Here is a 57671-nt window from a genome sequence, read left to right as displayed (position 1 = left end):
CCCCATAAGGATTCTAAAAGGTCATCCTTGGAATATCCTCTAAAGTCAAGCCTGAGACCGCTTAGGATGTGTACACAGGTTGTATTTCCATAAAACTTGATTGTGTATGTTTTCATTTCTATTTCTCCTAAGCCATCTCTTTTTTAAAATAAAATGTTGTTTTAACACAATCTTCCAAATCTAGCTTTGTGTCACTTAATACACGAACTCCTTTAAAAGATGCGGTTTCGAAATATACATCTTTTGCTTTCAGCCTGCCATCTTCTAGCCCTTTTGCTATTTCTGTAAATGGTACTGGTGTATAAATATATTTCATTCCGCTTCCTCCTCGTCGATCTCTATCTCGACATCTCTGCCTTCTAAAATCTGTTTGGTATCAATACCTTTTGTGGTCAACGCCAAACCGCCATCTTTTCGTTCAGCAACAATGCTAATTGCAATTGCCTTTGTTCCGTCTGGTATATGGAGTATTAGATGTCTGCTCATCCTTCTACCACCTCTTCCACTGTTCCACCAATCGTTTGAGCGGTGCGCTCAGCATCTGATTTCGAATCAAACATCTTGATCTCTTTATTGCCATCAGGGATAATCAGCGCACCTCTTCCTTGATATTCAACGAAATATCCTTCGCCTAGTTTAACTCTGTACATAGGTTCTTTCTCGACCTCGTAGCCAACAAAACAAGCTTTCTCGAAATCATAGCGACAATAAGCTTTTTCAAAGTATTCGCTCAACTTGTCTAATTCTAAATCACGAGGCAAATTAGCTAAGTCCCCGTTATCGTGCAAATCTCGTATAACATCACTTGGCGAACACTGCATTTTATTTGTCCAGTCAACGAGATCAGCTACAAATTGTTGAATAACTGGCTTCTGCGGTTCGTCTAGTTGTTTTATTATCGTAATACCTGCATTTATACCCTCGTTATAGCAAGCAGCTCTTGCATCATTTCCTATCGTTTTAATACTTTCTAACTTTTTGATTGCTTCCTGTTTATTCATCACTGTTCCTCCAAAAGCTTATATTCTCTTGTTTGTTCTAACAGCCCATATTTCACTGCTAACTTATATAAAAGTCTGGTTCTGTAGTTTCCGTTTTTCCACATGTTTGGTGAAACAACATCATGACCATGAAAGATATATACAGGTTCAGTCGTTTTTTTCTTTCGTTGCCTTTTGTTCATCGCTGTTCCTCCAATAACTCTGGATTATCGTAGATGTTTCCGATGACTTCATACGTGTATTCTTCAAACAGCTCTGTGTTAAAAATTCGATACTCTAAGTCTTCATCAACAGTGGCACAAACTAATCCCGAATGTCCTATTGAATTTTTGACAACACAAACTTTATTATCTAAATAATCGAATCCATTTTGCACGCTGATTGATACTAGATCTCCCTCAAAGATCTCCACCCCGTTCTTATCTTTCAATCCTGTGGATTGCATGAGCTTTAAATTACACATTTCAGGTCGCATAAAAACGTTTCGTAAATTATGGCCATTCAATAGTCTTTTCCACGAGATCATCTTTTTATCAATAATGTGCCACGCTCTAAACTTCGGTATCATTTGCCGCCCTCCATACTCTCAAAAATAGCAATAGCTTTCTCTATGCCTTTTCTTTCTTCGCCAGTAGCATATACATTTAGATAGAGTCTTAAGTGACTAATAGCTTTCCTGATCGATATTCGTTTCATTGCTGCTTTCTTATCCACGCTCATTCCTCCAATCTACGAATTTCCCTTCTTAAATTCTCTATGTGTAAATCGATTGCCTTTCTCGCCGTTTCATTGACCATCACTGCCTTTGTTCGTTCCAGTTCATCAATCTCACGCTGAAGGCTTCGAATACGCATTTGAATCACTTCTTCTGTTGTCATGATGGACCACCTCGTTAAAAACGCTCTTCCTTGAACCTATTCCGATATTTTTTAGCTAAAATCAACGGCACTTGATATTGATGACAGAACAACTTTGCCTTGATCTTAAAGTCTTTTGTCTGTATTCCTTTAACATCTACGACTTTTACAAGTTTGCCGTTTTTATAAAATGTGAAGTCAGGAATATACTCGATCTTGCGATACTTCTTTCCATCTAGTTCAAATTTCGGCATCAGCTCAAATCTTTCCTGAAGTTTTACTTTCCAGCCGTTCGCTTCAGCTTGCCACAAGGCTAGATCGTAATACTCTGCTTCCGCGATAGAATCAAACTTGATACCTCGATGAACAGTTTTTTTATTACGGTATTTATTCATGCGATACTACCTTTCACTGGTTTTATGCGCTTGTCTGCTGTTTGTTGGAATTTCAGTGCATAACCTTCTGAATTCTTAAATATCCTAGAAACAATTCTTTCGCCGTAGGCTTCTCTTAGTTCAGGACCAGATAAGTTTGTTGTGATGATCGTTGCCTTGTTCTGTCTGGCTTCTAAGAGCGTGTTTAACGTGTTGTTTGTAAACTGCCTACTATTTGATACCCCGCTACCTAATTCAGCTCCAATATCGTCAAAAACCACCAAATCAGTTGTTTTAATATCGGCTATAAGTGATCCTTCAATTTCTTTTCTCAGTTCAGCATTGTTATAAGAAAACTTTATTTGCTCTAATAACTCTTGATAGCTTATAAAAAGTATTTTCTTGTCATAATTTGAGCGCTCAAGTATTTCCCAAGCTGTAGCCATTGATAAGTGGCTTTTTCCGCTTCCTGATTTCCCTGATAGAATGAAATGTGCAGGATGGTTCAGTAGGACATCATTTACATAGCTTTTAGCTCTTTCTAAAGCAATTTTCGTTTCTTGGTCCACTACGTGATAATTCTCCATTTTGCATTTAAACAAAGTTTTATCTGTTAATACCGAACCATTTTGAAAAAAACTCAACGCTCGTGCTTTTAAGCTGTCGTTATATATCCGTTCGGTCTGTATATCCTCTTTCACACGTAACGCTTTATAACCACAACTCATGCATGTTGGTTTACAACGTTCTGAACCATCCTTATTTTTAGCTCGCCAACTATACAAAGGTTCGCTACATTCTGGACATTTTCCACTTTGCACTAATACTCTTCTTATTAGCTTCTCCATAGCATTTGCTAGGCTTTCCATGTGATGCATCTCCTTTTTAAATTGGCAAGTCGTCATATTCACTAGGATTACTGTACTGTAGTTTTTGACTTTGCTTTTTATGATTCTTCTTGTCTGCTTTGATTTCGAATTTGAGCTTCTCAAATTTTTCTCTCAATTTCTTAGCACTTCTAATATTTCCAAACCAAAATTCATTTGTAGGTAGCCAATTGATCACATACTCAATCGCTTCTATAGATGCTTTATCTCTTTCTTCCATCAACCTGATTGTGTCTGCCCATTTTTCGATATCTACTTTATTCATTTCTTTTGGAAAATCTTCCGTTAAATTACTTTGCAACTTTTTAGCAAGGCGTAAGTGTTCGTCAGAATACTTACCTTTCTTTTCTTCTTTATCTATATCTATATCTTTATCTTCTTCTATATCTTTATCTGTACCGTCACGTGACGTCACGCTAACGTCATTTTCCAATTTGAGACGTTCCTGTCTCTTTCTTTCTCTGTATTTACGGTTTCTTTCAGCATTTTTTAGCCTTACTTTATCCATCCCCTCGATATTTTGATGTTTTTCCCAATTACTGATGGCAATTAGTCCATCACTGCCTAGATCAATCATGTTGAAATTTGCCAATGTAGTTAGCGCTAGGCGAACCGTATTTACGTTTTTGCCGAACAATGTAGCAAGCATTTCTTCGGTATAAGGCATGTTCCTCTGGATGTATATCAGACCATCGTCGTTAGTCTTTCCTGCTAAGACTAGTAATCGAATCCATATAACGATGATGGCATCCGACTCAGGAACAGCTTGGATTAATCGTATTTTTTCATCGTCAAACATAGTAGTTTTAAGTTTGATCCAACTTATCTCAGCCAAATTTATCCTCCTATCCTTAACTTTTTAATCGTTTCATGACTTAACTTGATTCCTTTGATTTGATACTTATTTTTGAAATTGGTCACACCTATTTTGTGTTTCTCTGTGTGATGGATTCTGCAGAGTGCTGCAAATGTGTACTCTGAATGATCAACTTCTTTGCGCTTTCGTCTTCCTAGCGCTTTGTCAAAGTGATCGATATCGGCTCCTGTTTTGCCACAGATGCAGCAGACTCTTTTTGTGATGCATTTGTAGAAGTAATATTCTTGATTCGCTGGTAAAATCTCATAGCCTTCTTTGAAAGGAATATGGTGTTCAAAGATGAAATCTAAAATGATATTTGCTAAGACATTAGCATCACTCACAGTTGTATTCGATTCATCTTTCAGGCTTATTTTGCGCCCTGTGACGCCTTCAAAACGGAAGTAGAAGAATTCCTTCCAGAAGTCCGTTGGCATGCCTGTATCGATGAAAATATCGCCTATGAGTGCATAGATGAAGTTTCGTTGCTGTACTGTGAAACGTCTAGGATCAATAAAACGAATTTCAATGACTCGATCGCCATCATATCCGTCGTACATCGTCTTCAAACGTTCGATGTTCACTTCTTCATTGATGGTTGCCCCTATGTCTTTTCCTTTGAACTTTTTCAGAACCGCTGAATATGAATCGATTAATGGTTTAAACACTCATATCACTTCTCTTTTGTTTCGTCTCTGTACTGATCTTCAAGCCAATTAACGCCTCGTTTTAGAATGCCCAAGTCTCTCTTTGTCCATTTACTGTCATCAGCGGTTATAGAAGCTGCATCAGTCAACGCAACAATTGCTTCATCAATTGATTTCTCGTACTTGTTAGCAACCAGTTGTAAAGCATCCAAGAATAGCTTTTTGCTTCTTTGAGTAGCTGGTTCAAGCATCGAGACGTCTTCTGGCATATCTTCACCAGCAAATATATATAGCCCTAGCCCAAACATCGCTAGATTTTTTACAAGACAGCGCATGATTGTTTTATTGATATCAAACATAGTTGCTGCTTCACAAGTACGATCAATATAGTTTCCTGTCCAATTTTTATCTTTATATTCTTTGACTTTGTATGTGTATGGTTCATCTTTCATCGCCTTATTCGAACTATCCATGACAGGTAACCACATTTCACGTTTGATACCGTTAACTGTGATATTGGTAAAAACCATGTAACCTGTTTTCTTATCAAAGATATACGGCAGATGTGTTTCTGGATCATGATAGATTTCATAATCTACTGCCTCACACACTTTGCTAACTTCTGCCCAAGCCCATGCCCACGAAAGATAAGTGAGGTTATTTCGTTTTTCAGTAACACCTTTCACATTTATTTTGTATAAGCTATTAAAAAGCGTATTATCACTTCTATTTTTCAAAGGTTGTTCCTTTTCACTCATCAAATTCTGCCTCCATTTCAGCAATGTATTTCTTACCTGGTCCGTAATAAGAGATATCGATCAAGTTATCCCTTTCGTACTCTTCTAATGCATCAGTCAAGCCATCTTCGATGACGTAAATATATTCAGGTTTGTTTGAATGTTTTGATAGATGTATAAGATAAACATGATCCCAAATACTCACAAAATTTCCCAAGTCATCTTGATCACATGCTAGTTCTTCATCCGTCAAAAGATTTCGTCTGATTTTTCGATTATTTGTTTCCTTGATATTCGATTTGCCCCAACTAGGATCAGTCAAATATTGATCTAGAGTGGAAAGTTCTTTTTCCATGTGGTAACATCTCCTTAGATGTATTTTCTTTGTGACTCTATGCTTGCCGGCGGAGTCACTTTTTTATTTGTTGCCATGCTTTTTGCTTTTCGATATGCTGCTTGCTTAAAATAATAGGACGGCTATTTGCCCACCAATTATCAGCCATCACTTTACCGATTTTTAGCGCTTCAACTCTATTCATCCTCTAACAACTCCATTTGCTTAATAATTGTCATCGTCGCTGTAGAAGGCATCCAGTTATTAATAAACTCGATAACATCATCGAGTAGAGGTACTGCTAAATTCAATAGATTTGTTTCTTCATCTCAAATTTCACAGCTTGATACCGGCTATGCCCCTCCGCAACTAGATGAATTTGATTAGGAAATTCTCCAGTTTCTTTTACAAATTCTTTGATGAGATCATTAAAATTTTCTTTCAATTGTTTTTCGTTTATAGTCATTAAACTTTTTTTCATTAGTCAGTCCCTCCTGACTGGCTTTTTCGCTCTGTACTCAGCTTCATCAAGCCCCATAAAAATCCAGACCATGTAAACGATTGTCCCTATCAACGCTTGTTTGCTTCCCCAAAGTCCTAAAGCGTAGATGATTAGCGGTGCGCTGAACACTAATGCTCTGTTGAATTTACCCATGTTTTTCCTCCTTAAACTTTATATTTCGACATGAATTCATCAATATCTTTGATGTCATATTTCGGACGACTGTTTTCACCGAATATGATTACTTTCAACCCTTTTTTTACCCATTCGTTAATAGTTCCTGCTGACGTTCCTGTATAACGTACTGCTTCTTTCTGATTCAGATAACGTTTGGGTACATAGCCAACAAGTAATGAATCTAGATCATTTTTATTGATTAGTTCTTGCGTCATTTGTTCCCCCTCCTACCGAATTCTATTTTTCTTTCCAAACTCTATACTTAATAGCGAAATCCTTAACTACAGATAGATAAATTTCTTTTAACCTTTTATCACTTTCGATTACATCTAATTTATTTGTCTTATCTCGCTTAGATTTTGAAACACCTTCGCCAGCCATACGATTACGTAAATTGGTTAATCTAGTTTTGAGAGAAGATCCAGCTCTACGATCAACTTCTTCATATATCGCTGTTTGAATTTCTTGGTAAGCTCCGTAGCCTCCTTGCACCTGTGCCATTTTATTTACAAGATTCCGACAATCTCTACGCCAATCAGTAGTATTCAACGCCACAATTTCAGTAATATTGTCCATTTGTGTTGCTAAACGTTTTGTCTCTAACTCTTGTTTAGCTACTGCATTAAATATTCCTTGGAACATTTGAAGCTCTGGACTTAACTTTGAAGTATCAAGTAATTGTTGTTTATATTCTTTTTCTACTTGAATAAAATATTGACGCGCTTGTTTTCCTTTTTCTGTCCGTTGAATCATTGAGATTTCTTTTGCCATGTCGAGTTTCATAGCATGATCAATATAAGTTGTTGCATTGCCTTGAGCTGTTAGTCTTTTTTGACTAATAGTTAAAAAATCAATATTTTCAGCAAATCCATATTCAACCATTCGATCAAACCATTTTGTATACTGCGTACCGACTTCTAAAAATTCATGTAGTTCTCTACCACTTACTAACTGTTCATCACGCTCATTTGTTGTTACTTTGATTAGTTCTTTCATTCGTTTTCCTCCTATCTAATCTTGTAATCAGAGATAATTTGTAGAACTACTTGATTAGATTTTTTATTTTTCAATTTTCCGTTCAGGTAATTCGCCATATCTTGTGGTTTCATTCCATAAACAACAGCTAAATCATGGATTGAGATACCATTTTCTTCTATGAATTTAAGAATTTTCTCTCTTCCTATATCCGTACTCGGCATATTTTTTACCTCCTAATAAATATTGGTGTAAGAAAATTCAACAGAACTTTGTATTTTCCGTTGACATGGAGTTAAAAGTTTTGTACTATCAATGCATAGAGAAATAAGCATATAACAAAGCCTTTTATTTGCAATCGGTCGCCAAACTAACGCTTATATAGGTCTGTTTTTTACTACGCTTTTTTTCTGTTGAATTAACTTACAGGAATAGAATAATACAATACTTTAAACTTGTAAAGAGTTTAATACAAAGTTTTGTATTATATAACTATTCCAAAAAGGAGAATACAGTTTTATGACTTTATATGAAAGGGTTTCTGATCTAGCAAAAAAACAAGGACTATCCGTTTTTGATTTAGCTGATAAGCTTAATTTAAGTAGGAATTCCATTTATTCATGGAAAAAAAGTAGTCCAAAAGCCGAAACTTTGCAAAAAGTCGCGGATTATTTTGATGTCTCAACTGATTATTTGCTTGGCAGGACGAACGTCCCTAACCAAATAGAGGATGTTTCTGATGATAATATGGATCCATTGGTTTATTACCGAATGGACGATACCGACATGTCTCCAGAAGATATGGAGGAAGTTAGAAGACAGATTGAATTTGCGGAAAGATTAGCAAGAGAACAAATTCGTAATCGCAAGGGTGGGAACTAAAATTTGAAATATTCAAATAGAAATGAGGAACTTACAAAAGATGAATATTTAGAAATTACATCATACGTATTGCCGCTGCAAACTAAAGTAGGTGAGTATTTTAATCTCCAAATAAAAGATTTGAGATGGCACCATTATGTTAAGTATTGTACGGAAAAATTAGACTACGAAATTTTATATTATGACTATGGTGACACAGCATCAAAATTTATATCTGGAAGAACTAGGTTAATTGATGGTGTTGTCTCCATTATTGTAAATAAGAACCATACACACAATTCTGGAAGACAACATTTCACAACTTTACATGAAATAGCTCATGGTTTTTTACATTTAGAAAAGGGAAAAATAGACAAAATATTTTTCAGTGCAAAAACAATTCCAGCTCCTGGAGATAAACGTTCTGAAACAGAAGCGGATGTCTTAGCTTCTGTGATGATGATTTCTGACAAGTCAATAGCTGAGGAAATGAAAACAAAACCAACATTTGCTGGATTGTGTTTTAAATTTGAATGCTCATACGCTAATTTACTGATGAGACTTAAAAATTATTTAGTATTTAATTTAGATATGAATAAAAACTTTGCTTTAAAGTTAATTTTAGATTATCGAGATTATGATGATACAACTATATGTGAAGTAATCAACCATCTTTCTTCTTTTAACTATTATTATTTTCATACAAACATATTTCAAGGAATAAATGCTTTAGACTATGAAACTGCTCTAATCATAGTCGATACTTATATAAACTATACTAAAAGCATTATGTCAGATAAGGTAAAAGAAATAATAGCATCATCAGTTATCTATCAAACTCAATTTATTAGCGCGTAAATTTTTCACAAAAAAAGCCCGTGCGACAACACGGACTCATACCTCATTTCTGAGATCACAAATATATTATAACAAGAAGTGAGGAATGAGTAAAAATGAAAAAGAAATTTATCCCTTTAGTTATTCTTGCTGCTTTGTCATTAGCTGCGTGTGGTAGTTCGGATAATTCTTCAAGTGCAAATAGTAGTTCAAAAACTTCAGAATCTACTACTGTTAGTTCTGCTGAATCAAAAAAAGATTTACCTTCCGAAGATCAAGGAACTGGAACAATGTATTTATCTGGTCCTGGAGGTACAACAGAAAATGGAGAAACTCTTACTATTTTTGATGATGGAGATACACAAGTAATGCAGATTGGCATGGATGTTAGCGAGTTAGATGGAAATAAATTATCCTATATTTATATAGATGGAACACTATCTTCTAAAGAACAGCTGTCAACTGGACAATCTACTTTGGATTTAACAAAAAAATATTTGACTCCAGGAAGACATACTATAAATCTTGTTCAATACGATAATAATAATGAAGATGGATCCATTATTACAAATAAAGTAGCTAACTATGAAGTTACTAAAAAATAAATATTAAATATTGGAGAATTATTATGGCAAAAGCATCTAAAACTCAACAAGCATTAATAGAAAACGTTCTAGACTATGCTTCAAGTTTTAAAAGAGGTAACGTACAATCTGTGTCATTCAATATCCAAAGAAAAATTAGCAGCAGTGCAGTTTCTTCTATGGACGATAAACTAAATGATACTTTAAATACTATTTTACATGGGTTACAAGAAATGGATTATGAAATCATAGATATAGCAGTTAATTCGATGCAAGTTAAAAATCCATTGAGTGGCATGTCCTTAAACTTTAATTATACTATTTTGATCAAATAATAAAAACACGCCCCACCGACCAAAGCGAGCGTGTTCTAAGAAAAAACAAACCTACACAATAGGCTTATTTATAGTGCTTATTGTATCAGAGAAAGAGAGTTGATTCAATTGGCTACATTTGAACAGTATAAGAAAAAGAACGGAGAAAAAGCGTGGAAGTTCCAAGCTTATTTAGGAATTAATCCAGAAACAGGAAAGTCTGTTAAAACTACTCGTCGGAATTTTAAAACTCAACGTGAAGCAAAATTAGCGCTCGCAAGATTGCAAAGTGAATATGAAGACAATTTATTAAAAAAAGAAAAGCCAAAAACCTATAGAGACGTATATGATTTATGGATGACTGAATACAAAAGAACAGTACGAGGATCTACATTGTTAAAAACAGAAAGAATTTTTAAGAATCATGTGTTAGAAGAGCTCGGAGACATATATATTTCTGAAATCACCCCTATCAAAATTCAAGAACTAATGGATAAATGGGCAAATAAATATGATACAGCTTCTAAGATGATGAATTATACAGGACTAGTATTTAAATATGCCGTTCGATTTGGAATGATTGAGTCCAATCCAACAGATTCTATCCGTAAACCAAAAAGAAGGAAAAAAACTACTACTAAAGAACCGTTTTATGATAAGAAGCAATTAAAATTATTTCTCGACGCACTATATGAGCAACCGAATATCAAAGTTCAGGCTTTTTTTAGATTACTTGCCATGACTGGTATGAGAAAACAAGAAGCAGGTGCTCTCGAGTGGAAAGATATAGATTTTAAAGCCAAGACAGTCAATATTTGTAAAGCTGTTACCAGAACAGCTAACGGACTAGAAATTGACACAACTAAAACAGTTGGATCGAGCAGGATTATTTCAATTGATCAAAGCACTTTAGACAAGTTATCTGAATGGAAAGAAGTAGCACTTCCCCCATCTGATGATTGGTTGATTTTCGGTCAAACTAATGCTAAAAATCCACACGATATAATGAGCCTTGATACATCACGAAAATGGCTTTTAAACATCCAAGATGAAATGGATAAAAAACAAAAGAAAAAACTTCCTAGAATCACCGTACATGGCTTCAGACATACTCAAGCTAGCTTATTAATAGAAATGGGCGCCTCGCTAAAAGAGGTGCAATTTCGATTAGGTCATGAGGACATCCAAACTACTATGAATACTTATGCTCACGTATCTAAACTTGCCAAAGAACAATTAGCAGATAAATTCAATCAATTTATTGATTTTTGATTTTTTGGCATTCAAAATGGCATTCATTTAAGAATACTTATTGATAAATCAATGTTATAGCGACTCCCGCCGTCTCCATATATGTATGGTTGAGACTAATAGATACTGTAAAAAACGTTGATAAATCAACGTTTTTTTATTTTGGCTTAAAATAAATTTGAATTTTTTGCTTTTTATTTAACAATTAGAATTTCGCGTATATTGCCACACTTAGTTTTTCTTCGTCAACAGTCTTTCCTTCAATAATTTTCTTTATAGATTTATCCGTTTTAACTTTATTAGTTCCTATAAAAAAATACCAATCAAAAATTACCATAAATAATGAGTATCTATTTAGAAAACATTAGAAATAACCAGTAAAATGAACGGCTAATTGTACTTTTACTGGTCATTTATAGAATTTTTTTAAGGAGATAGAATATTATTAATACGTGACACTTCCATTTATGTCAAATGTTTTGGCCCGCTCATTACTTTCAAATCGAAGAAAATACGTGCCAGAAGTTAATGAACTTGTGAAAGTACCGTTGCTAGTTCCAGAAAAATTCCTAGAAGAAACTATAGTTGAGCCTATCAGATTCTGCCGTGCAATAGCAACATTCAACACAGTAGATGCTCCAGCACTCCGTCTAGTTTGATTATGCCTAACAGTATACGAACGTGTAGTTGAAGTAGACCAAAAGGACTTTAGAGATACCTTATATATAATCTAAAAGAAGCGAAGGAGAATTTCTGACAGTGAAGCAAACGAAACTAGTTTTTATATACTGAACTAGATTCAGGTTGTATAGAGAATCAATTAAAGAAAATTTACAATTATTGTGCCACTTAAAAAGAAAAGAGACATATAAAAAACAACGCCAACTAAATAAAGTGCCTTCAAAAGCTTGGACTCCTCGCTTTTGAAGGCACTTTATTTAAAATCTTTATGAAACTAAAGTATGTTCATATTTATTGCTGTAATTATATAGATATTCTGTCGTTTCCAACTCATAAACGTGAGTGTATTTTGCCACTACTTTTCCGCATTTTTCTAATATTTCATTGCGATCGACGTCATGATATTCGTCTACGCAGATCACAACACAATTTTCTAATTTACTGATTACTTCTCCAACCACTTTTTGTTTCAAGCCAATAGGTTGGCAAATATATTTTTTCCCTAAAATGATAGTTTCATTATTCATATTTCATCCATCCTTAATGTGTTTTTCATTATTTAAAATGATAATACCATTAAAATATGATTATGAAAACCAATAACACTTGTGATTTTATAAAAAAATAAAAAAACCGAAAAACAGATATGTTCACTGTCTTTCCGGCTCTTTTTATTTTTGATTTCTCTTCTTTTTTGTTTCAATAGTCAATTTTAATTATTAATAAATGAAAAAGCATTTATATTAAAATTTGCTAATAAAAGATCTACATATTTTTCTAGAAATGCTTGATCGATTTCATCGTACCCTTTCGTTACTCCGCAATCGATATCTAAAACACCGATTAAATGACCTTCTTTTACCATTGGTACAACGATTTCTGATTGTGCGGCTGAATCACAGGAAATATAATTTTCATGTTTTTTGACATCGTCAACGATCAATGTCGCTTGTTTTTCAGCTGACTCTCCACAAACTCCTTTTCCCATCTTGATACGTGTGCAGGAAACTCGCCCTTGGAACGGTCCTAAAATCAATTCATTACCATCAAATAAATAGTATCCTGCAAAGACGGTCTCAGGTAAAGTTTCATTCAGCAATGCAGATGAATTTGCTAAGTTTGCTAACCAGTTATCTTCTGCTTCTAATAATCCTTGTTGCTGTAATAATAGAATTTCGTATGCATCTTTTTTCTGTTTTTCTGTCCACATGATAAAAACCGCTCCTTTTTAATCTATGGAAAAGATTATAGCTCAGTTTTTTGGTAAACGCTAGGTTTGCTTCTCAAAAAAGCGAGATACGTTAGGTTGTTTACCTTAAACGCATCTCGCTGTCTTTTTTATTCTGCTTGTTGGATTTCTGCTGCTAAATCAGCATAATCAATCGTTTCGTGAACAAAAGTCGGATCATCAACTGGAAAGTGCTGTACAAGAGAAGAGATTCGGCTGATTTCCACGTTTCCTTCAGTTACTTCAAAATCCATTACATGTCCGCCAAATGTATGTGTATCATCGATAAAATGCAGATGAAATCCCGCTGCAGCAACACCTTGGAATAATTCAGGCGTAAAGAACCCAACTAATGTTCCGTGAATGTTGCTTTGTTGGAATTCTGGTTGAGACTCTGAAATTTTCGCTAGTCTTCGATAAGGCTTTTCTTGTTTCGGCATGATACGGATATGCATGTTTTTGAATAATCCAGTTATCTTCACTGCTAAAAATAGATTTTCCCCATCTTCTTTTACTAAGATGTCTTTTTTCAATTGTTCTCCATCTGCAGATTCTGAGACAGAAAAACTAGTATCTGGCGTAAAATCTGTAATTGCTGCATAGGGGGTAAGTTCACTTCCATCTAATTGGACAACTGAGCCATCTGATCTTCCTTGATAAGCTACGCCATCTAAAAAGATGACTTCACCATCAAGTCCATGCAATGTTCCCAATCCCAGAGTTCCTTTTTCCAATATGTGAGCAATCGTTTCTGTTCCATCCATCAAGCCGGCCATCAAAGCTCCTAATGTCCCGTGCTGGTATAAGATTTTTTCAGTCATGTCGACACTTCCTTAATAGAATTGATCTGGTAAGATTGTTTCTCCCAATTTCTCATTATCACGGTAATCGATCGGAATATCAATAATTACGGGTCCTTCTGTCGCAAATCCTTCTTCTAAAGCTTTTTCTAATTCCTCTACACTTGTAGCTCGGATCCCTTTAGCACCAAAAGCTTCTGCATATTTCACAAAATCAACTGGACCAAAGTCTACACCTGACGCCCGTTGATATTTCATTTTTTCTTGGAACTCTACCATATTGTAGTGTCCATCATTCCAAATCAAATGAACGATATTCAATTTTTTACGTACAGCCGTTTCTAAATCCTGGGCAGAGAATAAAAATCCCCCGTCGCCGGAAACTGATACGATTTGTGTATTTGGACGCACCAATGCAGCAGAGATTGCCCATGGCAATGCAACACCAAGCGTTTGCATACCATTACTGAATAACAAATGACGAGGTTCATAACTTCTAAAGTGGCGTGCCATCCAAATATAATGACTCCCTACATCTACGGTAACAGTCATATCATCTGTTACTTTTGACTGAAGCGTGTTAATGACTTCTAAAGGATGTAAGATACCTGCTTCTCCTTTTGATTGAACAATATCCCGCTCCGTTAATTTTGCTTGAAGAGATGCTAAATATTCTTTTGCATCTTCTGACACTTGTTGAGGCTCTAATGAACCTGTCAATAAATCAAGAGTGGCTGAGATATCACCGATCAATTCTCTTTCAGGCTGCATAAAAGGATCGATTTCAGCTGGCGCTTCATCGATCACAATGATCCGCGCATCTTTTTCTGCGTTCCAGTTTCTTGCTTCATATTCGATTGGATCATAGCCAATTGCAATAACTAGATCACTACGTTTCAAAAGCATATCGCCTGGTTGGTTTCTAAACAATCCCACACGACCAAAGAAATGCGCTTCTAATTCACGTGAAATCACTCCTGCTGCTTGGAATGTCTCTACAACAGGCAATGCTGTCTTTTCAACTAATTGTCGGATAGCTAATGTTTCTTTTTCACTTGATCCCCGCATACCTACTAATAATACCGGTAGTTTTGCTTCCCTGATGCGTTCGGCTAAATAACGGATATCATCTGCAGAAGCAGAACCTAATTTAGGATCACTCAATGGCTTGATGATATTACCTTGAACTGGCGCATCCACTACATCTTGAGGAATGCTGATAAAACTCGCTCCTTTTTTTGAGCTCTTAGCCATACGATAAGCATTGGCAATCACTTCTGAAATTGTTTCCGGATCTTGGATTTCTGCACTGTATTTTGTGATTGGCTGGAACAGCGCTGCATTATCCATGCTTTGATGGGTCAGCTTCAATAGATCGCTTCGTTTTACTTGCCCGGCAATTGCTAAAACTGGGTCTCCTTCTGCTGTCGCTGTTACCAAACCTGTAGCTAAGTTACTAGCACCTGGACCACTTGTTGCGATAACAACCCCGGGTTCTCCTGTGATACGTCCGATTGCTTGTGCCATAAATGCAGCATTTTGTTCGTGACGAGTTACGATTAATTCAGGACCTTGATCCTCTAATTCATTAAATACACCATCGATTTTTGCGCCTGGTATACCGAATACATAATCAACGTGATGGTTAATCAAACTTTCTACTACAGATTTCGAACCTTGTTTCATTTTTTCAGCCATTGAACATCGTCCTTTTTATGCTTTATTTTTAATTATTAGTTAGAAATAATCACAAACAAGTGATACAGTTTCTAAACCTGTTTCATTCAGAAGTATAGCACGTTTTATTTCATTTGTTTAGCTATATGTTTCAAAAAATGAAAAAGAATGGCAGATTTTACATAAAAAACTGTCATTCTTAATTGAAAGTTTCAACCAATTTCACAAAAGGTCATGCATAATTCAGCAACAATCGTGTCTCATCAATCAGAAAGTTTAATTTCTGTCCGTTTTTCAAAGTGACAGTAATCATCTCACCATCTTCTTCGATCTTATCTGATGCTAAAGAAAGATAGTTCAAGTAATCGTCTATGATTTGTTTTTTCTCCCGATTATTTTTATCTTCATCAAAATAAGATAACCGCACGACTTTTTTGTTCGTTTCATCAATGATTGCCGTTCCATAGCCTGTTTGCGTGAGGAATTCCATTTGCCAAAATACGCTGTCCCCTGAAATCAAAACTTCATAGTCTTGAACAATCACTGGCTCTTTTGGCATGGCTAGCTTTTGAAATAGCTGATTTAATTCCTCTCGTAGCCGATTGACCATATCTAATTGGCTCTGATCTGATTCTTCCATGATAGAAAAGGATTGTGCTTGGCTCATTGCCGTTTCGATAGAGGAAGAAGCTGAACTTAAAGAAGAAATATCTACTGTTCTTTGTTCTTTTGTAGTAATGCTACTCGCTAAAATATCTGGTAAAAAAAACAATCCTGCGCTGAATACCAGAAAGAAAGCAGAAAGAAGGTATGATTTAATTTTCATCTTTTTTCCCTCCTAAAGCAAAATCGATCGTGATCGTCGTCCCTGTACCAAGTGTACTTTCTATGTCAAAAGAACTATTATGCAATTCGGTTATTTTCTTTACCAAAGCTAATCCAAGTCCTAAATGTTTCGTTGTTCTTGAAGGATTTCCTGTAAAAAATTCATCTGTTACTTTAGACAAATTTTCTGCTGGTATCCCTCTACCATTATCGGAAAACTTCATAATATAACGCTTTTCTTCCTTTATTCCTTTGACCACTAATGTTCCATCTTCTGCTATAGCTTCTAATGAATTTGCCAAAATATTCATGGCTAATAGCTTGAAAAGATTGAGGTCTAGCAAAATATTGGCTGGTTCTAGTTCGATGGTATAAGTAAACCCTTGTTTCATTCCTTTAAGAAACTTGTTTAGATCATCGCTAATCATATTAGTCGAGATTTCTTCAAGAGAAACACTTGTTCTTTCCAGTTCCATCAATTTCAAAATATCATTGGACAGATGTTTTAGCCGGTTGCTTTCTTCAAGGATATAATCGACAGATTCTTCGGCTGATTGGTCCAATTTTTCCCATTTCAACATTTGAGCATAGCCAATAATGGAAGTCAGCGGCGTTCGAATTTCGTGAGAAAAGCTAGAAACGAATAAATCTTGCTTTTCCTTTGCCTGGCGGAGAGTTTCTAGATCGTGGCTCAATTTATCGGCCATATTGTTCAAACTGCTCCCTAATTTTCCAATCTCGTCTTGAGTATTGACTATTGCCCGTTCTTTCGTCTTACCTTCTGTGATATGCTGGGCAACGGAAATCAGCTGATTGATTGGTTTCAAGATCATGCTTGTTAGAAAATAAGTGACTGGAATAATGGCTAAAAGTAAAAAGAGCAAGATCAGACGAAAATAGACAAGAGAATCTTTGACGATTTCTTCATAGTTTTTTGCTTGATGGTAAGTTGCTAAACGATAGACAGTATCAGGTATCTTTGAAGTTGAATAAAGCACCTGTTTGTTTTTAACAGTAGACATGTCGCTGATTTCCACGGTACGATTAGACAACTCTTCTGGAGGTTCGTATTTTTCAAACAAAGTAGGCTTTGTTGTAAAAACCGTTTTGCCTTTTTTGTCTAGAATCTCAAACTCTCCGATTTTGGCTGCGGCTACGAATTCACCATTTTTTCTCATTTCATCTGTTGTTTCATCTCCGTCTGTTTTCGTCGACAACAGCAATAAGAGATTTTTCTGCTGGTTGACTAGCACTTCTTTTTCTTGAGAAACTGTGCGCTGGTAAATCGCATGCAGTGTAAAACCACTGACCACCAAATAAATGAGTAGAAAGAAGAAGAATAATGAAAAGAAAACTTTGCTCGTATATTTCAAGTTCATCCCTCCAATAGGTAACCTACACCATAAATCGTACGCAAGTCCTGTCCTAATTGTAATTTATTTCTGATTCTTTGAATGTGTAAATCAAGCGTTCTGGAGTTGGGCTCTTCTTCCCTTCCCCAGATTTTTTGATAGATTTTCTCTCTTGGCAGAATAATCCCTTTGTTTCTAATTAAGTAAAGAAGTAATTCATATTCCTTAGGAGTCAAAGAAACAGCTTGGTTTCTTGCAGTGACAGCTCTTGTTTTTTCATTGATTTCGATATACTGCCATCTCAGTAATTTATTGGAGTTGGTTTTTCCATTTCTTCGAAGAACAACTTCCACTCGTGCTAGTAATTCTTCCAGATCAAATGGCTTTGTTATATAATCTTCAGCACCTGATCTTAAGCCACTGACTCGATCAGAAAGCTGATCTTTGGCTGTCAAGAAAATGACAGGAAGATCATATTCCCGCATATACGCAAATACTTCATAACCATCGATTTCAGGAAGCATGATATCTAGCAAAACCAAATCAAATTCCTGTTGCTCAATGATATCGGCTGCTTCTTTACCTGTGAATACCGAATAGACTGTATAACCATTTTTTTCTAATGTACGAACTAAAAGTTTGTTGATCGCAGGATTATCTTCTACTACTAGTATCTTCATACAGTTCCTCTCTTTCTGCCAATAGAGCAAATTTGATCCCTAACCTATAAATATACACGAATATCAGTGAAAAGAAAAAGATGAGTACGATCAACAAAAAAGATGGACCGTCTATTTTGGTAAATGCTTCAACGAATCTCATGAACGTTTCCTTGCTGTCAGTGAAGACATCCGTACTGTTCAATCTTAAAAAGCGACCGAAGTAAATCCCTATAGCATTGATAAACAAGACGACGCTGATAACTAACCATTGATAGACGCCTATTCCGATTTTTTTGACAATTACATTGGTAACCATCCATAAGCTTTCACAACCGAAAAATGTGGTTGGGAAAACAGAAAGAACGACTAGCAATAATTTATACCAAATTTCCATCTTCATGCTTATCATCATAGTAGATGGATCGTAAGGTGAAAGCAAAGACAGATGGAATAAATCGGTGAACAAATAAAAGTTATTTGGAAAAAACAGTAGCCAGAATAAGATCAGCACGAGAGAGACTAGTTTGGAGTTGCTGACTTTTACCCATCTTGCTAATTCAATCGGGATATATGCCAGAATCGTATTAGTAAAAAATAAATAAAAAACACTTTTTTCATAAAAAGAAAGATAAAGTACGAGCAGCAGCAAAATGTAATATCCTCTAATAAAATACATCTGCTTTTGAATCATTGGACATCTCTCCTTTTTTAGACTAAGCGGGTCGGTGATCATTGCGCCCATAATAATTTTCTATTTTTGATGGATTATCTAGCAAATCGCTGATTGTCGTAAAAGTATATCCTTCTTTTTTTAATTCATCAATCAATACAGGAACAGCATCTACGGTCTCAGGATAGATATCATGTAGTAATATGATGGCGCCATCATATACTGTACTTTTTACTTGCTGTAAAATTTTTTCCTTTTGTCTGGATTGCCAATCTTGAGAATCAACAGACCACTCGATCATTGGTCGATGAATGATTGCTGCTCCTTTTTTTGTAATAGAGCCATACGGAGGTCGGACATAGGCTGGCTTTTTACCGATTGCTTTCAAAATAGCGTTATCTGTTTGAGTGATTTCCTCGCTGATTTCTTGGTCAGATAGACCAGCTAAATCCTTATGAGAAAAAGTATGACTGCCGATTTGATGACCTTCTTGCACCTCCTTTTGTAAAAGCTGTTCGTTTTGGGAAACATTTTCTCCTAGAACAAAAAAAGTGGCGTGTACGTTTTTTTGTTTTAAAATCTCTAAAAGTTTTGGGGTAGTGGATGGATTAGGTCCATCATCGAAGGTAAGAGCAACGGTCTTTGATGATTCCTTTGTATCTTCTGTTTCTTTATTTTTTTCATTTTTTGCTTGCTGTTCCTTTGTGGTGATCGTCCGACAGGTAGAATTGGAACTTTGCCATTCTGTTCGTTCTTGTTTCCTAGAACTCTCAGTATTTTCTATTGCTTTACTTTCGTTCGTTGAGGGCGTGAAGACTCTGTTCGTCATATAGACGCTTCCACCTGTAATCCCTATTAGAAGGACGATTGTCCCAAGGGTTATCAAACTTTTTTTAATCATGTTCCTCTCTCCTGCTTTACTGTAATTGCTGACTGATTCGTTTGATTTCTGTGTCAGTCATTTTTTGGTAAGAGATACCGTCAATTATTTCTTCTTCTCCTTTTAATTGATCCGTACTCATTTTAAATTGGGTACTCTTTGTTAAATATAATTTAAATAATTCTCCCAAAGGTAAATTTGTTTTCATATTGTTCCCTAGAACATTGATGATTTGGTCTATTTTAGGTATGGTTTCCACAGTCAACAGCTTCTGCATGATTGCTTTGATCACTTTTTGCTGTCGTATTTGCCTCCCATAATCACCATTAGGATCATCATATCTCATTCTTGACCATGCAAGTGCTTCTTCTGGAGATAACGTAAGGGACCCTTTTGGAAAATCATAGTGGTCAAAGTTGAAAGCAAAATCATTGACCACTTCAATATCGCCAACAATACTTAGCATACTCTCTAGCCCCTTCATATTCATTGTCATATAGTAGGGAATAGTAGTATGAAGCATATTCTCTGTCGTTTGTATAGCTGTTTGTTCTCCTCCATAAGCATAAGCGGCATTTAATTTATCAAAACTATTATGTCCTGCGATTTGAACATAAGTATCTCGTTCTAGACTGATAAGTTTTACTGTCTCATTTTTAAGATCAACATGGGCAGCAATCATCGAATCCGATCTTCCTTTTTCTGTCCTACCAAATTCTCCAGTATCTACACCTAATAGCAGTACATTGAACCGATCGGGTAAATGTGTGGCTGCATCAGCTGTATATTTCACATTCATGTTGGCTGCTGTTTTCTTTGAAACCTCAGACAAGTTTTGCAATTTCATATATTCGCTTACACCATAAGCGCCTGCTGCTATAATAAACATCAATAGAAAAATAGATATGACTTTTAATATTTTGTACATTTGTACTCTCCTCCTTTGCTGTTAAGGATAGAAGCAAAATCTATCTGATTTGTATCTAAATCCTATACTTTAGAAAAATACAAAAAAGGTTGTGACAAAATTTTGTCACAACCTCTTGATAAAGGCGGTATTTCAGAAGTAGCTACTCCGAAAAATAATTTATTTACTGGACTGGCCGATGATCGTTTCTGCCATAATAGTTCTCGACAGTCGTTGGACGCCCTAATAAATCCCCCACTGTCATGATGCGATACCCTTGCTCTTGCAGATAATCGATCACTTGAGGAACGGCACGAATCGTTTCAGGATAAATATCATGGAATAAAATAATTGCACCATCGTATACTGTTGCTTGGATCTTCTGCAAAATCAAATCAGGATTTCTTGTCTTCCAATCTTCTGAATCGACCGACCATTCGATGATTGGCCGCTGGATAACACTTGCTCCTACACTTGTGATCGAACCATAGGGCGGACGAACGAAAGTGGGGGTTTTACCAGTGGCTTTTTTGATCTCAGTGTCTGTTTTTGTCACTTCCTCTGTAATTGACTGGGCAGAAAGCGTCGCCAGATCCTGATGATCATATGTGTGATTGCCGATCTCGTGTCCTGCTTCAGCTGTCTGCTTCACAATGTCAGGATGTTGCGCCGTATTTTCTCCTAAAACAAAAAAAGTGGCGTGTACGTTTTTTTCTTTAAGTATTTGCAACAGCTGTGGTGTCGTGGTCGCTCCTGGGCCATCATCAAAACTGATAGCAACACTTTTGACAGTTGGATCTTGGACAGATTCTGTACTTTCTTGTGTTGGTTCTGGTTCAGTTGATTGACTTTGTGTTGATCTCACTGATTCTTGAGTGGATTCGTTGACGCTAGCTGTTTCAGTCGACTTGTTTTGATTCATTGATTGTTCTGATTGTTTGAAAGATTGTGACGAACGCTCCGATGAAGTTACTTGTCCTTTCTCTTCGGTGATCAAGGAGGCGAACGAAGTGACTTCGAAAAATAAAATACCTAGCAAAGCAATAATTCCAATAACTAAAAAAGACCGTTTTGACATACACATTCTTCCTTTTACCCTTATTTTCGCAGAATTTCTCAAAAAATTTTTTGCTACTTTGTTGCTACTTTATCGCTACTTTATTGCTCTATCATCGTTGGTTATTTTAAAATCAACATTCGATAACACTCAACCTAAAATAAAGGGCTCTCATTTCTTTAGAAATTTCTGCTGTTTCCCATTGATACTAGGATAAATGAAAAAAGAATGGCATACGAGATAAACATGTCTATTTTTTACTGTATTTTGATTGAATACTGTGATAATTCAAAAAATTTATCCACACTTTACACTTTTCAATTGAAACCTTCTATGATAATGACCGCTTTCAAGTGTAAAAAAACACTTAAAAGCGGTCATTGGCTGTTATTCATAAGATTTTCCTAAGATAGTTAAATCAATCAGTTGATTATCCATATTTGCAACTTTAGGTAAATGCCCCCATTGCTCAAATCCATTTTTTTGGAACAGCTTGATGCTCGCTTGATTGATAGTAAACACAAAAGCTAAAAGTGTGTCGATTTTACAATCTTTCAGTTGCGATTCAGCAAAGGATAATGCTTTTTGTCCTAAGCCATGTTTTCGATAAGTTGAATCAATATAAATACTTATCTCTGCAGTATTTGCATAAGCTGGTCTCCCGTAAAAATCGCTAAGGCTCAGCCATCCTACGATATTTTGATCGATCTTTATGACCCACAACGGGCGTTCTTTGGTTTGATGAGCATCAAACCATGCTTGTCTAGATTCTATTGTTATTGGTTCTAAATCAGCTGTAGATAAGCGAGTAGGAATCGCTTGATTATAAATTTCTACGATTCTAGGCAAATCTTGGATCTGTGATAAAGCAAAGTTGATCATTGTTCACAATCCCCTCATACGTAATTGAGGTTATTATATCACTATCCTTCCTTGCTGCAATCATCTTTTGATATTTTTCTGAAAAATTGTTTTTCAATTACAGAGTAGTTGGTCGGGAAATTCTCGTGTATCTGTAATCAAGGTCCTACCGAACCCTGCAGTTCCTCTTATCCCATGAAAGTCAGAACCTCCGAAACAAGAAAAATGATAGGTTTGGATGAACTCTGAAAGGACTTTAAGGTCTCTTAAGCGATGAGCTGGATGATATTTCTCCAAACCATCAATCCCGAATGAAGCGAGTTCAGGGATCAAATCATAGTTGTCAAATTTCCCTGGACATGCTAAAACAGTCAATCCTCCGCCGTATTTGATTGCTTCTATGGCATCATATACATTTATTTTTTTCCGACCATCAGAAACTTCTTCTGTCGTCATGAGTTTTTGATAAAACAGAGGATTCATTTGTGTACCATAACCTCTTTTTTTCAATAAACGATATAAATGACAGGGATAAAGTGCTGTTGCCGTCTCTGCTTCCTTCCAAAGTTCTTCTTCCTTCAAACGATAGCCTTCTGCCTGCAGTTTTTTTAACTTACATAAAGTTTGATTTGTTTGAAAATGGAGTAACGGTCTGCACAACTGCTCGATATAGCTCTGATTTGAAAGATTATAGCCCAATATGCGGACATCTTTTTGTCTTTTCAAGTCAAAGGCACTAATTTCGATTCCTTCAATCAAATTAACAGGTGAATCATAGAATACTTCTTTTACTGCTTCTATCCCTGCGAATGTATGATGATCCACGATGGCTAAATGGTTTACTTCTTGGGTTGTTGCTAAAGACAAAAGCTCTTTTGGATGAAAGAAACCATTCGAATAGCAGCTGTGCACATGTAAATCTGCCTTCATTCCCGTTCTCCTCTTTCTATAAAAAATTATGTTTTGACTATATATTTTTCTTTTAATTTCAAAGAAATGAATTCTAGCAATACAGCAATCGTCAAGATCATATAGACCATTATACCAATCTCTCGAAAATCAAAATAAAAGTTACTAGCCATCGTCAACTGAAAGCCTAGTCCTCCTGCACCAGCTGCAGCTCCTACTGCGATCGCATTTGTAAAATTGATTTCAAACCGGATGAATGTCCAAGAAAGCAACGTCGTAAAACAATTAGGGAGAACACTTTGAAAAACAATCTGCCACCAGCTTGCTCCACATGCTTTCAAACTTTCAATCATACCAGATTCCATTTCTTCGATACTTTCAGAATAAACTTTTGTCAAATAAGCAATGCTGTGAAAAGACATCCCGATAACTGCTGCATTCGCTCCTAATCCGATCAAAATAGAAAAAATCATGACCCACAAAATTGTGGGAACTGCTCGAATAAACGACATCAGCCCTCTTATCATATTGGAAAGAAAGCCGCTGCTTAAATTTCTGGAAGCTAACAGACTAAGAAAGAAGGCAAGAAAAGCACCAATTACCGTTGTTAAAACAGAGAGCCCAATCGTTACACCAAGGCTTTCTACTAAAGAGAACGCCGTAAATCTTCCAGATAACTGTGGACGTAAGAAAATATTGAACATATTGGAAAAAAAAGCAGAAACTGCTTCTGTTAATTTGACATTCCCGTAATCCATCGTGATTACCGTATATACAGAAACCAAACATAAAAATAGGAGCATAAGCTTTACAATGATCCGTTCTTGACGCCATAGTTTTACTTTTATTCTTTGATTTCTTTTCCTAAATGCCACTTTTGAATAAGAGGTTGGATTAAGTATGGCATTCGTTTCATTTGTCTGATAATCCATCATCAGCGGATCATCCTCCTTACTGTATTCGAAGTCGTCTCCAATATGATAACTGCGATAATGACAGTCAGCGTAACCATTCCGACTACATCGTATTGGAATCTTTTGTAATAAAAGTCAAATAAAAAACCAATACCAGTTCCTGTCAGTATCCCGACTAGCGTAGCATCCCGAATATTATTTTCAATTAGAAAAAGGAGCCAGCTAAGGAGCTGATTCAAACACATCGGCAAAACACCTTGCCAGATGATTTGCAAATAGGAAGCTCCTGATGCCATCATCGCTTCAATGACGCTACCAGATACTTCATCGATCGTTTCCATGAAGGAACGGGTCAAATAACCAAATGTCGTAAAAGTAATCGCCAAATAGCCGGTAAATTCGTTTTGTTTGAAACTTAGCAACAAAATCATTGCCCATACGACGATAGGGACATTTCTGAAAAAACTCGCCATGCCTCTAGCCATCACTTTTGTGAAACGATTCAACCCGATTTCTCTTGAACCAATCACAGCTGCTATCAAGGCAATTACAGCACCTGATGTCGTAGCAGTCACTGCCATCACTACCGTCTGGATGAGTCTAGACACGATGATCGATAAATAGGCTAGAGAATCACTTGTCGGAATAAAGTTGGAGAATAGCCAGGTAAAACTTTTTGGTATAGCAGAAAAAGCTGTTCCTGCCTGAAATCCAACGCCATGGGCTGAAATAAAATAAAGAAAAGCAATCAGCAAAATATAAAACAAGCGATATCTTTTTTGTTGTCTGAAAAATTTTTCTGCCTCTATCTTTTCCATTCTCTCATCCTTTACACTAATAATTTTTTAGATTGGTAGATCGTTTCTATTTTTTCCTTTGTTAACTCAGACGGTCTTCCTTCAAATACGATTTTTCCACTATTCACTCCAATGATCCTATCGGAATAATCGATGGCTGTTTCCACTTGATGCAAGTTAACAAGGCAAGTAATCGCCAATTCATTGGTTATTCTTTTTAAGTAATCCATGATCGTTTTAGCAGATTTTGGATCAAGAGAAGCTATTGGTTCATCACATAAGATCAGTGCCGGATTTTGCATGAGTGCTCTGGCGATTCCGACCCGCTGCTTTTGTCCACCACTTAATTCGTCACATCGAGTGTACGCAAATGCCGAAAGATCGACCTTTTCTATCAGATCAAAAGCCTGTTCTTTTTCTGCTTCTCGATAAAGCCCAGCAGCTCCACCGAACGTTGTTTTATAACCTAAGCAGCCATGCAGTACATTTTCGATTACGGTAAGACGACTGACAAGATTATAGTGCTGGAAAATCATACCAATACGTCTTCTTTTCTTTCGCAGTTCTTTTCTTTTCAGTTCATTCATTTCCCTCTCCTCAAATCGGATCCTCCCACTATCTGCTTCGATCAATCGATTGATCGTACGCAAGATAGTAGATTTCCCCGCCCCAGAAGGTCCGATGATTGAAACAAATTCTCCTTTTTCAAGTGAGAATGAAATGTCCTGCAATGCTTGATTTCCGTTTGGATAGGTTTTTGTAATATTTTTTACTTCTAATAGCATTTGGCTGTCCTTTCCAATCTCTTCTTATTTATTCATTTCTTTGATTTCATCGTAAAAGTCATCTGTGACTTCCACATATCGCTCATTTCCTTCTTTTGTGAACATCCCTGGGACATCAGCATCTTTTGGTGCAAAAATAGCTGTGTTTTCAGCCGTACTATCGGCAGTCATTCCTTCGATGATCTTATCGATATCTGCTTCAGACAACGTCTCTTTGTTTGCTGCAATTGGTCCATTCAAGACCGGTATGGAAAGAATGACTTGTGCTTGTTCCCCTTGCACTGTGTCAAAAGGAGCTTGAGCATCTTTTTTTACTTCGTAAATGACTCCTGCCTTGTTTTCTTCTCCTTGAATCACATCAAAATATTGCGGCATATTCATAAAAGCAGCTACATCCGCGTCACCTTTTAATAAATTGATCATCGATCCTTGATGAGACCCACCAAATAACACTTTTTCAAAGAATAGACCATCCATGATAAGATCATCTGTATTCTTTAAATCAAAATGTTCAGCGATTTTATTGCTCGGTACAGTAAAACCAGAAGTTGAGGTATTCGTGACGAAAGAAATCGTTTTGTCTTTGATTGGATCAATCGTATAGCCACCTGTTTTTTCATACTCTTTGCTGTTTTCTGGTTTCACCGCTAAAAAGCTGTAATATAACGCGTCTTCCAGCGTTCCGCTTGGCCCAGAATTGGTCAAGATGGCTTCTACTTGCTCATTTTTCTTGTTTGCTTCGATATAACCTTCTGCACCCATATAAGCTAAGTCTACTTGTCCATTTGCAATAGATTCCACGACCACGTTGTAATCTGTACTTGTCACTAATTCGACTTTCTTATCTGTAGCTTTTTCAATCACCGCTTTTACCGCTTCTCTTGCCGGTTCAAACTCTGCAGCGGATTCATTAGGGTAAAAAGCAATTTTGATCGTATCAGAGGATTGGTTTTGATTACCACTTACTGTCTGATTGGACGAACGACAACCTGCTAACACTATTAGAGTTGCTATTAATACTATACGCACCATTGTTTTTTCTATTTTTTTCAACTCAAACATATCCTATGCTCCTTTTATTTATTTGCTACATCTTTAGTGTACCTTCTATTTGTAAAGTTCTAATTTGTATCCTTCTTAATTCAAATAAAGATTGTAAAAACTATGTAAACACGTGATTTCTCTATTCAAAAAGTTTATCTAAGCAGGAACAAGGTTCTTTGGCTCTTTTCGGCTGGCTAGTCCTAAATCGCTTTAAACAAAGATTTACAAAACTCGCTGTGCTGGAAATATTTTTACGACAGATTCTTTCCTATTTCGGTTAAAAACAAAAAGCCTGATCTGCAACATGCAGGTCATGCTTTTCATTCACTCTTACTTGATTAAAGAGAAGTATCTGTGATAATTGCGATCAATTTCTTTCTTAACTGATCGAATTGACGATACGATTGATTGAATAATGTTTGCACAGACTGATGGCTGTTTTCCATCCAATTTTCTGGCTTTTCCTCTCCAAGAAAATCAGCTAGAAGCTGGTCTGTTTTTGTTTTGTTTATTTTCTCCGCTTCTTTTAGCAGATAAAAATCTTCTACACCACGATACAGTTCTTTATAGCGAAGAGACAAGAGCAGGCTGCCAGAGACAGATGGATAGACTAAGCACAAGTCACCAATTGGAAGTGAACTGGTATTGTAACGGATATCTTCTCTTGCATGTTCCGGCCAGCAGTTATATGCCCACCTCAGCAGACCATCCGTTCCAAAATAATAAGCTAATGCGCCTTGTAACCGGCTTTCTGTCAAGGGACTGTGTAAGAATGTATTTGGTTTATCTGGATAATTACAGATGTAGTATTGTGTTTTTCCAGGAAATTGTTTCTTCAGCCATTCATGGTTTTGACAAGTACAATAAAAAGATGTGACTGGATAGTCGATTTCTGAAATCAAGGCTTGTAAGACTGGTTCCTTGTCAAATGCCACTTTCAACTGCAACGTTGGTTCGATTTCTTTTAGACGTTTGACAGCTTCTTTAAACGTATCGATTTCGTGTGCTTTTGGCTCATCTGCCATGAGACGAACTTTGTCCCAAATGTTCTTTTTCTTGAAATAGGTAAACAATTGCTGGAAATATTGTCTGAGCTCTTCTTGTTTTTCGATGAATGCCATTTGCTGCATTTCCTCATCATAATAGCGGATCACAAGTTTTTCTGGATGTTCTACTGCTTTATTCAAAGGAAAGAAGGGCGGCTGCCAAACACCTAAAAGGCCGAACACATCGATTTCTTTATCGATTCCTGCTTCAAAAAAACAAGCTAAATACTTATCCAAAATCGAAAAATCACACTGGATATTTCCTTCTTTTGTTTTGAGGACTTTGACCATTGAGTATTCATACAAGTTAGCTGGGAAATCTTTGACAATATAATTGAACCATCCTTTCCAAGGAATCTCTCCTGCAATGACTGTAATCGTTTTTTGGCCTAACTCAGCTAAGGTTGAAGCCATTGTCTGAATCAGTTCAAAATGTTGATTACTCCAAAGAGGCACTTGGAATGTACGAGAAAGATTAGAAGGTTGCTGCCAAATGTCTAAATGGAAAGAATCAGTTACTTTATCACTGAACGTAAAGGCTTCTACAGTTACTTCTAATCGTTTCTGTCCAATGACTGTTTCTTTTGTCGTTATCCCTGCTTGATAAATCGTGATATCTATCGGATAGATGCCGGATTTTTGTTGACGATCAATCGGGATTTCTACATAAATAGGAGCAAAGCGATCGCCAGGATAAGTATGTGTGGTTTCTTCCAACAGTTTATCCCCATAGAAAATATCGTCTTTTCCGCAATAATATTCAATAAAATTCGATTTGATTGGCAGTTCCGAGTTGATCTCTATCCGGTATATAGGTATTTCAATCGCATCCGGGATCGTAAATTGATCGTCTAAGCTGTAATGATTTTTCTTCCCATCATGTAGCAATAACTGAAATGCGGTTGTACTATTTCGATAAACAGATAGATTTTCGAGTGGTTCCGGTTCTTGGGCAAGCATACTTGTAGATGGTTTAAAGGTTTCGTTCGTCAGCAAGATATTCATGGACAACCTCCTGTTCTTTTTTCGGATAGGTATATAAAGAGAATTTGATGATTTTAGGCATATTACCGATATACGGCGTATAGCGCTCATCCCCATTCAAAACACGCTCTGTGATCCATTTTTTTCCTTCAAAGTATCCTTCTTCAAAATTCAAAATTTCTGAACGCCGCTCTTCATCTACTGCTTCATGGAATAGCGCAAAGTTGCACCCAGCAAAAAAATAATCATTTTCTGATTGAAAAAAGAGACCGGCAGTGTTCAGCTGCTCTTTCTTGTCTTTACTTAAATATTTGATCAAAAATCGGTAATTTTCATCTTGATACTGATACGCCGTGTCCTTTTCCTTTTTAAAAGAATGGATCTTGAGTGTTTCATCCGTTAAAAATGGGGTTAGTTCTTTGATTATTTGATAACACTTAGTAAAATAAGGCAAACTTCCTGTCGGATCAAAAGCCGCTTGGTCTAATCCTAACTGTTTCAAGAAAGCCTGATCCTCGTCTATTATAGCTTCCGTACTTTTTCGAAGATCTTCGATTCCAAAAGGAGAATACAAAAGTGCTCCTTGCCCAAATGCATAGAAACAATTGGATAGATAGCTTAGATCTTTTCTTGTTTCTGGTATGAAAAGGGGTTGATCAATCATTTGATAATCTTGAATGATTTCCCGAACATTTTCTTCATAGATGTCTGGAGCAAAAGCCGTTAAGCTAGGTGCATTTTTTGCCCATACGTTTAATACATTTTTTGTAGGCCCACCGCTAGGATAGTCGCCCGCGCTTTTTCCTTCTTTATGCAGCCAAGCATTGGTGAACAACGGGATATCTAACCATTTTTTTGCCTCTACTGCCATCTTTTCCAGTGCATGACTAAAGGCATAGGCCATGAATGTTTCCTCTGGAAGTTCTTGCCAGTTTTTTGCTCGAGGATATAATTCTCTGATTCTTTCTGGAAGTGTGGATCCATATATTTGCTGTGCTTTTCTAGAGTGATCCCTTGCCGTTTCAAGACAGCCGACCTCGTTTTGGATCTGCATCATGCATACTTGATCTTTCAGCGGATGCTGACTGATAAATTGACATAGGCTAGATAATGCGCGGCAATCTGCTTCAATTGCTTTCGTGCAAAATGGTGAGATACAGTTTAACTGCTCTTGCTTTTGGTTGACTACTCTAAAATAATTTTCTGTGTCTGTCTTGATCCATGAAGGAACATAAGTAGATAAACCGTTTTTCCATAAACCGAACCATAGAAAAACCAACTTGATCTTACTTTCAGTCGCTTTTTGTAACTGGGCTTCTATCAAATCAAAGTTGAATATTCCCGGACTTGTCTCGATGCTTTCCCAATAAACAGGTACAAGCAGGGTGTTCAATCCGAGATTGTTCACAAATGGCCAAATATTTTTTTCCATAGAAAGCACCGTAGAAGCTACTGAATTATGCACTTCTCCGCCTAAGAGAAGACAGGGTTTTTCATCCATGAGAAAATAGAACCGATTGTTCTTTTTGATTATTTCATATTTCATTTGTTTCCTCCGAGTATCGATTCTTTGATAGGAAAGTTCAACGGTACCAAGTCAATTCATTTACCCATTGACTGATCTTTGTTTTTGGAAATTTCTCTGGCGAAACCTCACACAGCTGGTTGAAGGACAAACTTCGAATGATTTTGAACCTACTTCTATCGGCTAAAAATGGCAGATGTTCAAGTAAGATCGATTGATTGGCTTCAATGGCGTATAAATTTTTGATCGGTACTTGCCAAATGTCTTCGATTTTTTGCGTAGTTTCCGCAGCTGCTTGTACCCAAATGATTTCCAGCCACTCGATACAAAGCTCAAACCACTTGGCAAATCGAGGGTCCACCATCTCTTCACTATTTCCACTCCACTTATTTCCTAATGATAATCCGTGCTTTCCTTTTTGAAAAATATGTGTTTCAAAAGGTACATCGTTTTCTTCTAACGCTCTCAAATACAAAAGAGAATTCTCGATAGGCACCACATTATCTTCGAATGTAGAAAACAAAAAAGTAGGTGGCGTTTGCGGTGTCACACACATTTCCAAAGAAGGAGCCTGGATCTTCATCGCTTCTGCAAAGGAGCTTAAGATAGCCGGATAAGCAAGGATACAAGCACTTGGTTTTCGATCGGACAAAGTAGACAAAGCGGCTGCTAAATGCCCACCGGCTGAAAAACCGATCACTGCAATTTTGGTTTGATCGATTTTTGCTTTTTCAGCTAGTAAGGCAATCAGATCCATGCTTTTTTCTGCATCCGTCAGTGCTTTGTGGAAATCACGGTGTTCTCCAACGTGATAGCGCAGCACACCCGCATGATAACCTTCAGCAGCAAATTTCAATGCAATCGGCTCTGCTTCTCTTTCACTGCAAAATCCGTACCCTCCTCCTGGAATCACTAGTATGAACGGACGTTTGTCAATACGGTGAAATTCGGGCTTTTCTTCATGAAGATAAACCGTTAGAGTCGTATTGGCTTCGTTGTCAATAGTCATCGTATCGATCTGCATAGGCTTACTCCTCTTCGTTTGATCCATTTTCAGCAATCAATTTTTGGTACCAATAAAAGCTATCCTTTTTATAACGATCCAGCGTCTTCAAAGAATCGTCTGTTCGATCAACATAAATAAAACCGTATCTTTTTTCGATTCCTTCATGGGTGCTGATCAAATCGATCGCGCTCCACGGACAATAACCGATCACCTCTACACCATCTTCCATTGCTAGATACATTTGCTGGATATGCTGTTTCAAATAGTCGATGCGATACTTGTCATGGATTTTTCCATCTTCTGTTAATTGATCTTTTGCTCCTATTCCGTTTTCGGTTATCAATAACGGCAGACGATATCTTGAATAGATCTCATTTAACGTATAACGGAACCCTTCTGGATCGATTGGCCAGCCGAATTCAGTCATTGGCAAATGTGGATTCGTTGTCGCTTGAAAGAAGCCGGGGATACCAAAGCCAGATTGCTGATCGATCTTGTTTTCTTTTTGATAATAGGCTGAAACAGTCATGGTATTGTAATAATTAAAAGCGATATAATCGCATGTACCTTCTAACATAATTTTTTTGTCTTCTTCTGTTACTTCAGGACAGGCATTGATTTTTGACAAAATGTTCCAGGCATTATGGTTATAGACACCATAAACCGCAGCATCTAAAAACAACCAGTTTCTTAAAGCACTCATATTCATTGCAGCCAACTGGTCTTCTGGTTTATCAGAAGCAGCATATACACTGGCGATGTTCGGCGCAGGACCAATCTTTCCTGGATAATTCCCATCATGGTAATTTTTCGTGACCAGCGCTTGAGCAACGAGCATATGATGGTTTTCTTGAAACTTTTCTTTCATTGATTTATTACTTGTACCAATAATCGATCCAGCTAAAGCCATGACATTTTGTTCATTGATTGTTTGCCAATAGTTTACTTCTTGACCGAATGTGTCAAAAAGTAGCTGGCAGTAATCAGCGAAAGCTTGGATCGTCGCCCTATTTTCCCAGCCTCCATTTTTATGGATTTCATAAGGCAAATCAAAATGGAACACCGTCACGATTGGTTCGATCTCATTTTCCTTCAATAATGCAATGAGTTTCTTATAAAACTCCAGCCCTTTTGGATTAACCTTTCCATTAGACATGACTCTACTCCAAGAAATAGAGAACCGATAAGCTTTTAACCCTAGCTCTTTAAATAAACGAACATCTTCCTCAAAGCGATGGTAATGATCTACCGCCACTTTGAAATCACTTGTTCCGTCAGGTATTTCTTTCATATCTTGAACAGACGGCGCTTTACCGTCTGCATCCCAAGCTCCCTCTGTCTGATACGCACTAGTGGAAGCTCCCCATAAAAAATCAGTTGGAAATCTCATTCAATCGTACTCCTTTCGCTGCACCAATCAGATTTGCTTCAGACTCAAAGGCGGCAGCTTCTATCGTCATTTTCGTAATCGTTTGTTCGATCATCGGCGACACAGAAAAGATGGCTTCATAGTTTTTCTGGATATCACTGATCAGCCTTTTTTGTTTGCTGATTCCACCGCCAATAATCATTTTGTCCAAATCCAGCAAACATTGGATATTGAAACAGAGAATCGCTACTTGATTGCAGTATGTGCGATATAAAGTTTGTGCTTGTTCATCTTCTTTTTGATATAAATAATCAAATACAAGAGGTCCTTCTGGTTCACACTGAAATAATTTTGCCAGTTCTTCTACTAATCGAACAGCTGACAAATTGATCCCTGCAAATGATTCAGCTCCATTTATCCCACGATCTTGTATCAAGAAACTAACTTCTCCAGTTTGACAATGCGGCCCTTTTCTCACCTGCCCATCCAGCAAAAGTCCAACGCCGACGCCTGTTCCTAGAATAATTCCTGCACCATTTTCAATCCCTTTTAAATGACCGAAACTTGCTTCTCCCAATACAGCAGCTTTCGCATCATTTTCTACAAACACACGAACGGGCAGCTGTTTTTCTATTTCTTGCTTTAAATTGACTTCATTCAGGCATGCGACTGCTCCACCAAAAAAGACGGTTGACGCTTCTTTCACCGCACCAGGAACAGAAAATCCGACAAATTCAATGGGTTCGAGCTGCTGATAAGAACGGATCAATTCGACAAGGACCAAGATAAAATTGTCCTTATCTGTTTTTGGTGTCTCTATTTGTCTTTTTTCTCTTATTTGAGTATCCATTATTAAAGCTGACTTGATATACGTTCCACCGATATCGATACTTAATGTCCACATGCTTTTCCCCTTCATTATGCTTCGACTTCTGCATTGATGATTTTTTCTGCTTTCGTTTCTGCTTCTTCTTTTTCTAGCGCCGCTTCTAACTCTAGTTCTTTCTTATCTGCGATCTTAATGAATGGGTACCACATCACCACACCGATTGCCATACAAATAACCATCAGGATCGTGTAGTTCAGTCCGCCTGATAAAGGCATCTTCACAAATGTAGGAGTTGTCCAAGGTAATAGCGACATAGTCGGATTCAAAGAAATCGGCAATATGGTAGTGGTTAATCCCCATGTAACGAATCCTGCAATCAATTGTGTAAAGATTTGTGGAATAAAGAAAATCGGATTCAAGATGATCGGCATCCCAAACATCAATGGTTCTGTCACATTGAATAAGGATGGAACAAAAGATAATTTACCTAACTGTCGCATTTTGGCTGACTTGCTTTTAATCATGAAAAATGTCACGAATCCCATGAATCCAGCTGCGTACATCCCCATGTAGATAACAGATGGAACTAAATAAGGTAATGCTTTTCCTTCTTGGAAGGCAGCAATGTTCCCAACGACCATCGTCATACTGATTGCGCCTAAAGGTCCTTGCAAAACAGCATTGTGGATACCGAAGAACCATAAAACAGCTAATAATTCCATGATAATGATGATCGATAGCGGACTCGCTACTAAAGAGTTCAACGGGGCATTGATTACGTCAATAAAGAATTGGAAAATCGTTCCTGATTGTGTCAAGCCAAACAATACTCGCAAAGCAAATACAACAACAAAAATGATCGTAACGACAAATACTGGTGACAAAGATTGTGTGACCATCGGTGGCACACTTTCCGGTAATTTGATCATAATATTTTTCTTAGCTAAGAAGGCATAAAAACGGGTAATGAGCAAAGCGACAAGCATACCGATAAACAATCCTTGACCGCCCAGATAATCCAATCGCAACGCACCGACAGCTTGTTCGACTGCTTTCCCATCTTGTGTGACAGTCGTCATGACGGATTGCGGCATCAGCATAATGAAACTTGCCAAAGAGATGATGGATGCATTCCGTTCATTAGTCCCTAGTTGTTTTGCATAAGAGAAAGCTAAACTGTATACGACATACAACGAGAAAACACCTGTAGCACCATTAGTGATTGCTTCCACATGAGGAAAAATCCCCACATTTTTCAAAAAATCGATCCAGCCAGGAAATGGGAAATTTCCAATAATCGTAATGAAGGCAATCCCTAATGTAATTGGGCTTGTTCGGATAAACCCCTCCATCAATGCGGCTAACACTTTGTTCTTTTGTAATTTCTCCGACATCGGCAATAGTCTGCTGCTTAAAAACTGTTCTAATTTTTCCATCTTTCTTCTCCTTTTTTATAATTGAATTGTACGGTCCTCTTCTGAATCTACTGTCGAGAGAGAAAAAGTAAATTCGCCAGACTCCCAAATTTTTTCCCCTTGATTGTTATAAAACATAAGTGCTTCTTTTGATACTGTAAAGTTAATCAATTTTTTCTCATCTGCGTGTATGGAAACGACTTGACTCGCAATCAACCGTTTGACTGGTTGCACAATAGAGGCTGTCTTGTCTTTTACATAAATGTGGATAACTGTTTCTATTGGTGTTGCTGAATGATTAACTGCTTCATAAACAAATTGCAGCTTATCTTCTTGATCCTGTATCTCCTGCAAGTTTGCTTCGACTTTTCCATATGTTTTCCCGGCACCAAAAGCAAACAGCGGCTCATTGGATTCATCAATATACTTAGACACAAAACGGGTCGAATGCGTACTTGTTTCTAAAGGTCGGCCAGTTGAAGCATGTGCATAATAGATTGGGATCTGCCCCTCACTCCGTGGGAATGTCATACTAAGTCGAGCACTTGGCACTGCTTCCCCTGCAAGAAGATTGGCAATACCGATGCCTCCCATCGTTCCAGGATACCAAACGAGCAGCAAACTAGAAAAATAAGGTTCGATCTCTGTTAGGACCAGCGGACGTCCGGTATATAAAATCCCTACGATTGGTTTATCCAACGCTACTAATGCTTTGATCAAACGTTTTTGCTTTTCAGGTAATCGAAGGTTGGTTTTAGAAGCTCCTTCTCCACTTTCTAAAAATTGTTCACCAATCGTCAGCAAAATCACGTCAGATTTTTCAGCAGTTTCCAATGCTTCTTGGATTAACGTTTCCTCGTCCTCAATCGTTCCATTCAGTTGTTCAATTCCGGCTTTTAACGGTCCAAATGGTTCATAGGAATCAAACAGGTTGAATCCTTTTGCAAATAGCAGCTGTTCTTTTGAAAAATGCTGTTCTAGTCCATCTTTGAGTGGGATACTATCTTGTGGTTTACCACTTACAGAGGCCCAGAACCCAATTGTCAGGCGACTTTTGCCGTAAGGTCCGATAACTGCGATTTTCTGATGTTTTTTTAATGGTAGTGTGTCGTCATTCTTCAAGAGGACACAACTCTTTTCGACTAGCTTGACTGCTACTTCTTTCGATTCTTCCGTCAAGATTTCTCCTGTGTTCTCTTCTTCGAGTCCTCGATACGGATCTTCAAATAATCCAAGTTTGTTCTTCAAAACTAAGATTCGCCATACTGCCTCATCCAACAATTGTAAGATTTCTTTGTTTTCTTCTGCTAATTTTTCTAAAGAATTGGCATAGACAGAAGTCATCATATCGAAGTCCACACCGGCTTCTAACGCCTTTTTAGCTGAGTCTGCTTGATCTTTCGTGTAGCCATGTACTTCCAACTCTTCAATAGCCGCATAATCAGAGACCAGTACACCGTTAAAGCCGAACCTCTTTCGAAGAATCTCCCGATTCAGCCAGCGATTACCGGTAGAAGGCACACCATTCAACACATTGAATGCGGTCATGACTAGTAAACAATTGGCTTCAACTGCCGCTTGATAAGGAGCAAGGTATTCATTGAAGAGACGTTGGTTGGACATATCGACGGTATTGTATTCCCTTCCAGCTTCTGGGGCACCATATCCTGCAAAATGCTTGATACATGCCCCAACACGGTATTTGTCAATCAATTGGAGATCGTCTCCTTGGTACCCTTGGACAGCGTGTTTAGCAAACTCTTTTGCAGTATATACATCCTCTCCTGGAGACTCCATCACCCGTCCCCAACGAGGATCTCTTACTAAATCAAGCATGGGTGAAAATAGAACATGTAGTCCGCTTAAGTAACTTTCTTTTGCTGTTTCTTGTGCAGCTTTTTGGATCAAATCAAAATCATACGATCCCGCTTGTGCTAGTGGGATAGGAAAAATGGTACGAAAACCATAAATAACATCTGACATAAAGAGGAGCGGGATTTTTTTACTACTTTCTTCCATTATTTTTGTTTGGATTTTTTTTAGCTTTTCTGGTTCATTGATATTATAAATGGAACCAATCTGACTTAAATCAAAATCATCAGGAAAACCTAACTCCTTTGTTGGTCCAGTATTCATCACATCACTATCAGTAAACAAGTCGCCGTTCAACTGGACTGTTTGTGCGATTTTTTCTTTTATTGTCAAGGAATCGGCTAGTTGCTTTAATTGTTTTTCATCCATTAGTTTCTCCTTTTTTGTAACCGTTTTTACATTTTTAATTATAACGATAAAATTTTCTTTGTTATACAACAAAAGAAGACTTTATATAAAAATAGAAGGAAAATACCTGAAAAATTTAATATTCAATATGTTATTTTTGCGTTACAATGGAAGAAAAAGGATAGACAGGAGGAAAATAATTGAAACAGACAGCGATTTCTAAAATAATGGATTTGTTATACAAAAAATATCTGATTCCCATGGTTTTATTTGATTCAAGCGGCAAAGTTTGCCATCCGGAGATTTCATGGGATATACATCCTATCATGGAGACATTCATTTCACCGAAAGGACATCAGCCCGTATGTTTATTTAATCACTTTCCTTTTATGTTTGCTAAGCTTGATTTTATGACAGACAGCAAACCCTATTCCTTGTTGATCGGCCCTTGCGGCATGATTGGAGAATCTCCCGATACATTTCTATTCAAAGGCCATGTCTATCACTACGGTATTCACTATACGAAAGAAACAACTGCAGCATTTGAAGAATTCGTTCAGCTTGCCTATGCTTTTCTAACACACAAACTGTTGAAAAAAGAGGAATTGCACTGGGTTTACCAAAAAGAAATCAAGCAGCGCTCTACCACAGATCAACGGTTGGAGGACAGTCTATACGACCGGCGGATGCAAGAAGCCACTTTTGATTCTTACCAATTTGAGCTTCGATACACAGAATACATCAAACGGAATCAGCCAGAAAAGATCGATTGGTTATTTAAAAAGATGCAAGAAACGTATCATGTCGAGTTATCCGAAAATGAATTAGAAGGTTTGAAGCTGAAATTCTCTGCTTTTGTTGCCATACTGACACGTATCAGTATTGATGAAGGAGTCCCAATCAATCAGGCCTTTAGTTTATCAGATGCCTTGATCCAAGGCTTGTTCCGTATCCATTCTTCTAATGAATGGCACACTTATATGAAAGAAGCGACTTATCGTTTCATGGAACTGATCCATCAGCAACCTCTAGCCGATAAATCCATGCTAGTCAAGCAACTAATCAATTATATAGACAGCCATATTTACGACCGTGTAACACTTGGCGAGCTGGCTGAGACATTTGACAAGCACAAAACACATCTTTCTGCTTTATTCAAAAAAGAAATGGGCCAAACGATCCATTCCTACATCCAAGAACGAAAGATCAACGAAAGTAAACATTTGTTGCTTTTTACGGACAAGAGCTATAAAGAAATCAGCGTATTGCTTTCATTTGCAAGTCAAAGTCATTTTATTCAGGTCTTTAAAAAAACAACTTCCCTTACGCCAAGAGAATACCGCGATCAACATTATGCTTATTCCGTCCATTAAAACGATAAAAGTGCATATTTTCTGATTAATAAAAAAACAAATATCATTTATATGATGAAATTTATAGAAAAAATCTGTTATACTAATCGTAATGAAATCTGTCTTAGGGGAATCGAACCATGAAAATCTACTACATTGAAGATAACTTGTTTCATCAGGAATTATTGAAGAAAGAATTACTAAAACATAAAGAGTTGAGTGCCCTCTCTCTTCAAATATACCCGAGCAGCGAGTTGGAAACGATTTATAAGCGTTTAGATACACTGGTCTTTTCTTCTTCTGATTTGTTTATTATCGACATTGATTTAAAAACATTGCATAGTGGCATTGATTTTGCTAAAAAAATACGGAACAAGAATCCAGAATGCTCGATTATTTTTCTATCAAACGATAATACACGCGGATTAGAAATCATTAATCAGCAGATTCGCCCAGATCGCTATCTTGATAAATCAAACTTAGAAGAAGTTGCACAATCATTGAAACAGCTACTTTTAGAAAAATTGGAAGCTCAAAAACAATCTTCCACTATCATTGAACTGCAAGGCGCCACAAGGGTCTTTTTGATTGCGCCAGATGAAGTCAATTATATCTCAACGATCAATGGTTCTCGCTCCACCTTGGAATTTTATGGAACAAATGAGAACTTTGTTATTCATGATAAAATGAAAAATATCAAACAAAAATTCCAAGACTATCATTTCTTTAATGATCTGAAAAGTTTTTCTATCAACCCATTCAATATCAAAGAAGTAGATAAACAAATGATGGAAGTCCATTTCAAAAATAAAGATACACTTCTTTTAAGTTCTTCTAGTGTAAAAAAATTATTACGCCACATTGACCAACTAAAACAAACAAACGGGTAGGACATGTCTGTCCTGCCCGTTTTTAACTTCCTTATTCCACTTTGCTAGCTATTCATACAGTTTTACTGATTGACTTCTCATAAATCGCCAATTCCAAGACAAACATTTTCGTACGTTTTAAATATTTGATTCCATAGTTGGCATTCAGATATTTATCCGTGATTTTCGAAAAGTTATAAAGACCGAGTCCCCCATTTTTTTTCGTTGAGCTTCCTCTTTTCATCAATTTAGCTAAGCTTGTTGAGGACATATCAGCAGGATTTTCGATTTTGAAATAAAACCGCTCCTTTGTTTGATTGATCGTAATACTGATCGGCTCTTCTTTTCTTGTTTCATCACAATGTTCAATGGCATTATTCAGTGCAATAGATAAAAGACGAAGAACATCGATATAATCTGCTTTGATATTATTGATGATATTCAGAACTTGGATATCATAAGAAATGCCAGACTGATTGGCTCTTTCCATAAAATGATAAAAAAGCCCGCGTACTGCCGGATCACTGATTCGCTTCAAGGGATTGTGTCTCGCATCATCAATCGCTTCTAAAGAATAATCCTTTAAATGGGTCAATAGTTTGATAGAATTCTCCTGACTGTCATTCACCAAGCTGTATTCCAACGCAGAAATATAATTCAAATAATCATGACGGAAATCATCTAATTTCTCGTAGTATTCTTTTGTTTCCTGATTGTCTTTCAAATAAAGTTCGATCACTTGGAACTTTTTCTTATATATAATAAAGACAATAAAAAAAGCAGTATAAAAAATACTATATAAAAGCGTGATGATCGAAGTAAGGATATAATCCAACGAGTAAAAACTAATACCTAAATGAAAGATGTAAATCAGCACATAAATCACAACAGATAAAATCGTCAAGCCTTTCAGTTTTTTCGTATAGCCACTAAAATAATCGAATATATCATACTTTTGATCTGCTTTTCTGATCAGCAAAAATAAACTAGTTGCTAATGCTAACTCTACCAAAAAGTTCAAGTAACTATTATAAAATCCCAAATACCTTGGGATATCGATTGCTAAGAAAAAGGAAATACCTACCACATTCAATAAAAAATTCTGTAACAGGAACGATAAAAAAATATTTTCTACCAAAAGATATAAAAACCAACACATTGTAGCATAAGCGATTGCAAAGAAAACGAATGTGTATGGAACAAAAAACATATTAGCTATCATTAGCCCCAAATAAAACAAGAGGAATCGCCATTTTGACGCCCCTTTAAACAACAGACTCATCCAAATAAACAAATTTAGATAAGCAATGAGAACAAACATGATTGACTCCATCAACTAACTCCACCCTTTCGCCCCTATCATAACAAAAATAAGAAGGAAAAACAGCCACGTTTCCCCTTCTTATTTTTTATGGTACTCTTTCAATCGTCCATTCCAACTGTGACTGATATTCACCAGTATAAGCGCCTGGTGAAACAGCTAACTGGAATTGATGGTTTGCATCTTGTTGCAGAGAATAATCCGTAGCATTGTTTTGAACAACTGGCAAAACCACCGCTGAGCTATCATTGATTGACAGCTTTTCTTCCCCATTCAGATAGGTCAATTGCGCAGGCAAATCTCTTGTTCCGTCAGAAAAAGATGTGGTCTGTTTGACTTTAAGCTGCCAATCTTTCGGAATTCCTGTCGTATCTTCTACAACTACCCCAACAGTTGCTTGTGGTGAAGAATAAACAGTGGTACCGGAAATAACCATGTTTTTGAATTGGATCTCCGGATCGATCGATTTAAAGCTGACGTTTCCTTGATTCAATATGATTTTAAAACTTTCATGATTAGATAACTGACCTTCTGCATCTTTGGCATAAACTTCTACTTGATTATCGCCAGTGTTAAGATCAGCAAGAGAAATCTCTTGTGAGAAAGGAAGCCATGAGTCTTTTGCTGTATTGCTGACATTGTCTTGCAAGACTCTTTCTTGCCCATTCAGCTTATAAAATAAAGAAACAGTATTACTGTCTTTATCTTTCCATTCCCCATCGATCGTCAATGACTGATCTGTTGGAAACACACTGACCGAGGCATTTGCTAAAGAATCAGAAAGTTTGATTTGTGGCCTTAAAGCTTCATCATTTAAAATTTGGTAAGAAGTCTCATACGGTCGTACTGTATAATTATCCCCAATAAATTCTGTATAATCTTCTGCTTTAATTATTTTTTGATTAGAATCAATATTTTTGACTTTTACATCAAATGTTATTTCTACACTTGTCCATTTATTTTCATGCACGTCTCCTAAATCATTGGTCAATTCAGGAGCGATTAGATGATTTTCTGGTGTAATCTGTGGTTCTTCCTTCGTTATCGTGCCTGTTTCTGGGTACTTAACTGCTAATGTATGAGGGACATATTCCACATATGGATTAAGAAATTCTTCTCCCACTACATCTGTCCAATTTTGAATTCCGCCTAAATAAGTTGCTTTTAAAGAATAAGTCAAAGTGTCACCCATGTTTACATCTTTATTAATGACACTTGTGTTATTTTTCAATACATCTGTGGTAGTTTCTACGTTAACAGCTTTAGGCAGTTCTGAAAATACTACAGCATTAACGTTAGAATCATCACCTGTAGTTCCTGTGAACCCCCAATAAACATAGTCACTGGAAAATACAGTTCGTGGAAGATTACAAACCCTGCTTTGTCCATCAAATACATAGGTAATTTGCTCTGTAATATGATCATAGTGGACTTCAAAATCATGCCATTGTCCATTGGAGAGAGAGCCATTTGGTAGATTGATCGGCTCTGTCAGCAAATTGTGACGTACTTTTACCTTCTGTGTAAGCCAACTTGAATATACATCATAGGTCTCTGGATTTCCTGGCATAGTTGCTGCAATATGATTTGGACCAGGTTTATAGTTATGGCTATTTTCGTCATATGCATTACCTTTACCTTCATTTTGATGCGTATCAAATTCAATAGAAAAACTGTTTTGTAGTGCTTCTTGTGCAGCTTCAGTGCTGTTTCTAGCTTCTTGTGAAGAATAAACGCCTAAAGCTCCACCTTCTGTTGAACTTGAAAAAGCATTATTACCTCTTGGATCGTTTTGAAGCGTGAAAGTAATACCATCCGCTGCGTATCTTCCTTTGTTTCCTAAATACAATTTCATTTTTGTATCAAAATCTTTGTTCAAGTCTAATTGATAGTTAGTTGCTGACCACAACGCAGCTCTTTGATCCCTATTATCATCAGTGAGAACACATACATCGTTTCCATTTTTATTCTTAGCAATCGTAGCATGACTATTGCTCCCAACTGGCATTAAATTAAACGCATCTGCTAAACTTGTACCATCTGGCGCATTTAAAATAACATCATTTACTGATTCGGCTCTAACCTCTTGTATTTCAAAAATAAGAAAGAGAGAAACAAGACCCAGAATCGAAAATATTTGTAAAAATAGATGGATATTTTTATTCACCTTTTTTTTCAATATTCTCACCTACTTTTTTTGTTTAAGTAATTTGTAACTTAAAAATGCGATGATCAATAATAACAAGATTCCGACTGTGATGATAGCTGGGAGATATGGGATCACTTTGTCTTCTGTCACTGCTTCTTTGTTGATCTTTTTGGCTTTTTCTGACTGGATCGTAAAATCAGTTGTCAGATGCCATGTTTTATCTGTATTCCCTTCGTTGGCATCAATCGTCACCGTATAATCTCCAGCTTCGATTTTCTCCTTATTCAAACTGATTGGAAAGTCAAAGTTCGTATTAGGGGCAATCGACATATTCTCCTTTTTTGTTTCATAAAGAACATCTTTTGACCCTTTTTTCGTGATTTTCGCATCAAAATTAACTTTGCTGATGATTCCAGGTGTTGGATTTTGCACATTAGCAAACACAGTCGTATAGGAATTTTGCAGACCAGCTTTTGCTGAGTTCAGTTTCAAATCGGGCGTGACGGCATCTGTATCGTTTTGCAGTTTCACACCGATCACGTACGCATATTTATTACGGATTGCTGTTCCGTCTACTTTTTCACTCACATTATCTTTTTTACTGATGTGTATTCCACCAAGAATGATTCCTTTGAATCGATCTTTTGGCATTTGAACTTGGAAAGTCACATCTTTGGATTCACCAGCTTGTAATTCAATTTCTTGATTTTTAGGAGTGACTAGCTGATTCAATACATATTTAGCAGACGGATCTTTCTTCAAATCTGTTTGTCCGTAGTCAATGACCCCGTTACTGTTTGTGGCAGCATTATTAACATCTACATTAAAAATTGCTTTTTCTTTTGCTGAGTTAGCTAAATGGATTGAAATCTCTTTTTTTTGATTTGGATCTAATTGCAAATCAAAGTAAGAAACGTTCTTATTTTTTTGAAAGTCGGGAATATTTGCATTGACGCTATACGCTGATTCATTCGAATCAGCGTATGTCGTCAATGGCATCACTACAATACTTAATAAACTAAGAGCAGCAACAAACAATGATTGAAGTTTGTTCATTTTTCTCTCCATTCTAAGCAGTTGGGCCTGCTGTGAGTGTCCAAGTGATCGTTGATGTGTATTCTTTTGCTTGCGCAGATCCTGAAGGGACAGATAATTGAACATTTGTATTGTTTCCTTCTGTTCCTTTAAAGACATCCAACCATGTTCCTTGACCTTTTAAACTATCGGCTGTCATGACTGTTTTGGCTTCAGTGTTGTCAAAGATCAGATCACTTGTTACGGGTGCTTTACTTGTATTATCAGAAGTTGTTTCTGCTACTCCGTTTTTAAATGATAATTCTGCACCTTTTAACTCTGAATTGTCACTAGCAACAAATTTTGTAGCTGCAGCCGTTAATGTCCATCCTCCTTCTACTCCACGTTTATCAGTGATCTGAACATGTGGCTCTGCATTTTCAGCGTTGTATACTTGGCTAGTCGTTGAGATATCTTGTGTGCCAAATGTGATATTTGAGACATAGTCGATTGACAAAGGACCGTTATCTCCAGTACCGTGGTTATCTGGGTCGTCCGGATCTACTGGGTTCACTGGATTGTCAGGATCATCTGGATCTACCGGGTTCACTGGATCAGAGTTATCTCCTGTAAATGTGATTTTTGCTGTAGAAGTAGCTGAATCTTTGGTTGGCTCTATTTCATTTGCTTGTACGTTCAATGTGCTTAATAATGAGCTTGATAGCAATACTGTCGCTGCTAATGTGTAAAATACTTGTTTTTTCATCGTTGTTATTCTCTCCTTATTCGTTCGTAATAAATGTTTAATTAAGCTGGTGCGTCTGACAAAGTCCAGACAAGTGTAGCTGTGTAATCACCCACTAAGTTACCTGATGGGACTTTAAGCGAAACATTTGCTGTATCCATTTCATCTGCCCATGTTCCTAAACCAGTATTAGCAGCTGCTGACATGATGTTTTGCGCATCGTTATTCACTACTACTTCGTTTGTAGCAGGAGCTGCAGAACTGTTATCGGCAACCGTTTTAGGAGTTCCGATAGGCAATGTTAGTTCTGCACCATTCAATGTTTTGTCTTCTGAAGTAAATCCTGGTTTTTCTGTATCGTAACTAACTTGTAAATTCCAGCCAGCACCCGTTCCTCGTAAATCTGAAATTTGGACTTCGGTTCTTAACGATGGTTTTTGAGCAGTATATGTTTCGGTTTTTCCTGAAATCGTTTGTTTCCCAAAATCGATTTTTGACATATAATCGATACGCAAGTCTCCAGTATTTCCAGTTGGATCATTTGAAGGAGTATTATCATCAGGGTCAATTGGATCGATTGGACCTACAGGATGATCTGGATCTTGTGCCGTCAAACCGATCTTTGCAGTACTTTTCCCATTTAGGCCATCTGCATGTACAGCTAATGTTCCTGCCAAAAGTGTTGTACTGATTAATGCTGCAGCTAAAATTGTTTTTTTCATTCTCTATTCCTCTTTCTTTTCCAAAATATTAAAAACAAACTGATTACTAAAAGAAATACTCCACCCCAAGTAATAAATGATTGCTGAATCTCGTTGGTTTTCGGGTATTTCTTTGGTCTGGATTGATCTGCCGATTGATCGGCATCTTGCGAGGATGGTACGGATGGATCGGTTGAGCTTTGCGGAACACTTCCTTCAAAAGTGATACCTACACTACTTTTTTCACTTGCAGCAAACACTACTTGGTTGAAAGCAGAAAGTTGTATCAAGCAGCTCAACACAAAAACTAATGTCAAACATTTTCTAACTCTTTTCATGAAAGCCCCTCCCATTTTTCTTTTCGAACACCTCCAAAGTTATAATCTTCATTTCTTTGTAATGATTACAATCCAGAACAACGGTTATTATAGCTGATTTATTTCCGTTCTTTTTTTATTTGTAAGCGCTTATTTAACGAGTTGTGTAAATCTCTTTATTTTTTTTGATTTAAAAATGAAAAAATACAAAAGCAAGACTGTCATACGTCTCGCTTTTGTATTGAATTTTCTTCGATTAGAAATACTTATTACTGTTCAAAAGCTTCTTTGAAACGGTGAATCAATTCATTGACTACAGGTGATAAAATCCGATTCTTTTTCCAGACTAGCATACAGTTCGTTTCAATCATTGGGTCAAGCGGAACGAATGTCACTCGCTTTGAATGATGACTTACAGCACCTTCTATGACTAAAGCAGCACCTACCTGATTCTCAATTAGCGCAAATACATTGAAAATCAAATTGTACGTTCCTGTGATCAGCAACTGCTCCTTTTTTATGCCTAACCAGCCAGCAAACATTCGCTGTATTTCTGGACGCTTTGAAATCAAAAGAGGTACATTCGCAAAGTCTTCTTTTGTTATCGCGTCTTTTTTTGCTAAAACAGAATTTTCTGAAATGAGCAATCCCCATTTTTCCTTTCTTGGTAACAAAATCGTTTCGTATTTCTCTGTATCTACTGGATCTAGCAAAATCGCTAAATCTAACAGGCCTTTTTCTAGTCGCTCCGTGATATCATCACTTGTTCCACTGTGGATATGAAATTGAACGTTGGGATAATCACGGATCAGCTTTTCTAGTAATAGTGCCAATGTATTCGAATTATCAGCTTCCACACAGCCAATCGTAAATCGTCCGCTGAATAATTGTTTTTTTCTGTTCTCGAATTCTTGAGTGGTTTGATTTGTTAAATCTAAAATTTCTTCTGCCCGGCTTTTTAGAAAATAACCTGCTTCTGTCAAGATCATTTTGCGGTTTTCACGTACAAACAGTTCTGTTCCTAGTTCCTCTTCTAACTCCTTCAGTTGTCGGCTTAAGGTTGGTTGTGTAAGATGTAGAACTTCTGCGGCTTGAGAGATTGTTCCTTCTTCTGCAATTGTCCAAAAATATTTTAGTAAGCGTAACTCCATAGCGATGCTCCTTGATTTTTTACTTGATACATTCTATTTTATTTCTAGATAACACACGATCATATTTCTTGATTTTTCCTTGTAAACGTTCCAAACATTCTTGCATTTCAGCAATTTTTTTCGTCAAAAGTTCACTTTCTTCAATCAAAAGCTTACGCCGCTCAAATACAGTTGCTTCTCCTTCGCTAGATAGGCGAATATATTCAATCAAAGACTCGATCGATAATCCGGCATTTCGCATACAGATCGTAAAGTCGACCCATTTTAGGTCTTCTTCTGTATAATCACGGATTCCGCCTTTTGTCCGATTAACTGGTGGAATCAACCCGATTCGTTCATAATAGCGCAATGTATCGGCCGAAATGCCCTTTTCTTCACTGACTTGTTTGATATTCATCTGATCACTCTTTCTATTAATTTCTTGCCACTTTACTTATGTATTTTATTTATTCTACAACTTTAAGTGTACTCCAAGTCAATACTCATTTCTATTAAAACTAGGTTGGATTATCTATATCGGTTGTTTGTGTATTATTTCAAATAAAAAAGACTTGTTTTTTTATTCTTTTTTGGATATACTTTTAACAATTTAGTGAAATTTTAGGAAAAGGGGTATAAAAATGACAACGTATCAGCGAAAGGTATTATTATCGACATCGGCGGGAATTGCTTTAGAGAATATGGATATTATGTTTTTAGCTTTTTCATTATCTTCAATGATTGCTTCTTTTCATATTAGTGGTACGCAAGCGGGTTTCATTTCAACGATCACTAATTTGGGGATGCTCATTGGAGGTATTTTTTTTGGCATCATAGCTGATAAATATGGACGTGTGAAAGTATTTTCTCAAACGGTCCTTCTGTTTTCGATTGCTTCTTTATTGATGTATTTTGCTTCAAACATCTACTTGGTTTATCTCTTTCGCTTTATCGCAGGTGTAGGAGCGGGAGGAGAATATGGGGCATGTATGTCCTTGATTTCCGAAAGTTTTTCAAAAAAACAAATTGGACGAGCTTCTTCGGTTGCTGGTATTGGTGCGCAGGTCGGTGCGGCTTTGGCTGCGATTTTAGCCGCTGTGATCATTCCAACGTTTGGTTGGAAGATGTTGTATGTCGTAGGTGTACTGCCGGTGTTGATGGTCTTGTTCATTCGTCGCGGCTTGACTGAACCAAAGGAATTCAAATCTGCACAATCCGCCGAAAAGAAAACCAAACTTAGCAGACTGTTTGAATCAAAACATCTTGCTTGGCAAACATGTGGCCTTAGTATCATGGTGACTGTCCAAATCGCCGGCTATTTTGGGTTAATGAATTGGCTGCCTTCGATTATGCAAGATCGATTAGGACTTTCGGTTTCTGGATCTTCATTGTGGATGGTCAGTACTATTTTAGGCATGTCTTTGGGGATGATGACTTTTGGCATGATCATGGATAAAGTGGGGCCTAAACTAGCCTTTTCTCTGTTTTTAATTTGTTCATCCTTATCTGTCTATCTACTTGTGTTAGCCCATAGCCAGTGGAGTTTGGTAGCAGCCGCTGTGATAGTCGGCTACTTTATCAATGGCATGTATGGTGGATATGGCGCAGTGATTAGTAGTTTGTATCCAACAGAAATCCGCGCGACGGCGAATAATTTCATTATGAATCTTGGACGAGCTGTTGGTGGTTTTTCTTCTATCGTCATCGGTTTCTTGATGGATCATTATAGTTTAACTGCCGTAATCTTGTTTTTGAGCAGTATTTACCTAGTCAGTCTGCTAGTCTTGACAACTCTTACTGGTGTTACAGCATTAAAGGAAAGCTTGCAGCATTGATATTTACTTCTGTAATTCTGTAAATGACAAGAAAGAGGTGTGGCAAAAGCTTGCATCTGCGGTAATAAGACCAGTCAAATCAAAAACATGAGACACTGTTTCCGTTTGGCTGGTCGTATTACTTGATGCAGGGCAGCTTTTTCACAACCTCTGTTTCACGGTGTTCAATCAGCTGGTCTTCAGTATTCGTTCAAAACGCTGATTTCACAACCTCTTTCTTTATATCGGCACATCTTCCATTGTCCAAACTAAAGTTCCTTCATAATCCCCAACTTCATCTGAAGGTCTTAGTTTCAGTTGGATATTTCCTATTTGCCCAAAACTTGCTTTCCCCGTTCCTTGCCAAATCTGTTGATCACTTCCAGTTAATTCGATTGTTTTTCCTTGGATAGTGAAAAACAAGGGACATAACTGCTTAGACTTATCATTGATCAGCGGTTTTTCTTCTCGGACTTTGATTATCCATTTGCTTTGTTCTAAATGGCTAGAATCTTCAACCTGAATTTCTTTCTGGTTTACTGCCGCGACAAATGTGTCATTGGCAGGTATTTCTTGTTCCCCAAAATCGATGCTTTTAGGTAAAAGCAATTGCGGGCCTTTTTCGACTGCTAATCTCCTTCTATCTGGCGGCGACTGTTCTTTGTCGTCAGTCATTACATAGAATGAAACTTCTTTTCCAATCCAATTTTCTGGAAAAGCTGTCTTTATTTCGTCTTCTACTTTTTCTGGTACATGTGAGTAGGTCTGTAGTCTTTTTTCTTCCTCATTACATTTAGCCATCAAATAGATAGTTGAATCTCCTTCATGAGAAAATGTGAATTTGATGGTACAGCTTTTACTAAATCTGGATACCATCAAAGGATTTTCTTTATTCAACAATTCAAATCTCAAGGGTTCGCCTTTGCGGTAGCGATGGATGATCGTTTGTGTTTCTAGCTGGAATCTCCCATGATCAGTTTCTTCATTTTTTATCGGAAAGAACCCGCTTATCTCAGGATAATCCTTCGATAAATCATAATCTGTCGTAAGGATGCCGGTCTTAATCACTTCTTGACTCAAAGACCTATCTTGTTCATCTAAAAATTGAATGTGGACTTCTCCTAAATAATTGACGAGACTAGCACCTGTATTTTCTGCAGTCTCCTGTCCATTTAAAATTGTTTTGACTTTAAAAGGCAGCGGTAGCCGATCATTTATGATGGCCGAAGTTTCAACTACATTTTCTTTGCCTGTCCATTCCAACTCGACTTCATATTGCAAAACGGTATCATACAAGCGATGATCTTCAGGATTTTTCGCAGTGATCACCATTTCCTGCCCTTCGACCTTACTGCTGAATAATTCCGTTATATCTTCTCCACTAAAATTCGTCACTTTTACTTTTTTTGCTTTGTATTGCTGGGTTTTAGCTATTTGCTCTAAACCGAATCGAACTTGGAGTTGATTGGCTTTTTTCCATTGGCTAATATTAGGAATCGTTTGCTTTGCCTTTAAGCAAACATCTTGGTCTGCTTTTTCAAAAAAAGAATCTGTGGCATAAGCAGAAGGAAAATCTGGCTTAGCCAAGAAATCTGTTCGATATATAACTGAAGATGGTGTGCTGTCATTGTTGTGCACCACAACGTGAAGTTGGGAGACTGGATTTGTGATCACCTCAAAGCTTTGTCTAGGATCTCTCCAAGGTATGTTTGGTGTGATGTTTTTATAATAGCCCCAATAGTCTCCCCACTGACGGTCCCCATCTCCATACACGTCATAAACGATATTCGTCGGATTATTTGTACATAAATATTTGATTACTCGGCTAGGATTGCGATACCCTACATACTTATTGACATTCAATCCATAATAGTTGAAAGAGGTCTCAATTGTTAAAGGATTTCCACTTGCATCTAAAAAGTCATAAGTTATGATCATTTCACCAGAAATATCGATACTTAAAAAATTTCCTTCAGTGAAAAAAATCGACCCGCCATCTAAATTGCTTTTATTTCTTTCAAGTGTTACCTTCAAATTCACTTCTTGGCCCTTATAAAAACCGACATTTTTGATCAAGGCGCTACTTTTACTCGTACTCCAGTCAACCGTGACAATCTTTCCCGTCACTTTCCCCTCAATCGGTTCTACAGAAGTATGCTTACCATAATGCATGATGAATGTATTATCTGCAGGAGTCGTGATTTGATTAGCCCATCGGAAATAGCTTAAATCCGTAAGTGGTCTTGGAGCTGCTGCTACTTTTGGCGATAACCATAGCAGGACAATAAGCGTAAAAACCGACAGTACTATTTTTTTAGAATTAGCCATTTTCTTACCTCCTGCTTTGCTTATTCTTTTTTTTCATGCGATATAACATTTCTGCAATCATGATTAGACAAACGCCTAATATGATGAGCAGCCAGCAAGTATTCTCATTTGTTTTCGGAAATAACATCTCTTCCATGGCCATCGGCTTTTCTGTACTATTTTCTGTAATCGTTACTTTTTCCATCGGAACATGCTTACCTTGGTTATTTTCTTGATAAAAAGAGATACCAGCCTCACTCGTTGTCTTTTCAGTTGCAGAAACTGGTAATGCTATTCCGAACATGAGTAAGAAGAATCCTAACCTAATTGCCCATTTCATGTCTATCTCCTCCTAAACTAGCTTTTCTCTCGTTTCAATTTAGAAATATACCAGACCAGACAAATGATGACGATTAGGCAAAAAGCAAGGAAGAAATACATCATGGTATCCGTTGGTTCATCTTCTTTTTCTACATGTACTGCTTCTTTATTCAGTTTTTCGTCATCTCCTTTGATTTCAAATGCTTTTACCAGTGTCCATTTTTTCCCTAAAGCGTCTTTCAAATGGATCGTTAATTCATAGAAACCTTTTTTCAATGGTTTGTTTTCCCAACTGATTGGTAACTCAAACTTGCTTCTTGGAGCCATAGAGATTTTTTTCGACAATTGATGCAAGACACCATCTTTTCCTTTTTTCGTTATCTCTGCTTCCATTTGCATTTGACTCATTAGGACCGGCTGCTTATTCTCCAGAGTAGCAAATAACGTAAGATAGCCGTTTTGTAAACCTGATTTCACTTTAGACAATGCAAATTCAGGATCGATCTTTTTATCTGAACAACTTAATTGAGCACCGATCGTATAGGCGAACTTGTTTGCCAAACTGAATCCATCATTTTTTTCTTCTTTTTCTTTTGTTTCCTCATAACAATAGAATCCACCTAGTATCGTACCGTCAAATCCTTGCTTAGGTATATCTAACTGGAAGGTTGCTTGTCTTATTTCTTGTGGTTTCAACGTAATGGTTTGTGGCTTCGAAGCAATCTCTTCGAAAGTCGGACTTCCTAGTAACTTTTCCCCGTGCTTGGAATAATCCACTGCACCATTAGAGTTGGTCACAGCGTTATTCGCTTCTACTTTGACATTTACTTGACGATTACTTGTATTCGTTAATTGAATTGTCAATTTTTGCTGTATACCAGCTTGTACTTTCAAGTCAAAATAACTAGCTTCTGAAATCTGGTTTTCAGGTAAAATCGCTTCTGCATCAAAACTGACTTTGTTTTGATCAGCAAATGAACTAGCAGAGAAATACAGTAAGATCAACAGAAACAAGCTACTAAAAAAGATGGGAAGGACATATCCCCATCTTCTTGTTTTATGCTGGAGCATCTGTCAACACCCAAGTTAGTTCCGCTGTATAGCTTTGTGCTTCCACTCCCGCACGGGGTACATGAAGCTTGACGTTTTCATTGCTGCCATCTGTTCCTTCAAATACTGCTGCAAAGGCGCCTGCCCCTTCTCCTTCTTTCGCAAGCATCACGTTTTGGTAGTCATTATTCAAAACAAAAGTTTGTTTTGGCGCATCTGCTAATGTTGGTGGTGTGGATTGATTGTCTTTTGTCACTACTTTTCCATTAGCTAATGATAATTGTGCGCCAGTTAGCTCATGTCCGTTTTCTCCAATAAATGGTGAGATCGAAACGCCTAATGTCCAACCTTTTGCTCCTCCGCGCGTATCATTGACTTGGACATGTGGACGTTGATTCAAGGCAAAATAATCGGCATCCCCCTGTTTTATTTCTTGTTGTCCAAAAGTAATATTCGATGCAAATGGAATAGATAATGCTCCTGTATCTCCAGTACTTGGATCATCATCATGCGTATCATTTGGCACGATAGGCGTGACATCATTTCCAGATCCAGCCTTTAACGTCACATCTGCTTGGTTCGTTGTTGCAGAAAGTGTATGATCGTCCTCTTCTGCAAAAACATAGCCCCCTGAGATACTGAGCCCCAACAAACCTAAAGCCGTACACGCAATCACTTGTTTTTTCATTTATAATTCCTCCTAAATAATAATTGGTTTAATTTAACCAAGGCTAATTTTGGCACGGAGAGAACGTCTTTTCTAGTTTAAGAAATTTCTAAAAAAAGGAAAAAAAATAAAAGTAATATGATTAATTCAGTATTTATACGCAAAAAAGAGGCAGATTCTCTCAGAAATTCAAAAATTTGAACTTTCTAAAGAGAATCTGCCACCGAAGTTTAAGTCCAGCTATTTTTCTTGAGCGATTCGATAAAGTAACTCTTCCAACTGCCGCCAATTTCGTTCGGTCGGAAGATTTTTCATTAAAAGCAATGGAATATCTTGTGTATCTAAATAATAATTTGAGATAACCAAATCTACTTCTGTGATTGCAGTTTGATAATCATAAAAAGCTAGTAAGTATGAATGACCAAATAATCGATGGATCTTGTTCATCAGCCAAAGACGATGCGTGTGATGCAGATCATCCTGTATGAGAATTTTTATCGGATCCATTGCGCTTAAGAGTAGATCGTAATAGTCAAGAATGTAATAATAATTCAAGAAAAGCTGCTCCCAATTATCTATTACTTGCAGTACCTCTTTTTCAGCATATTTTCTCACCGTTTTTTGGAGTTGCTTGATTCTTTTGTATATCCTTGGATTTTCTGCTTTGATTTCTTTTGCATAAGAGCGATTGAAAAAAAGATCTGTATTCCCAAAAAAGAAACGGCTTCTTTCATGGAAAGCAACAAAATTGAATACTAATTCTTGATCATCTGTATCCAATCGAAAATCAAATTCTTTCTTTACAGCGTTTTCTAAAGCTACTAAGGTTCTGTAACACAAGCTGCCACTAATTTCATGTGACTTTGCATAACTATTCTCGTATGTTGGATTTCCGTCAATGACGCCGAATGAATAAATCACTTGATACAAAAAATACTGTTCATCTTCCGATAAAGGGATCTCGATTGCTTCGAGCCATTGTCCGATCAACAAAAAGAATGGATCTTTCTTGATGACTTGTTGATCTGTTTTATCGACTATTATCGAAGCAAATGAGCTTCTTTCTAAAATAACAGCCAGCCAATAAGAAAATACTCGTTTTTGAAGAGGATCTAGCTGGATATGATAGATTCTCTCAAACTTCAAGAGATAGTTCTCGATTTTTTCTTTTGAAAACTTGAATGGCCAGCCGCCAGTTCGAGTAGAATGCCAATAAAAGTAATAATAGAAACTTCGAATATACTGTTCTTTTGCTTCAAGTTCTAGTTTAAACGGATGGAATGTGATCCGATACCTCTCAAAGTACTTTACTAATAACTTCGCATAACGAAAAACTGTGGATACACTCGTATATTGAGCGTCTGCATAATCTTCTAAATTTTTCTCAGGATGTTGATACATGAATTCAATCAAATGATAATTATATGATTTTCTGTAGAAATGAAGATAAATAGTGTAGATTGGGAAGTTCTCCTGCTTTTCCATAGAAAAGCGCCGATTATTCTCATTCTTCAAAATGACCTTATCAGGATATTGTTGGAACAATTCTTCTAAATCTGTTAGATAATTCAAGATAGACTTACTTGATACCTTCAATTCGTTTTGTAGCTCTTCTATTGAACACCATCGATCCGTTTCAAGCAGTAAATGAATCATTTTGATTTTCTTTTGAGAAACTTTTGTTAAAAAAGTCTGCATATTTTCTCCTCCTGTATCTACTTTACTACATACAAGAAAAAAACGGATACAAATATCCCACTGCAAAACAGTTAATGGTGCATAAACCTGTTATTATTTCTCTTTTTTTCCTAACCATTCTCTTGATACGAATCATTTAATCGTTTATTATATAAATGTCAATAATCTAATAATAAAATAACGTACATATTTTATTATTACATACTTAATAACAGAACTATAGCAAAAAATCCCGTGTATCAACACGGGATTAGATTAAGTTTCCTCAATCACTATTCATAACACAATTATTATAACAAGTAAGTAAACAATTGAAAAGGGCATTTATTGAAAACGGTTGTTTTTTACTTAAGGAGGAAATTTAGTGAAAAAATTAGTTGCGTTGTTTTTGGTCGCAGGAAGTTTGTTAAGCGGGTGTGGTGCTACTACGTCTACTACTCAAAGCACAAGTTCAGCTCAGACTTCCAGCAGCAGTACCACGATCTCCGAAAGTACGGCAGATTCATCGAAAGAACAAGAACAAATTGAAAAGAAAAAAGAAGAAGAAAAACAAAAAGCGGAAAAAGCTGCACTAGAAAAAAAAGTGACAGAAGCGGAATCTGCTTTGTCACAAGCTGAAGCAAATCCTACAAAAGAAAACTATGCAACGGCTTCAGCAGCTATCCAAGCGCTACCTGAAAACAAACAAGAGTTGACAAGCCGTCTTGCTGCAATTGATTCCACGATCAAAGCAAAAGAAGCAGAAGAAGAACGGAAAAAGCAAGAAGAAATTGCACGACAACAAGCAGAACAAGCGCAGCAAGAAGCAATCGCACAGCAACAAGCCGAACAGGCGAGGCAAGAAGCAATCGCACAGCAGCAAGCCGAACAGGCGCGACAGCAAGCAGCAGCTGAACAGGCCCCTCAGCAGGCACAAGCCGCAGCTCCTGAGCAAAATAATGAACAAACTGTCTATGTCACACCGACCGGTTCAAAATACCATACACATAAATGTGGAAATGGTACGTATACCCCTGCCACTTTAAGCGAAGCTCAAGCTCGTGGTTTAACCCCTTGCTCCAAATGTTATGGAAACTAATTCAAAAGTTATACTAGAGTAATAAAATTCTTCTGAAACATAAAAAAATAGAAGCTGGCGTTCCAGATAGTAAACCAAAAATAGCAGTTTACGCGTCCCTTTCGTCAGCTTCTCTCTTTTTTCATTTAGTCTGTTCCCTCTGCTTTTTTGGACATCTTCATTCATTCTTTCTCAATCAAATAGTACACCTCTTTTTCTTTTCGCAGTTTGTATCTTCCTTTTTTCAATTTCATTGAAAACTGTTTCGAATGTTTATGTTTTACATGGATTTTAAGTAGGATCTCCTCATGTTGCAAGCGATAGTTTCCGCCTTTTAAATCAGAAAATCTCACTAGACCGTATTCATCAGAAGCTTTCACAAATGGCACTTTTTCTCTAGTAATATAGTGTTTGCCGTTGAACGTTTTTACAGAAAAGACCATTCCTTCGATTGGTCGTCCGTTTTTGTTCTTTACATAAAAAGATAAAGGATAGTTTCGCTTAGCGATGGCCAAAGAATCTAAATAAGCGATGAGTAGCCAAACTAAGCCGATCGATCCAAGTAGTATACCGATAAACCAAGTAATAAATTTCCATTTTTTCCATTGATCAATTCCTTGGATCGCTTTTTTTGCCTCTTTTGCTTGATAAGGAATACGATGCCCCGTCACAAGCAGTCGATGTGTATTGACCATATAAGGAGTGCAGGTAAGCAAAGTCACGAGATCCCTACCTTTTTGGATACTCAAAGAATCTACTTCATCAGGTAAGACCACTTGGATTTTTTCTACTTGATACGCCAATGTCTTTCCATTGATCTGGATGAAAAACTGGTCTCCTTTTTTCAACTTAGGCAAATCTGTAAATAATTTTGCTTCTGGGAGTCCACGATGCCCAGAAAGAACGGCATGTGTGCTTTTCCCGCCAGTCGGATAAGAACTTCCTTCCAATAATGACGTTCCTTTTTGCAAAAATATTTCCGTTGTCTGATTGAATATGGGTAAGCTGACATTGATTTTTGGGATTTCGATGACTCCAAGCATATGTTCCATAAAAAAGGCATTACTAGGTAAATCTTTTAATGCTTTTGCATCAACTGCTTGGTTGAAACTAGCTATCCCTGGTGATACGTTTTGCTCTGCCAGCTGTTGGTTTTTCTTTGTCATTTTTTCCTGCTGTTTTTTTATTTCTTCTGAATTCTTACTCGATGCCTGCTTTTGATAATGGATGATCATCTGCTGGGCAAGAAAATCATTCAGTGAATCTTCTACAAAAGGATAAGAAAAGATCCCGATCCCAACGACTAAAATGATTGCCATGAAGATGTCCAGTATTCTTATTCTGCTTTTTTTCATCATGTCCACCTATTTTCTAATATGTATATGAAGAGGTTGTGTGCCTGCCGTTCAGCTCTGAGTCACAAGGAACAATTTCAAAAAATAGCTTCTCATGTTTGATGAATATTGTGACTTGTGACCGAGGAGTTGGCAGGAGAACACCGTTTAAAGAAGAGGTTGTGAAA

Annotated in this window: 67 protein-coding genes (1 of these 67 only partly in view); 9 read left to right on the top strand and 58 right to left on the bottom strand. The window is 37.0% G+C overall.

Translation table 11 applies throughout. The features are described from left to right. The 20 genes from A5816_RS02865 to A5816_RS02795 form a co-directional block, all read right to left on the bottom strand. Positions 1–116, bottom strand: the 5' portion of a protein-coding gene (locus A5816_RS02865) for a hypothetical protein (protein ID WP_086310651.1). It extends 82 nt beyond the left edge of the window; 116 of the gene's 198 nt are visible here — the first part of the coding sequence; it begins with the start codon at positions 114–116; the stop codon falls past the left edge of the window. Positions 117–127: 11 nt separating this feature from the next. Continuing rightward, positions 128–316 (bottom strand): hypothetical protein, encoded by a 189-nt coding sequence (locus A5816_RS02860; protein WP_086310650.1) that lies wholly within the window; start codon positions 314–316, stop codon positions 128–130. After that, positions 313–486, bottom strand: coding sequence for a hypothetical protein (locus A5816_RS16190; protein WP_179189685.1), 174 nt, complete (start codon positions 484–486; stop codon positions 313–315). Before A5816_RS16190 ends, A5816_RS02860 begins: the two co-directional genes overlap by 4 nt. Next, positions 483–1001: a DUF1642 domain-containing protein gene (locus tag A5816_RS02855; RefSeq protein ID WP_086310649.1), complete on the bottom strand. Its 519-nt coding sequence runs from the start codon at positions 999–1001 to the stop codon at positions 483–485. The genes A5816_RS16190 and A5816_RS02855 overlap by 4 nt, the downstream gene beginning before the upstream one ends. Next, entirely contained in the window at positions 1001–1183 is a 183-nt protein-coding gene (locus A5816_RS02850) for a hypothetical protein (RefSeq protein WP_086310648.1), read from the bottom strand. The genes A5816_RS02855 and A5816_RS02850 overlap by 1 nt, the downstream gene beginning before the upstream one ends. Continuing rightward, the gene (locus A5816_RS02845) at positions 1180–1569 is read right to left on the bottom strand and encodes a YopX family protein (RefSeq protein ID WP_086310647.1); all 390 of its coding nucleotides are present in this window, start codon (positions 1567–1569) and stop codon (positions 1180–1182) included. Before A5816_RS02845 ends, A5816_RS02850 begins: the two co-directional genes overlap by 4 nt. Further along, positions 1566–1715: a hypothetical protein gene (locus tag A5816_RS16185; protein ID WP_179189684.1), complete on the bottom strand. Its 150-nt coding sequence runs from the start codon at positions 1713–1715 to the stop codon at positions 1566–1568. Before A5816_RS16185 ends, A5816_RS02845 begins: the two co-directional genes overlap by 4 nt. A gap of 2 nt (positions 1716–1717) precedes the next feature. Further along, a complete protein-coding gene (locus A5816_RS02840; RefSeq protein WP_002337210.1) occupies positions 1718–1879 on the bottom strand; it encodes a hypothetical protein in 162 nt (53 codons plus the stop codon). A gap of 14 nt (positions 1880–1893) precedes the next feature. Continuing rightward, complete coding sequence (locus A5816_RS02835) at positions 1894–2253, bottom strand: DUF1064 domain-containing protein (RefSeq protein WP_086310646.1); 360 nt, start codon at positions 2251–2253, stop codon at positions 1894–1896. Continuing rightward, positions 2250–3101 carry an ATP-binding protein gene (locus tag A5816_RS02830; RefSeq protein WP_002323158.1) on the bottom strand — a complete coding sequence of 284 codons (852 nt, stop codon included), beginning with the start codon at positions 3099–3101 and terminating at the stop codon, positions 2250–2252. The genes A5816_RS02835 and A5816_RS02830 overlap by 4 nt, the downstream gene beginning before the upstream one ends. 16 nt (positions 3102–3117) lie before the next feature. Next, a complete protein-coding gene (locus tag A5816_RS02825) occupies positions 3118–3954 on the bottom strand; it encodes a phage replisome organizer N-terminal domain-containing protein (RefSeq protein WP_086310645.1) in 837 nt (278 codons plus the stop codon). Between the two features lie 2 nt (positions 3955–3956). Then, a complete protein-coding gene (locus tag A5816_RS02820; RefSeq protein ID WP_010752310.1) occupies positions 3957–4643 on the bottom strand; it encodes a putative HNHc nuclease in 687 nt (228 codons plus the stop codon). Positions 4644–4648: 5 nt separating this feature from the next. After that, entirely contained in the window at positions 4649–5380 is a 732-nt protein-coding gene (locus A5816_RS02815) for a DUF1071 domain-containing protein (protein ID WP_086310644.1), read from the bottom strand. Then, positions 5373–5714 (bottom strand): hypothetical protein, encoded by a 342-nt coding sequence (locus A5816_RS02810; protein WP_086310643.1) that lies wholly within the window; start codon positions 5712–5714, stop codon positions 5373–5375. The genes A5816_RS02815 and A5816_RS02810 overlap by 8 nt, the downstream gene beginning before the upstream one ends. A 55-nt stretch (positions 5715–5769) precedes the next feature. After that, entirely contained in the window at positions 5770–5898 is a 129-nt protein-coding gene (locus A5816_RS16475) for a hypothetical protein (RefSeq protein ID WP_256925985.1), read from the bottom strand. A gap of 102 nt (positions 5899–6000) precedes the next feature. Further along, positions 6001–6174 (bottom strand): hypothetical protein, encoded by a 174-nt coding sequence (locus A5816_RS16180; RefSeq protein WP_159086156.1) that lies wholly within the window; start codon positions 6172–6174, stop codon positions 6001–6003. Between the two features lie 3 nt (positions 6175–6177). Next, positions 6178–6348, bottom strand: coding sequence for a hypothetical protein (locus A5816_RS16175; RefSeq protein ID WP_179189683.1), 171 nt, complete (start codon positions 6346–6348; stop codon positions 6178–6180). Between the two features lie 11 nt (positions 6349–6359). Further along, positions 6360–6587 carry a DNA-binding protein gene (locus A5816_RS02805; RefSeq protein WP_086310642.1) on the bottom strand — a complete coding sequence of 76 codons (228 nt, stop codon included), beginning with the start codon at positions 6585–6587 and terminating at the stop codon, positions 6360–6362. A 22-nt stretch (positions 6588–6609) separates the two neighbouring features. After that, positions 6610–7368, bottom strand: coding sequence for an antA/AntB antirepressor family protein (locus A5816_RS02800; RefSeq protein ID WP_086310641.1), 759 nt, complete (start codon positions 7366–7368; stop codon positions 6610–6612). A gap of 11 nt (positions 7369–7379) precedes the next feature. Then, positions 7380–7571 carry a hypothetical protein gene (locus tag A5816_RS02795; RefSeq protein ID WP_086310640.1) on the bottom strand — a complete coding sequence of 64 codons (192 nt, stop codon included), beginning with the start codon at positions 7569–7571 and terminating at the stop codon, positions 7380–7382. 295 nt (positions 7572–7866) lie between these two features. Here A5816_RS02795 and A5816_RS02790 point away from each other — a divergent pair, with 295 nt between their 5' ends. The 5 genes from A5816_RS02790 (at position 7867) to A5816_RS02770 (ending at position 11215) form a co-directional block, all read left to right on the top strand. After that, entirely contained in the window at positions 7867–8229 is a 363-nt protein-coding gene (locus A5816_RS02790; RefSeq protein ID WP_086310639.1) for a helix-turn-helix domain-containing protein, read from the top strand. Positions 8230–8232: 3 nt separating this feature from the next. Further along, complete coding sequence (locus tag A5816_RS02785) at positions 8233–9066, top strand: ImmA/IrrE family metallo-endopeptidase (RefSeq protein ID WP_086310638.1); 834 nt, start codon at positions 8233–8235, stop codon at positions 9064–9066. A 95-nt stretch (positions 9067–9161) separates the two neighbouring features. Beyond that, positions 9162–9650 carry a hypothetical protein gene (locus A5816_RS02780; RefSeq protein ID WP_086310637.1) on the top strand — a complete coding sequence of 163 codons (489 nt, stop codon included), beginning with the start codon at positions 9162–9164 and terminating at the stop codon, positions 9648–9650. 23 nt (positions 9651–9673) lie between these two features. Next, positions 9674–9964: a hypothetical protein gene (locus tag A5816_RS02775; protein ID WP_010728491.1), complete on the top strand. Its 291-nt coding sequence runs from the start codon at positions 9674–9676 to the stop codon at positions 9962–9964. A gap of 108 nt (positions 9965–10072) precedes the next feature. Beyond that, positions 10073–11215 (top strand): site-specific integrase, encoded by a 1143-nt coding sequence (locus A5816_RS02770; RefSeq protein ID WP_086310636.1) that lies wholly within the window; start codon positions 10073–10075, stop codon positions 11213–11215. Between the two features lie 926 nt (positions 11216–12141). Here A5816_RS02770 and A5816_RS02760 read toward each other — a convergent pair. The 24 genes from A5816_RS02760 to A5816_RS02645 form a co-directional block, all read right to left on the bottom strand. Then, entirely contained in the window at positions 12142–12402 is a 261-nt protein-coding gene (locus A5816_RS02760) for a hypothetical protein (RefSeq protein ID WP_002289617.1), read from the bottom strand. Between the two features lie 185 nt (positions 12403–12587). Continuing rightward, entirely contained in the window at positions 12588–13085 is a 498-nt protein-coding gene (locus tag A5816_RS02755) for a GAF domain-containing protein (RefSeq protein WP_002293167.1), read from the bottom strand. A 128-nt stretch (positions 13086–13213) separates the two neighbouring features. Next, positions 13214–13924, bottom strand: a complete 711-nt coding sequence (gene budA, locus A5816_RS02750; protein WP_002313570.1) for an acetolactate decarboxylase — start codon at positions 13922–13924, stop codon at positions 13214–13216. Between the two features lie 12 nt (positions 13925–13936). After that, entirely contained in the window at positions 13937–15601 is a 1665-nt protein-coding gene (gene alsS / locus A5816_RS02745; RefSeq protein ID WP_010732274.1) for an acetolactate synthase AlsS, read from the bottom strand. A gap of 211 nt (positions 15602–15812) precedes the next feature. After that, a complete protein-coding gene (locus A5816_RS02740) occupies positions 15813–16406 on the bottom strand; it encodes a hypothetical protein (protein WP_086310635.1) in 594 nt (197 codons plus the stop codon). Beyond that, entirely contained in the window at positions 16396–17784 is a 1389-nt protein-coding gene (locus A5816_RS02735) for a HAMP domain-containing sensor histidine kinase (RefSeq protein WP_256925984.1), read from the bottom strand. Before A5816_RS02735 ends, A5816_RS02740 begins: the two co-directional genes overlap by 11 nt. Continuing rightward, positions 17781–18437 (bottom strand): response regulator transcription factor, encoded by a 657-nt coding sequence (locus A5816_RS02730; protein WP_070704117.1) that lies wholly within the window; start codon positions 18435–18437, stop codon positions 17781–17783. The genes A5816_RS02735 and A5816_RS02730 overlap by 4 nt, the downstream gene beginning before the upstream one ends. Continuing rightward, a complete protein-coding gene (locus tag A5816_RS02725) occupies positions 18412–19110 on the bottom strand; it encodes a DUF1361 domain-containing protein (protein ID WP_038398664.1) in 699 nt (232 codons plus the stop codon). The genes A5816_RS02730 and A5816_RS02725 overlap by 26 nt, the downstream gene beginning before the upstream one ends. 22 nt (positions 19111–19132) lie before the next feature. Beyond that, positions 19133–19990 (bottom strand): polysaccharide deacetylase family protein, encoded by an 858-nt coding sequence (locus A5816_RS02720; RefSeq protein WP_086310633.1) that lies wholly within the window; start codon positions 19988–19990, stop codon positions 19133–19135. Positions 19991–20006: 16 nt separating this feature from the next. After that, entirely contained in the window at positions 20007–20897 is an 891-nt protein-coding gene (locus tag A5816_RS02715; protein WP_086310632.1) for an LCP family protein, read from the bottom strand. A 163-nt stretch (positions 20898–21060) separates the two neighbouring features. After that, a complete protein-coding gene (locus A5816_RS02710) occupies positions 21061–21954 on the bottom strand; it encodes a polysaccharide deacetylase family protein (RefSeq protein ID WP_086310631.1) in 894 nt (297 codons plus the stop codon). Positions 21955–22320: 366 nt separating this feature from the next. Then, a complete protein-coding gene (locus A5816_RS02705) occupies positions 22321–22815 on the bottom strand; it encodes a GNAT family N-acetyltransferase (protein ID WP_038398657.1) in 495 nt (164 codons plus the stop codon). A gap of 93 nt (positions 22816–22908) precedes the next feature. Beyond that, positions 22909–23724: a PHP domain-containing protein gene (locus A5816_RS02700; protein WP_086310630.1), complete on the bottom strand. Its 816-nt coding sequence runs from the start codon at positions 23722–23724 to the stop codon at positions 22909–22911. A 26-nt stretch (positions 23725–23750) separates the two neighbouring features. Next, positions 23751–24638, bottom strand: a complete 888-nt coding sequence (locus A5816_RS02695) for an ABC transporter permease (protein WP_086310629.1) — start codon at positions 24636–24638, stop codon at positions 23751–23753. Then, on the bottom strand, positions 24638–25435 hold the full coding sequence (locus A5816_RS02690) for a phosphate/phosphonate ABC transporter permease (protein WP_086310628.1): 798 nt from the start codon (positions 25433–25435) through the stop codon (positions 24638–24640). Before A5816_RS02690 ends, A5816_RS02695 begins: the two co-directional genes overlap by 1 nt. 11 nt (positions 25436–25446) lie before the next feature. Beyond that, positions 25447–26199, bottom strand: coding sequence for a phosphonate ABC transporter ATP-binding protein (phnC, locus tag A5816_RS02685; protein ID WP_038398652.1), 753 nt, complete (start codon positions 26197–26199; stop codon positions 25447–25449). Positions 26200–26223: 24 nt separating this feature from the next. Next, positions 26224–27261, bottom strand: coding sequence for a phosphate/phosphite/phosphonate ABC transporter substrate-binding protein (locus A5816_RS02680; protein ID WP_086310627.1), 1038 nt, complete (start codon positions 27259–27261; stop codon positions 26224–26226). Positions 27262–27581: 320 nt separating this feature from the next. Next, a complete protein-coding gene (locus A5816_RS02675; protein WP_038398648.1) occupies positions 27582–29294 on the bottom strand; it encodes a DUF4091 domain-containing protein in 1713 nt (570 codons plus the stop codon). Next, on the bottom strand, positions 29263–30819 hold the full coding sequence (locus A5816_RS02670; protein ID WP_038398646.1) for a DUF5597 domain-containing protein: 1557 nt from the start codon (positions 30817–30819) through the stop codon (positions 29263–29265). Before A5816_RS02670 ends, A5816_RS02675 begins: the two co-directional genes overlap by 32 nt. A gap of 37 nt (positions 30820–30856) precedes the next feature. Next, entirely contained in the window at positions 30857–31822 is a 966-nt protein-coding gene (locus tag A5816_RS02665; RefSeq protein ID WP_086310626.1) for an alpha/beta hydrolase, read from the bottom strand. A 4-nt stretch (positions 31823–31826) separates the two neighbouring features. Continuing rightward, entirely contained in the window at positions 31827–33194 is a 1368-nt protein-coding gene (locus tag A5816_RS02660) for a glycoside hydrolase family 1 protein (RefSeq protein ID WP_086310625.1), read from the bottom strand. After that, a complete protein-coding gene (locus tag A5816_RS02655) occupies positions 33178–34092 on the bottom strand; it encodes an ROK family protein (RefSeq protein ID WP_086310624.1) in 915 nt (304 codons plus the stop codon). The genes A5816_RS02660 and A5816_RS02655 overlap by 17 nt, the downstream gene beginning before the upstream one ends. Continuing rightward, positions 34092–35438, bottom strand: a complete 1347-nt coding sequence (locus tag A5816_RS02650; protein ID WP_002302944.1) for a PTS sugar transporter subunit IIC — start codon at positions 35436–35438, stop codon at positions 34092–34094. The genes A5816_RS02655 and A5816_RS02650 overlap by 1 nt, the downstream gene beginning before the upstream one ends. A 15-nt stretch (positions 35439–35453) precedes the next feature. After that, entirely contained in the window at positions 35454–37658 is a 2205-nt protein-coding gene (locus A5816_RS02645) for a glycoside hydrolase family 3 N-terminal domain-containing protein (RefSeq protein ID WP_086310623.1), read from the bottom strand. Positions 37659–37864: 206 nt separating this feature from the next. Between A5816_RS02645 and A5816_RS02640 the strand changes: the two genes are divergently transcribed. Both A5816_RS02640 and A5816_RS02635 read left to right on the top strand, forming a co-directional pair. Continuing rightward, a complete protein-coding gene (locus A5816_RS02640; RefSeq protein ID WP_086311160.1) occupies positions 37865–39010 on the top strand; it encodes a helix-turn-helix domain-containing protein in 1146 nt (381 codons plus the stop codon). A 119-nt stretch (positions 39011–39129) separates the two neighbouring features. Then, positions 39130–39879: a LytTR family DNA-binding domain-containing protein gene (locus tag A5816_RS02635; RefSeq protein WP_086310622.1), complete on the top strand. Its 750-nt coding sequence runs from the start codon at positions 39130–39132 to the stop codon at positions 39877–39879. 52 nt (positions 39880–39931) lie between these two features. Here A5816_RS02635 and A5816_RS02630 read toward each other — a convergent pair whose 3' ends face one another. From A5816_RS02630 to A5816_RS02590, 8 genes are all read right to left on the bottom strand, one after another. Then, positions 39932–41191, bottom strand: a complete 1260-nt coding sequence (locus A5816_RS02630) for a GHKL domain-containing protein (RefSeq protein ID WP_086310621.1) — start codon at positions 41189–41191, stop codon at positions 39932–39934. A 76-nt stretch (positions 41192–41267) separates the two neighbouring features. Then, the gene (locus A5816_RS02625) at positions 41268–43367 is read right to left on the bottom strand and encodes a hypothetical protein (protein ID WP_086310620.1); all 2100 of its coding nucleotides are present in this window, start codon (positions 43365–43367) and stop codon (positions 41268–41270) included. Then, a complete protein-coding gene (locus A5816_RS02620; RefSeq protein ID WP_086310619.1) occupies positions 43368–44384 on the bottom strand; it encodes a DUF916 and DUF3324 domain-containing protein in 1017 nt (338 codons plus the stop codon). A gap of 13 nt (positions 44385–44397) precedes the next feature. Then, positions 44398–45108 (bottom strand): WxL domain-containing protein, encoded by a 711-nt coding sequence (locus A5816_RS02615; RefSeq protein ID WP_086310618.1) that lies wholly within the window; start codon positions 45106–45108, stop codon positions 44398–44400. Between the two features lie 41 nt (positions 45109–45149). Continuing rightward, entirely contained in the window at positions 45150–45809 is a 660-nt protein-coding gene (locus tag A5816_RS02610) for a WxL domain-containing protein (protein WP_086310617.1), read from the bottom strand. Continuing rightward, positions 45806–46126, bottom strand: a complete 321-nt coding sequence (locus A5816_RS02605) for an LPXTG cell wall anchor domain-containing protein (RefSeq protein ID WP_038398626.1) — start codon at positions 46124–46126, stop codon at positions 45806–45808. Before A5816_RS02605 ends, A5816_RS02610 begins: the two co-directional genes overlap by 4 nt. A 248-nt stretch (positions 46127–46374) precedes the next feature. Continuing rightward, complete coding sequence (locus tag A5816_RS02600) at positions 46375–47256, bottom strand: LysR family transcriptional regulator (RefSeq protein ID WP_256925982.1); 882 nt, start codon at positions 47254–47256, stop codon at positions 46375–46377. Between the two features lie 19 nt (positions 47257–47275). Next, positions 47276–47653: a MerR family transcriptional regulator gene (locus A5816_RS02590; protein ID WP_010732242.1), complete on the bottom strand. Its 378-nt coding sequence runs from the start codon at positions 47651–47653 to the stop codon at positions 47276–47278. A gap of 223 nt (positions 47654–47876) precedes the next feature. Here A5816_RS02590 and A5816_RS02585 point away from each other — a divergent pair, with 223 nt between their 5' ends. Then, on the top strand, positions 47877–49070 hold the full coding sequence (locus tag A5816_RS02585; protein ID WP_086310615.1) for an MFS transporter: 1194 nt from the start codon (positions 47877–47879) through the stop codon (positions 49068–49070). A 219-nt stretch (positions 49071–49289) separates the two neighbouring features. Here the strand turns inward: A5816_RS02585 and A5816_RS02580 are convergent, their stop codons facing one another. The 5 genes from A5816_RS02580 to A5816_RS02560 all read right to left on the bottom strand — a co-directional run bounded on the left by A5816_RS02580 (position 49290) and on the right by A5816_RS02560 (position 55092). Further along, a complete protein-coding gene (locus A5816_RS02580) occupies positions 49290–51377 on the bottom strand; it encodes a hypothetical protein (RefSeq protein WP_086310614.1) in 2088 nt (695 codons plus the stop codon). Positions 51378–51381: 4 nt separating this feature from the next. Then, positions 51382–51696, bottom strand: coding sequence for a hypothetical protein (locus tag A5816_RS02575; protein WP_038398619.1), 315 nt, complete (start codon positions 51694–51696; stop codon positions 51382–51384). A 17-nt stretch (positions 51697–51713) separates the two neighbouring features. Then, a complete protein-coding gene (locus A5816_RS02570; protein WP_038398618.1) occupies positions 51714–52748 on the bottom strand; it encodes a DUF916 and DUF3324 domain-containing protein in 1035 nt (344 codons plus the stop codon). After that, the gene (locus A5816_RS02565) at positions 52735–53415 is read right to left on the bottom strand and encodes a WxL domain-containing protein (RefSeq protein WP_086310613.1); all 681 of its coding nucleotides are present in this window, start codon (positions 53413–53415) and stop codon (positions 52735–52737) included. Before A5816_RS02565 ends, A5816_RS02570 begins: the two co-directional genes overlap by 14 nt. A 219-nt stretch (positions 53416–53634) precedes the next feature. Continuing rightward, complete coding sequence (locus A5816_RS02560) at positions 53635–55092, bottom strand: helix-turn-helix domain-containing protein (RefSeq protein ID WP_086310612.1); 1458 nt, start codon at positions 55090–55092, stop codon at positions 53635–53637. 364 nt (positions 55093–55456) lie between these two features. Between A5816_RS02560 and A5816_RS02555 the strand changes: the two genes are divergently transcribed. Next, positions 55457–56170, top strand: coding sequence for a hypothetical protein (locus A5816_RS02555; protein WP_256925981.1), 714 nt, complete (start codon positions 55457–55459; stop codon positions 56168–56170). Between the two features lie 161 nt (positions 56171–56331). On the opposite strand, the gene A5816_RS02545 is transcribed toward A5816_RS02555, so the two are convergent. Beyond that, on the bottom strand, positions 56332–57504 hold the full coding sequence (locus tag A5816_RS02545; protein ID WP_086310610.1) for a class C sortase: 1173 nt from the start codon (positions 57502–57504) through the stop codon (positions 56332–56334). Positions 57505–57671 lie beyond the last annotated feature (167 nt).

The organism is Enterococcus sp. 3G1_DIV0629 (assembly GCF_002141285.1).
GTDB classification, from domain to species: Bacteria; Bacillota; Bacilli; order Lactobacillales; family Enterococcaceae; genus Enterococcus_B; species Enterococcus_B lactis.
The sequence above is the reverse complement of the archived record's forward strand: the minus strand, read 5'-3'. Positions and strand labels throughout refer to the sequence as shown.

Excerpts from the sequence above, each read along its gene's own strand:
- A5816_RS02860 (WP_086310650.1), bottom strand. The coding sequence starts at position 316 with ATGAAATATATTTATACACCAGTACCATTTACAGAAATAGCAAAAGGG.
- A5816_RS16190 (WP_179189685.1), bottom strand. The coding sequence starts at position 486 with ATGAGCAGACATCTAATACTCCATATACCAGACGGAACAAAGGCAATT.
- A5816_RS02855 (WP_086310649.1), bottom strand. The coding sequence starts at position 1,001 with ATGAATAAACAGGAAGCAATCAAAAAGTTAGAAAGTATTAAAACGATA.
- A5816_RS02850 (WP_086310648.1), bottom strand. The coding sequence starts at position 1,183 with ATGAACAAAAGGCAACGAAAGAAAAAAACGACTGAACCTGTATATATC.
- A5816_RS02845 (WP_086310647.1), bottom strand. The coding sequence starts at position 1,569 with ATGATACCGAAGTTTAGAGCGTGGCACATTATTGATAAAAAGATGATC.
- A5816_RS02840 (WP_002337210.1), bottom strand. The coding sequence starts at position 1,879 with ATGACAACAGAAGAAGTGATTCAAATGCGTATTCGAAGCCTTCAGCGT.
- A5816_RS02835 (WP_086310646.1), bottom strand. The coding sequence starts at position 2,253 with ATGAATAAATACCGTAATAAAAAAACTGTTCATCGAGGTATCAAGTTT.
- A5816_RS02830 (WP_002323158.1), bottom strand. The coding sequence starts at position 3,101 with ATGGAAAGCCTAGCAAATGCTATGGAGAAGCTAATAAGAAGAGTATTA.
- A5816_RS02815 (WP_086310644.1), bottom strand. The coding sequence starts at position 5,380 with ATGAGTGAAAAGGAACAACCTTTGAAAAATAGAAGTGATAATACGCTT.
- A5816_RS02810 (WP_086310643.1), bottom strand. The coding sequence starts at position 5,714 with ATGGAAAAAGAACTTTCCACTCTAGATCAATATTTGACTGATCCTAGT.
- A5816_RS16475 (WP_256925985.1), bottom strand. The coding sequence starts at position 5,898 with ATGAATAGAGTTGAAGCGCTAAAAATCGGTAAAGTGATGGCTGATAAT.
- A5816_RS16180 (WP_159086156.1), bottom strand. The coding sequence starts at position 6,174 with ATGAAAAAAAGTTTAATGACTATAAACGAAAAACAATTGAAAGAAAAT.
- A5816_RS16175 (WP_179189683.1), bottom strand. The coding sequence starts at position 6,348 with ATGGGTAAATTCAACAGAGCATTAGTGTTCAGCGCACCGCTAATCATC.
- A5816_RS02805 (WP_086310642.1), bottom strand. The coding sequence starts at position 6,587 with ATGACGCAAGAACTAATCAATAAAAATGATCTAGATTCATTACTTGTT.
- A5816_RS02800 (WP_086310641.1), bottom strand. The coding sequence starts at position 7,368 with ATGAAAGAACTAATCAAAGTAACAACAAATGAGCGTGATGAACAGTTA.
- A5816_RS02795 (WP_086310640.1), bottom strand. The coding sequence starts at position 7,571 with ATGCCGAGTACGGATATAGGAAGAGAGAAAATTCTTAAATTCATAGAA.
- A5816_RS02790 (WP_086310639.1), top strand. The coding sequence starts at position 7,867 with ATGACTTTATATGAAAGGGTTTCTGATCTAGCAAAAAAACAAGGACTA.
- A5816_RS02780 (WP_086310637.1), top strand. The coding sequence starts at position 9,162 with ATGAAAAAGAAATTTATCCCTTTAGTTATTCTTGCTGCTTTGTCATTA.
- A5816_RS02775 (WP_010728491.1), top strand. The coding sequence starts at position 9,674 with ATGGCAAAAGCATCTAAAACTCAACAAGCATTAATAGAAAACGTTCTA.
- A5816_RS02760 (WP_002289617.1), bottom strand. The coding sequence starts at position 12,402 with ATGAATAATGAAACTATCATTTTAGGGAAAAAATATATTTGCCAACCT.
- A5816_RS02755 (WP_002293167.1), bottom strand. The coding sequence starts at position 13,085 with ATGTGGACAGAAAAACAGAAAAAAGATGCATACGAAATTCTATTATTA.
- budA (WP_002313570.1), bottom strand. The coding sequence starts at position 13,924 with ATGACTGAAAAAATCTTATACCAGCACGGGACATTAGGAGCTTTGATG.
- alsS (WP_010732274.1), bottom strand. The coding sequence starts at position 15,601 with ATGGCTGAAAAAATGAAACAAGGTTCGAAATCTGTAGTAGAAAGTTTG.
- A5816_RS02740 (WP_086310635.1), bottom strand. The coding sequence starts at position 16,406 with ATGAAAATTAAATCATACCTTCTTTCTGCTTTCTTTCTGGTATTCAGC.
- A5816_RS02735 (WP_256925984.1), bottom strand. The coding sequence starts at position 17,784 with ATGAACTTGAAATATACGAGCAAAGTTTTCTTTTCATTATTCTTCTTC.
- A5816_RS02730 (WP_070704117.1), bottom strand. The coding sequence starts at position 18,437 with ATGAAGATACTAGTAGTAGAAGATAATCCTGCGATCAACAAACTTTTA.
- A5816_RS02725 (WP_038398664.1), bottom strand. The coding sequence starts at position 19,110 with ATGATTCAAAAGCAGATGTATTTTATTAGAGGATATTACATTTTGCTG.
- A5816_RS02720 (WP_086310633.1), bottom strand. The coding sequence starts at position 19,990 with ATGATTAAAAAAAGTTTGATAACCCTTGGGACAATCGTCCTTCTAATA.
- A5816_RS02715 (WP_086310632.1), bottom strand. The coding sequence starts at position 20,897 with ATGTACAAAATATTAAAAGTCATATCTATTTTTCTATTGATGTTTATT.
- A5816_RS02710 (WP_086310631.1), bottom strand. The coding sequence starts at position 21,954 with ATGTCAAAACGGTCTTTTTTAGTTATTGGAATTATTGCTTTGCTAGGT.
- A5816_RS02705 (WP_038398657.1), bottom strand. The coding sequence starts at position 22,815 with ATGATCAACTTTGCTTTATCACAGATCCAAGATTTGCCTAGAATCGTA.
- A5816_RS02700 (WP_086310630.1), bottom strand. The coding sequence starts at position 23,724 with ATGAAGGCAGATTTACATGTGCACAGCTGCTATTCGAATGGTTTCTTT.
- A5816_RS02695 (WP_086310629.1), bottom strand. The coding sequence starts at position 24,638 with ATGATGGATTATCAGACAAATGAAACGAATGCCATACTTAATCCAACC.
- A5816_RS02690 (WP_086310628.1), bottom strand. The coding sequence starts at position 25,435 with ATGGAAAAGATAGAGGCAGAAAAATTTTTCAGACAACAAAAAAGATAT.
- phnC (WP_038398652.1), bottom strand. The coding sequence starts at position 26,199 with ATGCTATTAGAAGTAAAAAATATTACAAAAACCTATCCAAACGGAAAT.
- A5816_RS02680 (WP_086310627.1), bottom strand. The coding sequence starts at position 27,261 with ATGTTTGAGTTGAAAAAAATAGAAAAAACAATGGTGCGTATAGTATTA.
- A5816_RS02675 (WP_038398648.1), bottom strand. The coding sequence starts at position 29,294 with ATGAATATCTTGCTGACGAACGAAACCTTTAAACCATCTACAAGTATG.
- A5816_RS02670 (WP_038398646.1), bottom strand. The coding sequence starts at position 30,819 with ATGAAATATGAAATAATCAAAAAGAACAATCGGTTCTATTTTCTCATG.
- A5816_RS02665 (WP_086310626.1), bottom strand. The coding sequence starts at position 31,822 with ATGCAGATCGATACGATGACTATTGACAACGAAGCCAATACGACTCTA.
- A5816_RS02660 (WP_086310625.1), bottom strand. The coding sequence starts at position 33,194 with ATGAGATTTCCAACTGATTTTTTATGGGGAGCTTCCACTAGTGCGTAT.
- A5816_RS02655 (WP_086310624.1), bottom strand. The coding sequence starts at position 34,092 with ATGAAGGGGAAAAGCATGTGGACATTAAGTATCGATATCGGTGGAACG.
- A5816_RS02650 (WP_002302944.1), bottom strand. The coding sequence starts at position 35,438 with ATGGAAAAATTAGAACAGTTTTTAAGCAGCAGACTATTGCCGATGTCG.
- A5816_RS02645 (WP_086310623.1), bottom strand. The coding sequence starts at position 37,658 with ATGGATGAAAAACAATTAAAGCAACTAGCCGATTCCTTGACAATAAAA.
- A5816_RS02640 (WP_086311160.1), top strand. The coding sequence starts at position 37,865 with ATGGATTTGTTATACAAAAAATATCTGATTCCCATGGTTTTATTTGAT.
- A5816_RS02635 (WP_086310622.1), top strand. The coding sequence starts at position 39,130 with ATGAAAATCTACTACATTGAAGATAACTTGTTTCATCAGGAATTATTG.
- A5816_RS02630 (WP_086310621.1), bottom strand. The coding sequence starts at position 41,191 with ATGGAGTCAATCATGTTTGTTCTCATTGCTTATCTAAATTTGTTTATT.
- A5816_RS02620 (WP_086310619.1), bottom strand. The coding sequence starts at position 44,384 with ATGAACAAACTTCAATCATTGTTTGTTGCTGCTCTTAGTTTATTAAGT.
- A5816_RS02615 (WP_086310618.1), bottom strand. The coding sequence starts at position 45,108 with ATGAAAAAACAAGTATTTTACACATTAGCAGCGACAGTATTGCTATCA.
- A5816_RS02610 (WP_086310617.1), bottom strand. The coding sequence starts at position 45,809 with ATGAAAAAAACAATTTTAGCTGCAGCATTAATCAGTACAACACTTTTG.
- A5816_RS02605 (WP_038398626.1), bottom strand. The coding sequence starts at position 46,126 with ATGAAAAGAGTTAGAAAATGTTTGACATTAGTTTTTGTGTTGAGCTGC.
- A5816_RS02600 (WP_256925982.1), bottom strand. The coding sequence starts at position 47,256 with ATGGAGTTACGCTTACTAAAATATTTTTGGACAATTGCAGAAGAAGGA.
- A5816_RS02590 (WP_010732242.1), bottom strand. The coding sequence starts at position 47,653 with ATGAATATCAAACAAGTCAGTGAAGAAAAGGGCATTTCGGCCGATACA.
- A5816_RS02585 (WP_086310615.1), top strand. The coding sequence starts at position 47,877 with ATGACAACGTATCAGCGAAAGGTATTATTATCGACATCGGCGGGAATT.
- A5816_RS02580 (WP_086310614.1), bottom strand. The coding sequence starts at position 51,377 with ATGGCTAATTCTAAAAAAATAGTACTGTCGGTTTTTACGCTTATTGTC.
- A5816_RS02575 (WP_038398619.1), bottom strand. The coding sequence starts at position 51,696 with ATGAAATGGGCAATTAGGTTAGGATTCTTCTTACTCATGTTCGGAATA.
- A5816_RS02570 (WP_038398618.1), bottom strand. The coding sequence starts at position 52,748 with ATGCTCCAGCATAAAACAAGAAGATGGGGATATGTCCTTCCCATCTTT.
- A5816_RS02565 (WP_086310613.1), bottom strand. The coding sequence starts at position 53,415 with ATGAAAAAACAAGTGATTGCGTGTACGGCTTTAGGTTTGTTGGGGCTC.
- A5816_RS02560 (WP_086310612.1), bottom strand. The coding sequence starts at position 55,092 with ATGCAGACTTTTTTAACAAAAGTTTCTCAAAAGAAAATCAAAATGATT.
- A5816_RS02545 (WP_086310610.1), bottom strand. The coding sequence starts at position 57,504 with ATGAAAAAAAGCAGAATAAGAATACTGGACATCTTCATGGCAATCATT.